The organism is Promicromonospora sp. NPDC059942 (assembly GCF_042731755.1).
Taxonomy (GTDB): Bacteria; Actinomycetota; Actinomycetes; order Actinomycetales; family Cellulomonadaceae; genus Promicromonospora.
This window is the reverse complement of record NZ_JBHWLR010000011.1, coordinates 57,338-106,362: the sequence shown is the minus strand read 5'-3', so window position 1 is coordinate 106,362 and position 49,025 is coordinate 57,338. Positions and strand designations below refer to the sequence as shown.

Below are 49,025 nucleotides of genomic sequence, written 5' to 3'. Positions count from 1 at the left end.
ACCCACCTTGCGTTATGGTTCTGACCCCCAAATGAAGGGGGGGGGGGAATGGGCGAACTGTCCCCCTTGGGCCCCGGCCCCGGCCCTCCGGCCCCGGCGCTCCCTCTCCCCTGATCGAGGACGGCGGCCGATCTATGCTGCTCCCGACCGAGAGGAGCAGCCGCGTGGCGACCGACGATCTGCCCGGGCAGGACCGGCTCCGTGCCGAGTGGTCCGAGCACCGGCCCGCGGTGTTCGGCGCGGCATACCGGATTCTCGGCACCGTGGCGGACGCCGAGGACGTCACCCAGGACGTCTGGCTGCGCGCCGTCGCCGCGAACCTCGACGAGGTGCGCAACCTCCGGGCCTGGCTGATCACCGTCGCCGCCCGGCGGGCGTACGACATCCTGAACAGCGCCCGCCACCGCAGGGAGTCGTACGTGGGGCCGTGGCTCCCCGAACCCCTGCTGACCGGGCCGGACGCGGCCGAGCCCGTGCTCGTCGACGAGTCCGTCACCGCGGCGATGCTCCTGGTCATGGAGAAGCTCAGTCCGCCGGAACGGGTCGCCTTCGTGCTGCACGACGTCTTCGACCTCGAGTTCGCGCGGATCGCCGAGATCCTCGACGTCAGTGTGCCGGGCGCCCGGCAGCTCGCCTCCCGGGCCCGCCGGCGCGTGGCCGCCGAGAAAGACGCGATGCCACGCACGTCCCGGGTGTCGCGGACCGAGCGGGAGCGGGTGCTCGAAGCGTTCCGCGGCGCCTACGAGACCGGGGACCTGGAAGGACTGGTCCGCCTGCTGGACCCCGACGTCGTCTACGTCACCGACGGCGGCGGCAAGGTCTTCGCGGCGCGCAAGCCCGTTCTCGGCGGTCAGCGGGTGGCCGAGCTCATGGTGCGGGTCGGCCGCCAGCTGCGCCCCGACCGCATCGACCTCGCGGAGGTCGGAGGCGAGCTCTCGCTGGTGTTCCACCGCGAGGGCCGGGTGTTCTCGGTGGACACGGTGCAGATCGCGGACGGGCGGATCACCGCCTACCGCCGGGTCGTCAACCCGGACAAGCTCACGCGCGTCTGACTGTCGCGTGGCTCACTGTCACGGCTCCGGCCGTCACGTCGCGGCGGACCACGTCGTCTCCCTGGCGCCGATCCCGGCCGCACGACGATCCCGAGGAGAACCATGACCACCACCCAGCGCGTCGACATGGGCAAGCAGCAGCCGAACGCGTACAAGGCGCTGCTGACCCTGTCGGCGGAGGCCGAGAACAACGCCGTGTCGGCAGGACTCGACCCGCTCCTGGTCGAGCTGCTGCGGATCCGCACGTCCCAGATCAACGGCTGCGCGTTCTGCCTGCGGCTGCACACACGTGACGCCCTGAGGAAGGGCGAGAACCCCGACCGGATCGCCGTCCTGCCCGCCTGGCGGGAGACGGGCTACTTCTCCGCCGCCGACCGGGCGGCCCTCGGCCTGGCCGAGGCGATCACCCTGGTCGCCGACGGGCACGTCCGCGACGCGGACTACGCCGACGCCGCGGCCGTCCTCACCGACGACCAGGTCGCGGCGGTCTCCTGGATCGTCACCGTGATGAACGCCTTCAACCGCGTGGCGATCACCAGCCGCTACACCGTCGCCTGAGCCTCGGGCACTTCTCGGCGCGCGGGCGGCCTGCGCTCACTCCGGCTGCGCGCCCGCGGCAGGCCGGCTCCGTCGTCCGACGGCGAAGCCGGCCGCGCCGCCGAGCAGGAGCGTGCCGGCGGCCGAGAGCAGGGCCACGGTGCCGGAAGACGGGGTGCCGCGCGGCGTGTAGGTCGTGCCCGACAACGGCGCATAGGCGAACCAGGTGGGCGCCGGGCGGCTCCCCACCCAGGCCGCGCCGCCCAGCAGCGCGAGGCCGACCACGACGAGGGCCACGAGGACGACGCGCGCGGTGCGCTCCGGACGAGGTGCGGGTGCTGTCATGCGGACCATCGTTCCAGACCCTGGAAAGCGCTCAGGCCCGGAGATCCGTGGACCTCCGGGCCTGGCATTTGTAGCGGGGGCAGGATTTGAACCTGCGACCTCTGGGTTATGAGCCCAGCGAGCTACCGAGCTGCTCCACCCCGCGTCGGTGATCCCTACTTTACGCACCCCGAGCGACGAAGCGCAAACCGGGTCGCCCGGTCGAGACGCAGGTCACAGCCGGTCGAACCGATCCGGCCGTGGAACCATCGTCCCCATGACGACGGAGCTGAGCGATACCACCCTGTCCGCCGACCGGATCGTCCACCTCACCGACCGGCTTGCCGCACTGCCCCACCTGCGCCCGGACCCCGGCACGAACGCCCTCTTCGGCGGCCTGGTGCAGGCGGTCCTCGCGACGCCCGACCGGCAGGCCCGGGACGTCCTGGCGCACCCCGAGGTCCACCGCCGCAAGGACGCCATCCGCGACCTCTCGGCACGCGGCGAGACCGAGCTCGAGCACGCGTGGGCCGAGCACATCGCCGGCGCGCCCGACGCGCGGGCCGCGCTAGCCGCGTTCCCCTACCTCGACAACTACCGCCGGCTCACGGCCCTGGAGGCCCGGCTGATCAACCACGCGGGCGGCGGCACGCCGGGATCGGTCGCCGTCGTCGGGAGCGGACCGCTCCCCCTGAGCACCCTGGGCTACGCCGCCGCGCTCGACGCCCCCGTCGTCGGCCTGGACCGCGACGCCACGGCGGTGGCGCTGGCGCGCCGGGTCGCGGCGTGCCTCGGCGCGGCGTCGGTCCGCTTCGAGCAGGCCGACGCCGCCACCGTGGGCCTTGCCGAGCACGACGTCGTGGTGCTCGCCGCGCTGGTGGGCGAGACGCCGTCGGCCAAGGCGGCGATCCTGCGCCGGATGGCCGACACCATGCGGACCGGCGCGCTGCTGCTCGCGCGCAGCGCGCGGGGTGCGCGCACCCTGCTCTACCCGCCCGTCGACCTGGGGGCCATGCCGGGGTTCGAGGTGCTGGAGGTGGTGCACCCCACCGACGACGTCATCAACTCGGTGGTGGTGGCCCGCCGCCTCGCATAAAAGAGTCAGACCTGCAGGTCACCGGAGTGACCTGCAGGTCTGACTGCTGTGCGCGGGAGGATCAGCCCTGCTGAGCCTCCTCGGCGGCGATCGCGTCCTCCAGTGCCTTCTGCAGCCGGTCCTGCGCCTCGCCGTAGGCGGCCCAGTCACCGTCGCGCTGGGCGGCGTTGGCGTCCTCCATGGCGGCGCGGGCGTCCTGCAGCGCGGCGTCCAGCTCGGACGACGGCGCCTGGGTGCTGTCCGGCGTGGACTCGCCGCTCGGCTCCTGGCTGGGCTCCTGCGACGGCTCCGTACCCGTGTCGCCCTCGCCCGTGGGCGGTGCGGTGGGCGCCTCGTCCTCGGCCGCCGCACCGGCGTCGCCGGCCTGGGCACCCGAGTCACCGCCGAACACCTGGTCGAGCGCCTCGTCGAGCGTGTCGGCGAACCCGATGTCGTCACCGAACGCGACGAGCACCTTGCGCAGCAGCGGGAACTGCGTGCCACCGGTCGACTGGATGTAGACCGGCTGCACGTACAGCAGACCGCCGCCGACCGGCAGGGTGAGCTGGTTGCCCCGGCGCACCGTGGACGCGCCGATCTGCAGGATGTTCAGCTGCTCGGAGATCGTCGGGTTCGAGTCGAAGTTGTTCTGCACCTGACCCGGTCCGGGGACAGTCGTGTCCCGTGGCAGCTCCAGGAGGCGTAGCTTCCCGTAGTCCTCGGACTTGGTGCCCGCCTCGCTGCCGGCGTCGGCATCCACCGCGAGGAACCCGGTGAGCACCTCTCGGTCGGTGTTACCGCCCGGGATGAACGTCGAGGTCAGCGAGAACGTGGACTGGTCCTGGCCCGGCATCTGCAGCGTCAGGTAGTACGGCGGCTGCAGCGGCGCGGTGGTCGCCTCCGACGTCGGGTCGGTCGGGTTGTTCCAGAAGTCCTGGCCCGAGAAGAACTCGGCGGAGTCCGTCACGTGGTACTGGCTGAGCAGGGTGCGCTGCACCTTGAACAGGTCCTCCGGGTACCGCAGGTGGCTCATGAGGTCGCCGGAGATCTCGTCCATCGGCTTCACGGCATCCGGGAAGACGTTGCTCCACGCCTTCAGGATCGGGTCGTTCGCGTCCCACGCGTACAGGTCGACCGAACCGTCGTAGGCGTCGACCGTGGCCTTCACCGAGTTCCGGATGTAGTTGACCTCCTCCGGCAGCTCGACGGGGGCGCCGGCCTGCTGGGTGAGCGTGTCCGCCACCGCCTCGTCGAGCGGGGTCGAGGTCGAGTACGGGACGGCGTCGCTCGTGGTGTAGGCGTCGACGATCCACTTCACGCGGCCGTCCACGACCGCCGGGTAGACCCGGTTGTCGAGCGTCAGCCACGGCGCGACCTTGCTGACGCGCTGCTGCGGGTCACGGTCGTAGAGGATCTGCGACTCGCTCGTGACGCGGTCGGAGAACAGCAGCTGCTCCTCGCCGAACTTCAGCGCGTACAGGAGCTTGCTGCCGAACGCGCCGACGCTGGGCCCGGCGTCACCGGTGAACGTGGTGTTGACCTGGCCGCCGTCGTCCGCGTCGTCGGCCTGGTAGTCGAGCTCCCACGCCTTGGTGCCCTCGGGCGCGCCCACGATGGAGTACGTGGTGGTGCTCGGGCTGAAGTAGATGCGCGGCTCGTACTCGCCCTCGAGGTCGCTGATCGCGCCCTGGGACGGGATGCCGCCCTCGAAGAAGGCCGGGCGCCCGTCCGGGCCCGGCTGGTTGCCGTACGCGGCGACGACGCCGTAGCCGTGCGTGTACACGGTGTGGTCGTTGACCCAGTTGCGCTGGTCCTGGCCCAGGCCGTCGAGGTTGAGCTCGCGCACCGCGATCACGGTGTCGCGGGACTCGCCGTCGATCTCGTACTTGTCGACCGACAGGGAGTCGTTGAAGTTGTAGTACTGCTTGTTCTGCTGGAGCTGGCGGAACGACGGCGAGACGATCTGCGGGTCCAGCAGCCGGATCGACGCGGCGGTGTCCGCGTCCGAGCGCAGGGCGCCCTCCTCGGCCTGGGTCGTGGCGTCGTACGGTTCCTTCTCGACGTCGTCGATGCCGAAAGCAGAGAGGGTCGCGTCGATGTTGCGCTGGATGTACTCGCTCTCCAGCTCCTGCGCGTTCGGGTTCACCTGGAAGCGCTGGACGACCGCGGGGTAGATGCCGCCGATCGCGATGGCGGAGACGACCATGAGGCCGACGCCGATCGCCGGCAGGCGCCAGTCGCCCCGGAACGCGGTGACGATGAACAGCGCGGCGACGAAGATCGCGACGACCGTGAGGATGCCCTTGGCGGGGATCACGGCGTGCACGTCGGAGTAGGAGGCGCCGTCGAACCGGTCGCCCGCGTTGGTCAGGATCGAGTACCGGTCCAGCCAGTAGTTGGCACCGATGAGCAGCAGCAGCACCGCGCCGATGACGGCCAGGTGGATGCGCGCCGCGGGGGTGGTGCGGGGGCCGCCGGCGGCGGCCGGGCCGATCCGGAGCCCGCCGTACAGGTAGTGCGTGATCACGCCGGCGATGCCGGCGATCACCACCACCGAGATGAGGAACCCGACGCCGAACCGCAGCGCGGGGAGCAGGAAGACGAAGAACCCGAGGTCCATGCCGAACTGCGGGTCGGTCTCACCGAAGGGCTCGCTGTTGAACGCCAGGAGGACGGTGCGCCACTGCGCCGACGCCGCGACGCCCGCGAAGAAGCCGATCAGCACCGGGGCCGCGATCATCACGACGCGGCGCAGCGGTTCGACCGCCTCGCGGTACTGGTCGAGCGTGGCCTGCTCGGGGGTGCTCGGCGCGTAGACGGGGCGCGAGCGGTAGGCCGCGGTGAACGACCAGAACACGGCTCCGGCCATGACCAGGAAGCCGACGGCGAACAGCGCGCCGCGCATGCCCCACTCGGTCCAGATCACCCGGGAGAACCCGAGCTGCCCGAACCACATCACCTCGGTCCAGAACTGCGCTAGGAGAAGCAGGGCCGCGACGACGACGGCGACCGCGACGACCGCCACCCCCAGGGGACTGCGTCGTCGGGCTCGGGGTGCGCCGCCGGATGGGCGACGAGGTGCTGCGGCGAAGGACACTTCTGCGTTACCTCACGTCATGAATGGTTGGGCCGTACGCAGTTGGAACGGCCAGGCTCTGGTCAAGGTTCCCACCACAAGGTTCCCACATCCTCCAGATGTGCAACACGTGGTCAACGCCCGGGATCCCGCCCGCGAGCGTCAGGAGCACGTCGGCAGGTCGGCTCCCTCGCCGCGCCCGATCTGCTCCACGGCGTCGCGCGCCTCCGCCAGCGTCGCCACCTTCACCACGCGCAGCCCGTCGGGCACGTTGCCCACCACCTGGTCGCAGTTGTCGGCGGGCGCGAGGAACCACTCGGCGTCGTCCCGGACGGCGCCGTACAGCTTCTGCTCGATGCCGCCGATGGGGCCCACGGTGCCCTCCGGGCTCATGGTCCCGGTGCCCGCGATGATCTTGCCGTTGGCCTCGTCCTCGGGGGTGAGCTTGTCGATGATGCCGAGCGCGAACATGGTGCCCGCGCTCGGTCCGCCGATGTCCTCGATCTCGATGGAGACGTCCACGGGAAAGTCGTAGTGCGGGTCGATGAAGACACCGAGCACGGCCCGCTGGCCGTTGTCCGCGGTCGTGACGGTCACGTCCATGGTCCGCTTGCCCCGCTTGACGCCGAGCGTCACGTCGTCCCCCGGGGTCGTGGCGGCGAGCCCCTCGATGAGATCGGCGTAGGTGCCCACGGGTTCGCCCTGGAACTCCGTGATGACGTCGCCCTCCTTGAGCTTGCCCTCGGCGCCGGAGCCGGGTTCCGTGCCGGCGACGTCCAGGACGGCGGGCACGTCGTAGCCGAGCTCGGTCAGCGCCGCGGCCGTGGCCGACTCCTGCGACGAGACCATCTCCGCCTGGCTGACCTCCTGCTGCTCCTCCTTGGTGGTCGCCTCCGGGAAGATCGCCTCCACCGGGAGCACCGAGCGGCGCGGGTCCAACCAGCCCTGGATCACCTGGCCGGCCATCATCGGGTAGCCCGGCCCGCCGAGCACGGACACCGTGGTCAGGCGCAGCTGCCCCGTGGACTCGTACGTGCGGGCGCCCTCGATCTGGATGAGGTTGCGCTCCAGGGTGTCCTCGGTGGGCCCGGGCGAACGCATCGCGTAGGGCGTGGGCACGACCAGGGCCAGCGCGGCCAGAACGGCCGTGAGCAGCAAGGACACCCCGAGCGTGACCGTGCGGCGCGTGATCGGCGCAGGGTTGTCCACGGCATGGTCGAACGGTGACGGCTCGGGTTGCGGAGCGTGCTGGAGGTCGCGCATGTCGGTCACCGGCCCATCATTCCTCACTTGCCTGGGGGTTCCGTGAATCGCACCCGAGGAGAGCCCCGTAGGCAAAGTTTTTCCACTTGAACGGTGTGTTATACCCCACCTTGACGCCGATAACCGGTACGGTCGTGCCGTGGCCCACGACGCCCTGACGTCCGTGGAGGTGCGCCGGAGCCGCCGTCGCACCGCCACGGTGAGCGCATACCGCGACGGTGGACGGACCATCGTCGCCATTCCTGCGCGCTTCTCTCGGGCTCAGGAACGAGAGTGGGTGGCGAAGATGGTGGCCCGGCTCGAGGACAAGGAGCGGCGCCGCCGCCCGTCCGACCAGGAGCTCATGGACCGCGCCGGCGAGCTCTCCGCCAAGTACCTCGGCGGCAGGGCCCGGCCCTCCAGCGTCCGGTGGTCGGCCAACCAGGGCAGGCGCTGGGGATCGTGCACGCTGCTGGACGGCTCCATCCGGATCTCCACCCGGCTCCAGGGCATGCCGTCCTGGGTGCTCGACTACGTGCTGCTGCACGAGCTGGCGCACCTGCTGCATGCCGGCCACGGCCCCGAGTTCTGGAAGATCCTCGACGTCTACCCCCGGACGGACCGCGCGCGCGGCTTCCTGGAGGGTGCGTCGTTCACGCAGGACGACAACGGCCAGGCCACCCCGGACGACGAGGAGGACTGAGCTACTTGTCGGCGTCTCCGGGGCCCTGCTCCTCCTCGGGGCCCTGCTCCTCCTCGCCGAAGATCTCCTTGAGCGCCGCGTCCACGTCGGCGTGCTCGTTCTCCGCCGCCTCGCGGCGCACCAGGTAGCCTGACGGGTCGTCCAGGTCCTCGGTGCCGGGCAGCAGGTCCGGGTGGTCCCACACGGCGTCCCGCCCGGTGGTCCCCTGGGCGCGGGCCACGATCGAGAACAGCGTCGCGGCGTCACGCGACCGGCGCGGCCGCAGCTCCAGGCCGACCAGGGTCGAGAACGTCTGCTCGGCCGGGCCGCCGGCGGCACGCCGGCGGCGGATCATCTCCCGCAGCGGGATGGCGTGCGGCAGGTGCGGCAGCGCGGCCATGGCGCTGACCTCGTCCACCCAGCCCTCGACCAGCGCGAGCGTCGTCTCCAGGTTCAGGAGCACGGCCTTCTGCTCGTCCGTGTTCTGCAGCCCGAAGACGCCGCCTGACAGCGCGCTGCGCAGCGCGTCGGAGTCGGCGAGGTCGATGTCGCGCACCTGGGCCTCGAGCGCGTCGAGGTCGATGGTGATGCCGCGCGCGTACCGCTCCACGATCGACAGCAGGTGCGAGCGCAGCCACGGGACGTGGGTGAACAGCCGTGCGTGGGCCGCCTCGCGCACGGCGAGGAACTGCCGCACCTCCTCGAGCGGGGCGTCCAGGCCGTCGGCGAACTCGGCCACGTTGGTGGGCAGCAGCACGGTGTCGGGGCTGTCGAGCAGCGGCAGGCCGACGTCGGTGGCGCCGAACACCTCGCGCGAGAGCGTGCCCGCGGCCTGGCCCACCTGCATGCCGAACACGGCCGAGCCAAGCCGCTTCATCATCTGGGCCGGGTCGATCGAGCCGCCCAGGCCGTGCAGCACGCCGGCCGGCATGCCGGGCACTGCCTCGCCGTCGTCCACGCCGTCGGGAAGCTGGTCGCGCAGCACCGTGGCGAGCGCCTCCGAGACGGAGGACGCCACGGGCGCGGCGAGCTCGTTCCACACCGGGAGCGTGGCCTCGACCCACTCGGACCGGTTCCACGCGCGTCGGGTACCGCCCGCGGGCGGGAGATCGGTCACGGCGTCGAGCCAGAGCTCGGCCACCCCGAGCGCGTCGGTGGCGTCCTTGGCCTGCCTGCCGGTCAGGGACGGGTCGCCCTCGCTGACCGCGACCTGTCGCGCGACGTCGTGCGCGACGTCCGCGTTGACCGGTCCGGCGCCCTCGGCCGAGAGCATCTTCTGCACCTGGGCCAGGGCGTACTGCATCATCACCGGGTCCGGTGCGCCGCCGAGCGCCGTCGGGTCGATGCCGCGCTCGCGCATCTCGGCCATCACTTCGTCTGCGCCGTCGCCGAGCATGGAGCGCAGCATCTCCTCCCACGACTGGGGAGTTTCGCCGGGCTGGTGCTGGTCGCTCATAGTGTTCACCGTAACCGGGTCGGCAAGGGTTGCGCCGTCCATTTGGCTCTGGGCGCAGCCGGGAACTTCCGGACCGCTCGATGCTTTGGATATACCTCCGGGCCTGTGGACAACGGCCCCGGAGCGCCGCCGTCGGGCATCGTGGTGGGCATGAAGCGCACCCCCGCCCTGCGGCTGCGGCCCGGCACGCCCGTGCTCACCCGCGGCGGTGGTCAGGTGCAGTGCGGCTCGGACCCGCGCTGGTCGTTCGTGCTGTCCGGGCTCACGCCGGCCGAGGAGTCCTGGCTGGAGGAGATCGCGGAGCGCCGGCACGTGACGGTCGAGCAGTCGGCCGCGCGGTGCGGCGTGGGGGTCGAGCGGCGCGACGAGATCATGGCCGCCCTTGCGCGGGCGGGGGTGCTCGTCCCGGTCCCCGGAGCGGTCGGCGTGGTGACGGCCCCGGCCGACGGGGCGGCGGACGCGACGGCGCTCGGCATGCTCCGGCCCGACGGCGCGGGGCTCGCCACGCTCGCGGAGCGCGCGAGACGGGTCGTCGGCATCGTCGGGCTCGGGCGGCTGGGCACGGCGGTCGCGCTGCACCTCGCGACGGCGGGGGTGGGCGGCCTCGTGCTCAGCGACCCGCTGCCGGTGCAGACCACCGACGTCGGGCTGGGCGGCCTACGGGCGGCCGACGTGGGCGAGGCGCGCGACCTGGCCGTCCAGGCCCTGCTCGCGGAGCGTTCCCCGCGCGTCGCGGTCCGGGTGGACGACGACGCCGGGGGCGGCGACGGGCTCGACCCGGCGGCGCTCGACGTCGTAGTGGTCACCGAGCCCCACGCCGCGCACCCGGCGCGGTACCAGCGGCTGCTGGGTCTCGGGGTGCCGCACCTGCCGGTCGTGGTGCGTGAGGCCGACGTCGTGGTGGGCCCGCTGGTGCGGCCGGGCCGGTCGGCCTGCGTGAGCTGCGTGGACCTCGCCCGCGCGGACGCCGACCGGGAGTGGCCGGCGCTGGCGGCCCAGCTCCGCAAGACGCCGGAGCCGACGCACGAGGCGACGCTCGCCGCCGTGGCAGCGGCGACGGCCGCGGGCCAGGTGCTCGCCCAGCTGGACGGGCACCGGCCGGCGGCCGTCGGTGCGTGCCTGGAGATCTCGCTCCCGGCGGGGATCCCCCGCGCCCGGCCGGCGGAGCCGCACCCGCGATGCGGGTGCGTGGTCCTGCCGGTCCGGGCGGCCTGACCCGCGGGTCATGCGGCGGCGACGTTCTCCGACTTGCGGGGTCGGCCACGGCCGCGCTTGCGGGCCACGACGGCGCCGTCCACGAAGACCTCGCCGCCCCAGACGCCCCACGGCTCGTTGCGGTCGAGGGCGCCCGCGAGGCAGCCCTCGATGAGGGGGCACGTACGGCAGAGGGCCTTGGCCTGCTCCACCTGGGTGCTGTGCTCGGCGAACCACAGCTCCGGGTCGTTGGTACGGCACGGCAGCAGTGTGTCCATGAGCCGGTTGAACTCCGCCGAGTCCGAACCGGTCCCGCTCGTGGCGGGGTGTTGAGGCGGGTCCCAGGGGCCCGAGCCGCCCTGGGGAAGAGTGTCGAGGAGCGCAGTGAGGCGCACGGTTGTCTCCTGTGTCCTGAAGGAACGTCGTCGATGAACGTTGGTGGTGCAGGACCCAGGGGCTAGATCCTTGCCGGGCCGGCCGAGGTGGGGCCGGATCTCCGGGCAAAGAATTAAGGCCGCGGGTCCTAGGTGGACTCCGCGGCCTGGAACTCTTCGGTCGTCAGACCGGTGAGTCTCCTGGAGATGCGGAGTCGGGTGCGAGAGCGGACGGCTTGACGCCTCCGCGGTGAGTGCGCGCGCGGAAAGGCAGAGCTGCGCCAGTGGCCGGGACAGGCTCGTAGCCGAGCACGTGCTTGCACACCTGCAGATCCGTCTGCGGAATCATGTTCATCTCCAATGCACCCACCTCCTCACTCGAATCCGGGCCAGATCTCTCGATCTCGCCCACTGCTGTCAGGGACATGTGAACACTATGCCGGGCCGCCGTGGCGAGCCAACTCTTTTTCCAAACTTTCTTGAGAAGTTTTTCGGAGCCCCTCCGAAGGACCCGGAAACCGCTCAAGAAGGCCGATCGCTCGCCACGATCGCGAGGATCGTGGCGCCGTACCTGTCGATCTTCGCGGGTCCGATGCCGTTCACGCGAGCAAGTTCGGCCGTGCCCGAAGGTCGGATCTCGGCGATGGCCACCAGGGTGGCGTCGGTGAGCACCGTGTAGGCGGGCTTGTCGGTCTCCTGGGCCACCTCCCGCCGCCACTCGCGCAGGGCGTCGAACAGCGCGGTGTCGCGCTCGTCGGTGAGCAGGGCACGGGCCTGGGCCTTCGGCGCCGTCCGGGCGCGGGGTGCCCGGGGCTCGTCCGGCCAGAGGCCGTCGAGGAACCGCGTGCGCTTGCGCGTGGCGCGCCCGCCCGGGTTGCGCGAGCGGGCGAACGACACGTCCAGGTGCTCGCGGGCCCGCGTGATCCCCACGTACAGCAGCCGGCGCTCCTCGTGCACCGCGTCGTCGGTCTCCGCCAGCGAGATGGGCATGAGGCCCTCGCTCATCCCGGCGAGGAACACCGCGTCCCACTCCAGGCCCTTGGCCGCGTGCAGCGAGGCGAGCGTGACGCCCTCGACCGTCGGCGCGTGCTGCGCGGCGGCCCGCTCGTCGAGCTCCGCCACGAGCGCGGAGACGGTCGCGGGGCTGTCCGGCGTCGCGGCCGCCGCCAGGTCGTCGGCGAGCGAGACCAGCGCCTGCATCGCGTCCCAGCGTTCCCGGGCCGCGCCGCGGGCCGTCGGCGGCTGGTCGGCCCACCCGGCGGCCGCGAGGATGTCGCGCACCTGGTCCGGCATGGGCGCCGCAGGGTCGGCCGAGCGGGCCGCGCCCCGGAGCAGCAACAGCGCGTCCCGGACCTCCTTGCGCTGGAAGAACCGCTGGCCGCCGCGCACGAGGTAGCCCACACCGGCGTCGGCGAACGCGGTCTCGAACGCCTCGGACTGCGCGTTGGTGCGGTACAGCACGGCGATCTCGCTGGGCTTCACGCCCGACCCGACCAGCCGCGCGGCCCGGGCGGCGATGCCCTTCGCCTCGGCCTCGTCGTCGTCGTACGCCGTGAAGGCGACCGCCGGACCCGGCTCGCGCTGCGCGATGAGCTCCAGCGCCTGGTGCGCGCCGCCCGCCCGGCCCGCCCGCTTGAGCACCTCGTTGGCGAGGTTCACCACCTGGGGCGTGGAGCGGTAGTCGCGCACGAGGCGCACCTCCTGCGCCTCCGGGAAGGTGCGCCGGAAGTCGAGGAGGTGCCTCGGGGTGGCGCCGGTGAACGAGTAGATGGTCTGCGACGGGTCGCCCACGACGCACAGCTCCCTGCGCCCGCCCAGCCACTGGTCCAGCAGGAACTGCTGCAGGGGCGAGACGTCCTGGTACTCGTCGACCACGAAGTGCTTGTACTGCGAGCGCACCTCGTCCGCCACGATCTTGTGGCTGTTGAGCATGTCCGCGAGCATCAGCAGGACGTCCTCGAAGTCGATGAGCTCGCGCTCCGTCTTGACGTCCTCGTACGCCGTGATGAGGCGGGCCACCGCCTGGGCGTCGTAGCCCGAGGGCGCCTCGCGGCCCGTGCGGTACGCCGCCTTCTCGTAGTCGTCCGCGGTGACCAGCGAGACCTTGGCCCACTCCACCTCGCTGCTCAGGTCGCGGACGGCGACGCGGTCCACGCTCAGTCCCACGCGCCGCGCGGCCTCGGCGATGATCGGTGCCTTGAACTCCTGCAGCCGTGGCGGGGCGCCGCCCACCACCCGCGGCCAGAAGTACCCGAGCTGCCGCAGCGCCGCGGAGTGGAACGTCCGGGCCTGCACCCCCTGGACCCCGAGGCCCCGCAGCCGGGTGCGCATCTCCCCCGCGGCGCGGGCCGTGAAGGTCACCGCCAGCACGCTCGTCGGCTTGTACGCGCCGATGCGGACGCCGTACGCGATGCGGTGCGTGATGGCGCGGGTCTTGCCGGTGCCCGCCCCCGCCAGCACGACCACGGGCCCGTTGAGCGCGAGGGCGACCTCGCGCTGCTCGGGATCGAGGGCCGTCAGGATCGCGTCGGGGCTCATCGGTCCAGGATGATTCGAACCGTCGGCGGAGTTGGTCTGGGTGAGCATCGTCTGCGATTCTCGCAGCAACCACCGACAAGGAGAACAGATGTCCGAGACGACCACGCCGCTTCCCGAGGACGGCACCGTCCTCATGTACTCGACCACCTGGTGCGGGTACTGCCGGCGACTGCGCACGCAGCTCGACTCCGAGGGCATCGGCTACACCGTCATCGACATCGAGGAGCAGCCGGAGGCCGCCGCGTACGTGGAGCAGGTCAACGGCGGCAACCAGACCGTTCCCACGGTGGTCTTCCCGGACGGCTCCGCGGCGACCAACCCGAGCCTCGCCCAGGTGAAGCAGGCTCTCGCGGCCTGACGCCGGTCAGGCCTCGTCGAGGGTCGCCTCGTCCAGGTCCTCCAGCATCGACGTCGCGTCCTCGACCACCTCGGGGAGGCGGTGCCGCACGCCGTGCAGGAGCCACCGCGCCAGCGCGAGCTCGCCCACGAGCATGGCCCGCTCGGCCAGCCGTGGGTCGGTGAGCTCCTTGCGGCGCAGCTGGTAGGCCTCCATGATCGAGTCCACGGCCTCCATGGGGGCCGCCGCGATGAGCCACGCGAGGTCGTCGGCGGGGTCGGCGACGCGGGCCTCCGCCCAGCCGGAGACCGCCACGACCCGCTGCCGGTCCACGAGGAGCTGGTCCGGCGCCAGGTCGCCGTGCGTGACGACGGGCTTGAACCGCCACAGCGACACGTCCTCCAGCGCGGTCTCCCAGCGGCGCAGCAGGGTGGGCGGGACGCGGCCGGTCCTGGCGGCCTCGTCCACCTCGGTGAGGCGACGCTCGCGGTACTCGGAGGCGGTGTAGCTGGGCAGCCCGCACGTCTCGACGACCGACGTCGGCAGCTCGTGGATGGCCGCGATGGCCCGGCCCAGGTCGGCCGCCAGCCCGGGACCTTGCTCCAGGACCTCGACGTCGAGGTTGTCGCCGATGATCCGGCGGTGCACGACGGCGCGGCCGCCCTCCGGCAGGAGGGCGTAGCCCGCGACCTGCGGCACGACGAACGGGAGCACGCCCGTGTCGATGTACAGCCGGAGCGCGTCGAGCAGCTCGATCTCGGCCTCCAGCGCGGCCCCGGCCACGGTGGTGCGGGGTGCGCGCACCACCCACTCCTGGTCGTCCGCGCCGGTCACGACGGCGACGTCGTAGTCGCCGGCGAGGTCTCCGACGCGCACCGATCGGGCATCGAGACCCGGCACGGCGGCGGTCGAGAGGGCGGCGAGAGCGAGGGGCGTGCGGGACACGTGCTCACCCTAGAGCAGCGTCCGGCGCACCACGGGACAGGTCCGTGGCGTGTCCGCCGTCTCCGCCCGAGACGTCCGGCGTCGCGGGGTCCCGCGGGCGACTAACGTCGTCCCGTGCGTTCTCTCGACCTCCCCTTCGCCCGCGCCGCCCACGACCGTGCCGCGCACCGGCGCGCCGAGCCCGGTCTCCTCGACGACCTGCTCAAGGAGCCGGCCACGCGGGTGCTGGTGGTGCGCGGCACCCGCGTGGCGACGTCCGGGCAGCGGCTCGCGCTGTTCGCGCCCGACGACGTCGCGCACCTGGCCGTGCGCACGCTCCTCTTTCTCGGCGAGGCCGGCGGCGTCGCCCACCTCGCCGTGGTCCTGGCCGACGCCGGGCGCGTGCCGGGTTCGGATCCCGTCCCGGAGCCCGACCTCGACGTGGAGTGGACCGGCATCCGCTCGCTCGACGCGGGCGACCTGGAGGTGGGGCTGGTCGTCGAGGCGGTCGCCCTCGCCCAGTGGCACGCGGTCTACACGCACTGCCCGCTGTGCGGCACGCGGACCGAGGTGCGGCAGGGCGGCTGGGTGCGGCACTGCCCGGCGGACGAGTCCAACCACTTCCCGCGCACCGACCCCGCGGTGATCATGGCGATCACCGACGCGGACGACCGCCTGCTCCTGGCCCGCGGCCCACAGTGGGACCTGGGCCGCCGCTCGGTGCTGGCCGGCTTCGTCGAGCCCGGGGAGGGCCTGGAGCAGGCCGTGGCGCGCGAGACCGCCGAGGAGGTCGGCGTCACCCTCGACCCTGCGTCGATCGAGTACCGCGGCAGCCAGTCGTGGCCCTTCCCCGCCTCGCTCATGCTGGGCTTCCGCGCCCGCGCGACCACCACGGGGCTGGTGCGGCAGGAGGACGAGATCGCCGAGGCCGACTGGTTCACCCGCGACGAGGTCGCCACGGCCGTGGCCGACGGTCACCTGGGCCTGCCCGGGCACACCTCGATCGCGCGCTCCCTGATCGAGGAGTGGTTCGGCGGGCCGATCGGCGCCTGACGGCGCCGTATCGCGGTCAGTCGCCCCGGATCAGCGCCTCGAGCTCGGCCTCGTCGAGCAGCCGGTCCGGGCGCACCGTCGTGTCCGACCCCACGTAGTAGAAGGCCGCGCTCACCTGGTCCAGCGGCAGCCCCGTCCAGCGGGACCACGCCAGCCGGTACACGGCGAGCTGCACCTCGCGCGCGGCCCGGGCCGAGGCGTCGAGCGGTTCGCGGCCCGTCTTCCAGTCGACCACCACGACGGCGTCCGGACCCGTCGCCGGGTCCTTGAAGACGGCGTCCATGCGGCAGCGCAGCATGACGCCGGCGACCGGCGTCTCGACGTCGACCTCGACCGCGACGGGCATCCGCGCGGACCACTCCGACCCCAGGAAGGTGTCGCGCAGCTTGTCGAGGTCGGTGTCCTCCGGGAGGTCGTCGTCCTCGGCGCTGGGCAGGTCGTCGACGTCGAGCAGCGTGGCCGACGTGAAGAACTGCTCGACCCACTCGTGGAACCGGGTGCCTCGCCGGGCGTGCACGGTGGGCTGCACGGGCACGGGCCGGCGGAGCTGGAGGGCGAACGCGTCGCGGTCCGCGGCGAGCCGCACCAGACCCGAGGCCGAGACGTGCGCCGGGAACGCGACCTCGCGGTCCGCGTGCCGGTTCCGCTCGGCCAGGAGCATCCGGGCGAGGTCGACCAGGTCGTGACCGGCCGCGTCGGCGAGCACGCCCTGCGGGGCGGTCAGCGCGTCCGCCGGGAGGCGCATCGCGGCGAGCGCGACCAGGCGCTCGTCGGCCGCCTCGTCCACGAGCGTCGCCGTGGCACGCAGGACGTCACGGGCGGTTCGCTGCTGGTCGGGTTCACCGGGCCGGCCGGTCCCGTCCGGGGCCGGCCAGTGGGCCGTGATCTCCTCCGCGTTGCGCGGGTTCTCGGCGTCGGGCTCCGGCATCGGCGCCCACAGGTCGGTGCGCACCAGCTCGGCGTCGGCCAGCTCGGCGAGGAACGGGGAGACGCCGCGCGGGCGGCTCGCCGTGCCCCACCAGGAGGCCGTGAGGAAGAGCTCGCGCCGGGCCCGCGTGAACGCGACGTAGGCCAGCCGGCGCTCCTCGGCGAGGCGGTGCTCGCCGCACTCGGCCTTGAACTCGTCCCGCAGCGCGACGAGGTCCTTGGTGTCGGAGGCGTGCTCCCAGTCGAAGCGCGGCAGGTCGTCCGCGTCTCCGCGCAGGTGATAGGGCAGCTCGCCGAGGTCGGACAGCCAGCCGGACGACGACTCGCCCGACCGGGAGCCACGGTCCCAGGTGGGGAACGCGCCGTCGGCCAGGCCCGCCACGGCCACGGAGTCCCACTCCAGGCCCTTCGCGGCGTGGGCCGTGATGACCTGGACGGCGTCCGGGTCGGGCTCGTGCACCGGCATGTCGAGCCCGCGCTCCCGTTCGCCCGCGACGCCGAGCCAGGCCAGGAAGGCGCCGAGCGTCGCCGTGTCCGACGACTGCGCGAACGAGGCCGCGACGTCCCGGAACGCGTCGAGGTGCTCGCGTCCGCGGTCGCTCACCGCGCCGCCCACCCCGGCCCCGGCCAGCGCGAGGGCGGTGGCCGCCTCGACGTCGAGGCCGAGCGCGCGCTCGGCCTGGACGACCAGCTCCGGGAGCGACAGGTAGGTGAGGCCGCGCAGGTCCCGCAGCAGCCGGGCGAGCGCCGCCAGCCGGCGGTGCGCGTCCTCGGACAGGACGCGGCCGTCGCGCGCCGGCTCACCCACCGGCGGGAGGTCGTCGAGCGCGTCCACGATCGAGCGGTGGTCGGAGATGTCGCCCTCGACCACGCGCAGGTCGTCGTCCGGCTCGGAGTCGGCCGAGGCGGCCGCGGCGGCCGCGGCCCCGCGCGGGTCGTCCAGCCGGGCGAGGTCGGCCGCCCAGGAGCCGAGCGCGTGCAGGTCGGACGCGCCGAGGTTGAGGCGCGGACCGGTGAGCAGGCGCAGCAGCGAGTCGCCGCGCGACGGGTCGTGCGCGGCCTGGAGCAGCGCCACGACGTCGACCACCTCGGGCGTGGACAGCAGTCCGCCCAGGCCGACCACCTCGACCGGGAGGCCGCGGCGGCGCAGCGCCACCTCGATCGCGGGGAACTGGGCCCGCGCCCGGCAGAGCACGGCGGCCGTGGACCGGCCGTCCGGATGGGCGCCGGAGCGCCACCGCTCGGCCACCCACTCGGCGACGGCCTCGGCCTCCTCCTCCAGGGTCGCGGCGACGTGCGCCGTCACCACGCCGTCGCCGGCGCCGGGCCGCAGGTCCAGCGGCGGCACCTCGACGCTCGTGGCCGCGCCGGTCCGCGAGCGCAGCGGCCCGGACACGATGTTCGCGGCGGTGAGGATCGCGGCGTCGTTGCGCCACGAGGTGGAGAGGTAGTGCACGGCGGCGGGGACGCCGTCGTCGCGCTGGAAGCGGCCGGGGAACCGGGCGAGGCCCGCGGCGGAGGCGCCGCGCCAGCCATAGATGGACTGGTGCGGGTCGCCGACGGCGGTGACCGGGTGCCCGCCGCCGAACAGGCCGGAGAGCAGCTCGACCTGGGCGTAGGAGGTGTCCTGGTACTCGTCGAGCAGCACCACCTCGAACCGGGCCCGCTCGGCGGCGCCGACCATCGGCACCTCGCGGGCGAGCTGCGCGGCGAACGACACCTGGTCGCCGAAGTCGAGCGCCTCGGCGATGCGCTTGCGCCGCCGGTACTCGACCACGAGGTCCACGAACCGGGCCCGCTCGGCGATCGAGCCGATGAGCTTGTCGACGTCCTTGGTGCGCTTGCGCTGCTTGGGACCGAGCGGCACGGACTCGAGGTGCTCGGCCATGTCGGTGAGGCGGGCACGCGCGTCCGCGGGGTCGACGAGGTGCTCGCCGAGGGCGTCGGACAGGGCCACGACGGCCGCGGTCACGGTGCTGACGGCCCGGTCGGTGGCGAGGTCCTCGTCCCAGGACTCCACGACCTGCGACGCGAGCTGCCACTGCTCGGCCTGCCCGAGGAGGCGTGCGCTGGGCTCCACGCCGAGGCGGAGGCCGTGGTCGGCCACGAGCGAGGCGGCGTAGGCGTTGTAGGTGGCGATCGTGGGCCGGTCGAGGTCGAGGCCGGCCAGCGCCTCGCCCGACTCCTCGCCGAGCGCCCGGTTGAGCTGGGCCAGGCGGGTCTGGACGCGCTGCGTGAGCTCGCCCGCCGCCTTGCGCGTGAAGGTGAGGCCGAGCACCTGCTCGGGGTGGACCAGCTTGTTGGCGATCAGCCACACCACGCGCGCGGCCATGGTCTCCGTCTTGCCGGAGCCCGCGCCCGCGACGACGAGGGCGGGCTCCAGCGGGGACTCGATGACGCGGACCTGCTCGTCGGTGGGCTCGTGCCGGCCGAGCAGCCGCGCGATGGCCCGTGCCGACAGGCGGATCTCCGGCTCGTGCCCGGTCACTCGACCACCTTCCGTCCCTCGGGCTGCAGCGGGCAGGACCGCCGCACCGCGCACATCTCGCACAGGTCGTTGTTCCGGGCCGCGAACCGGGCGGCGGCCATGGTGTCGGCGGCGCCCTCGACGGTGTCGCGCGCCCAGCTGTTGCCGTCGTCGTCCGGGGCGAGCGGCGGCTGGTTCCGGACGCTGGCCGACACCGTCTCGGTGCCGACGTAGACGAGGCTCGCGCCCTTGCTGACCGTGCCGTCGGGCAGGTCGAGCGCGCCCTCCTCGACGGCGAGCTGGTAGGCGCCGAGCTGCGGGTTCTCGGCCGCCTTGTCCTTGCTGGCGGCCGTCTTGCCGGTCTTGAGGTCGGCCACGGTCACGGCGCCGTCGCCGGCGTCCTCGACCCGGTCCACCTGGCCGCGCAGCCGGGCGCGGCCCACCCGCAGGTCGAAGTCGGCCTCGACGAGCAGCGGCTCCCCCGACTCGCCCAGGTACTCCGCCAGCCGCTCCACCATGCGCTCGGCGCGCTTGCGGAGCTGCAGCGACGGCCAGCCGTCGGGCAGCGCGAGCTCGGGCCAGCGGCGGTCCAGCTCGGTCTTCAGGTCCGTGAGCGAACCCTTCGGGTGGCTCTGCGCGATCGAGTGCAGCAGCGTGCCGAGGGTCTGGTGCGTGGCATCCGGCTTGGTGCCGCCCGCCGACTCGAACGCCCAGCGCAGGGCGCAGGTGGTCACCGTCTCGACCTTGGAGGGCGACACGGTCACCGTGTCCTGGGCGCCCCAGAGCGGCACCTCGCTCGAGACGCCGGCGACGCCGTACCAGGTGCTCGGGTCCGCCTCGGCGACGCCCGCGGCCGCGAGGTCCGCGAGCAGGGCGGCGGCGGGTGCGGCGGGTGGCGGGCCGGTCTCCGCCAGCGCTGCCCCTGCCGACGCCGACGTCCGCACGAGCTCCGAGCGCGCGGCGGCCACGACGCCGCGCAGGTCGAGCGGCGGGCCGACCGGGACCCGCCGCGGGTCCGGGCCGTCTCCCCCGTCGTCCCGGGGGGACACGAGGTCGCAGAACACGCTCGGGGACTCCTCGGTATCCTCCACCGCGGTCACGAGCAGCCGCCGCCGGGGGCGGGAGACCGCGACCGCGAAGGCGCGCAGCTCGTCGGTGAGCACCTGACGGCGGGCCTCGGCGCCGACCACGCGGCCGTCCTCGGACCGGCCGGCAATGAGCTCGACGAGCGCCTGGGAGCCGAGCAGGGAGTCGCGCAGCCGCAGGTCGGGCCACACGCCGTCCTGCACGCCGGCGACGACCACCACGTCCCACTCCCGCCCCGCCGCGCCGGGAGGCGTGAGCGCCTCGACGGCGCCCGTGCCCTGGGCGGAGGCCGCCAGGGAGTCGGCCGGCAGGTCCTGCGACGCCAGGTAGTCGACGAAGGCGCCGACGGGGGCGCCCGGCATCCGGTCCACGAAGGTCTCGGCCGCGCGGAACAGCGCGAGCACGGCGTCGAGGTCGCGGTCGGCGCGCAGGCCCGCGGGGCCGCCGGCCAGGGCGGCGGCGCTCCACCGTTCGGCCAGGCCGGTCGCGGCCCAGGCCGCCCAGAGCACCGTCTGCGCCGTGGCGCCCGGCTCCCCCGCCGCCTCGCGGCCCGCGGCGAGCACCCGGGCCACCGCGAGCGGGCCGCGCCGCACCTGCGTGGGCAGCAGGGCCGCGCGGGCCGGGTCCGCGAGCACCTCGACGAGCAGCGCGTCCGAGGTGCGGCCGCCGCCCGCCGACAGCTCCTCCGCCCGCAGGGCGCGCCGCAGCCGCCGCAGGGCCACGGCGTCGAGCCCGCCGATCGGCGAGACGAGCAGCAGCGCCGCCGTCTCCGGGTCCAGCACGGGCTCGTCGCCGTCGAGCTCCTCGGCGATCAGCGCCTCCAGGCTGCCCCGCGGCGCGCCCGCGCACGTCTTCACGGCCGCCAGCAGCGGCGCCACGGCGGGCTCGTCGCGCAGCGGCAGGTCCGACCCCAGCAGCGCCACGGGCACCGACGCGGAGACCAGCTCACGCCGGAGCGCCCCCAGCCGGGTGCCGCTGCGCGCGATCACCGCCATGCGCTCCCAGGGCGTGCCCCGCAGCAGGTGCTCCGCACGCAGCTCGCGCGCGATCCACGCCGCCTCCTGGGCCGCGCCCGCGAGCACCGCCACCTGGACGGCGGGCGGCGCGTCCGCACCCACGGGCTCCTCGTCCGCACGCGCCGTCGCGCGGCGGTGCAGCGCGCTCGCCGACACCGGGATCCGGTTGGTCACCGCGCGGGTCACGGCGCGCAGCTCGGGCCGCTGCCGCCAGACCGTGCCGAGCACCACCGTCTCGGCGTCGAACGCGCCGAAGGCACGCCCGGGACCGGCGGGCGCGGCGGCCCGACCGGTGAGCCCCGGCGCGGCGCCGCGGAATGTCTGGACGGCGGAGTCCGGGTCGGACAGCAGCACGAGCCGCGCCCCGTCGTCGTGCAGCACGCGCAGGAGGCGGACCGTCGCGGCCGTGGCCTCCTGGTAGTCGTCCACCACGACCAGGTCCCAGGTCGGCCGCGGCGCGCCCGGCACCTCGTCCTCCCAGGACCGCAGGGACTCCGCGGCCTCGTCGATCACGACGGCGGGGTCGTAGCGCGGCCCCGCGTCGGGCGTGGCGAGCCGCAGGGTCATGGTGTCGAGGTACTCCTCGTAGAGCTGCGCGGCCATGATCCACTCGGGGCGGTCGTTGGCGCGCCCCATCTCGTCGAGCTCGACCGGCCCGAGGCCACGCTCGGCGGCCCGCATCAGCAGGTCCCGCAGCTCCTGGCGCAGGCCCCGCAGGCCCAGCGACTCCTCCGGCAGCCCCACGGGCAGCCGCAGCGGCCGCCCCTCGCCGGCGACGTGCCCGGCGAGCAGCTCGGCCAGGACCAGGTCCTGCTCGGGGCCGGACACAAGGGTGGGTGCGGGCTGCCCCAGCGCCGCGGCGCGCGTGTGCAGCACCGCGAACGCGGCCGACGACGCCGTGCGCACCATCGGTGCGCCGACCGTGCGCCCGGCCTGGGCCGCCACCTCGTCCCGCAACCGCGCCGCCGCACGACGCGAAGAGGCCAGGACCAGGACCCGCTCCGGCGGCACCCCGGACATCAGCGCCCGGACCGCCACCTCGCACGCCACCGTCGTCCGGCCCGACCCCGGGGCCCCCAGGACCAGCGTCGCGGGCCGGCTCAGCGCGGACTCGACGGCGGCCGCCTGGCTGTCGTCGAGCCGCACGGAGGTGGCGCCGTCGGGACGGGTCCCGGGCGGCGCCAGCCGAGGTGCGAGGGTGGGGGTCGGTGTCACGCGGACGATCGAACCACGAGCCACTGACACTCCCCGACGCCCCGCGCGGAGGCGTCGCGAATGTCCGGTTCACCCGGGGAGGGTGAGCAGTGATCCTGGTCTCAGCCCGCGTCGGGGGCGGGCCACGGCTCCGGGATGCAGCCGCTCGTCGTCCTGGTCTGCTGCACCATCACGGTGGCGTGCTCGCCCTTGCCCCTGCACAGGTCGTGGTGGTACCCGATCACGTGCCCCACCTCGTGGTTCACCAGGTAGTGCCGGTAGTTCCGGACGTCCTTCCATGCCCCGGACCCCGTGGCCCAGCGCTTGAAGTTGAGCACGGCGGTCTCCTTGATGCCGCACGAGAGCTCGCCGATCGTGTCCAGCGGGAGGCAGAGCCGGTCGGTGGTGCCGGGGCTCGCGAGCACGACCCGCACGTCGTAGCGGTCCGAGTCGGTCCGGGCGAAGGTCGACCCGTCCGCGCCGTTCCAGCCGCGCGGGTCGTTCAGCGTCGTCAGCACGGCCTCGGCGAACGCCTCCGGGTCCACCGGCAGTCCCTTCTCGACCGCGACCTGGACCCGCCAGACCTTGCCGTCGGCCGGCGCCGCGTGCGACCCGCTCGCCACCACGAGCTTGCCGGACAGCTCCGGCCTCACGGTCACGTCGGTGCCGAGCAGACCGGAGCCGGGCTCCGGCGTCGGCTCGGGCTCGGCGGCCGGCGCCGGCGGGGCCGACTTGCCGGCGGACGCCGCGTCCCGCTCCGGCGCACCCTCGGACTCGACGGCCGCGCCGGCGTCCAGGGGGAAGACCGGGGCCGGCGGGGTCACGCGGTCGCCCGACCGGGCCGCCTCGTACGCGTCCCGGATCGCGTCACCCGCCTCGACGCCGAGGTTGTCCTCGACCACGCCGGCTACGGCGGCCGCGGACGCCTCGGGCTCGGCGCCCACCGTCACCGCGACGCCCGCGCCGAGGCCGAGCACCAGGCAGAGACCGAGCGCGACCATGGCGCGCCGAGGGTCCTGCCGCGGGCTGCTCACGCCGACCATCGTGCCACGCACCGGCCCGCAGGCCCACGAAGTCGTCCACAGGATGTGGACACGTATCGGCTCACGGCGAAACCGCAGGCCGACCGCCCCGGTGCGTGACTAGGATCGTCAGGCCGGGTCCCTGGACCACCGGGCACACGGCGCAATCCCCGACCGAACTGGAGTAAACGTGGACGTCACCATCGGTGTGCAGCACCTGCCGCGCGAGGTCGTGGTCGAGACCGACGAGAGCGCGGACGCCGTCGCGACGGCCGTCAAGAAGGCCCTGGCCGGTGGCCCCCTCGAGCTCACCGACTCCCGCGGCCGCCAGGTGATCATCCCTGGCAGCGCCATCGGCTACGTCGAGATCGGCTCCGAGGAGCAGCGCAAGGTCGGCTTCGGCGCCGTCTGATCCCTGCGTACCGACGCCGCGTGGCGGACGGCGCCCGCGAGGGCCCTCCGCCACGTGGCGTTCGTTACTAACGGGGAGCCGGGGGCGTTTCGCTAACCACACGGAAACATCCTGCGCGTACCATGAACGACGTACATCGGTTGCCCGGTCGTCACGTTCCGACCCCCGAGCCTGTGCTCCGACCTCCTCCGTGAGGCCGCCGACAGGACGCGCAGCCTGGGCCTCCCCGCCCGGCGCGCGATGATTTTCACGATCGGCTGCCGCACGAAGGCGCGATCGCCGGGCCATGAGGGCCCACCGCGCCGCGAGAAGATGAAGGCGCCAGTGACTACCACCGACACCCCGGCCGCGAGCGCGGCCACCGTGACCGACCCCGAGCCCACCGTGGCCTCGGGGCCCGACTACTCCTCCCCGTCCGCCATCCAGGCGCAGAACGTGACGTTCGCGGACTTCGGCGTCCGCCCCGAGATCGTCGCCGCGCTGCTGGACTCGGGCATCACCCACCCGTTCCCCATCCAGGCCATGACGCTGCCCGTCGCGATGAGCGGGCACGACATCATCGGCCAGGCCAAGACCGGTACCGGCAAGACGCTCGGTTTCGGCGTCCCGCTGCTGCACCGCGTCGTGGCCCCGGGCGAGCCCGGCTACGACGAGCTCGTCGCCCCCGGCAAGCCGCAGGCCGTCGTCGTGGTCCCGACCCGCGAGCTCGCGGTCCAGGTCGCGAACGACCTGGCCACCGCGTCCGCCAAGCGCAGCGTCCGCATCGTGCAGGTCTACGGCGGCCGCGCGTACGAGCCGCAGATCGACGCGCTGAAGTCCGGCGTCGACGTCGTGGTGGGCACGCCCGGCCGCATGATCGACCTCCTCAACCAGGGCCACCTCACGCTGCTCCGCGCGGCGACCGTGGTGCTCGACGAGGCCGACGAGATGCTCGACCTCGGGTTCCTGCCCGACGTCGAGAAGATCCTCGCCCGCACCCCCGCGCAGCGGCACACGATGCTGTTCAGCGCGACCATGCCGGGCGCCGTCGTCTCGATGGCCCGCCGCTACATGAAGCAGCCCACGCACATCCGCGCCGCCGAGCCGGACGACGAGGGCGCGACCGTCAAGAACATCAAGCAGGTCGTGTACCGGGCCCACGCCCTGGACAAGGTCGAGGTGCTGGCGCGGCTGCTCCAGTCCGAGGGCCGCGGCCGCAGCATCGTGTTCGCGCGCACCAAGCGCACGGCCGCGAAGGTCGCGGAGGAGCTGCAGTCGCGCGGCTTCGCCGCCGGCGCGATCCACGGCGACCTCGGCCAGGGCGCCCGCGAGCAGGCGCTGCGCGCGTTCCGCAACGGCAAGATCGACGTGCTCGTCGCGACCGACGTCGCGGCCCGCGGCATCGACGTCGAGGACGTGACCCACGTGGTCAACTACCAGTGCCCCGAGGACGAGCGCACGTACCTGCACCGCGTGGGCCGCACCGGCCGCGCCGGCAACACGGGTACCGCCGTCACGTTCGTCGACTGGGACGACGTGCCGCGCTGGTCGCTCATCGACAAGGCACTCGAGGTCGGCTTCCCCGAGCCGGTCGAGACCTACTCGACGTCGCCGCACCTGTTCGCGGACCTGAACATCCCCGAGGGCACCAAGGGCCGCCTGCCGCGGTCCGCGCAGCACCTCGCGGGCCTGGACGCCGAGGAGCTCGAGGACCTGGGCGAGACCGGCAAGCGCAACAGCGGCTCGCGCTCCGGCGGCGGTCGTTCGGGCGGCCCCCGCTCGGGCGGACGCCAGGGCGGCAGCTCGCACGGCGGTTCCCGCTCGGCGAGCCGGTCGGACGCCGGTCCGGCGGCCGGCCCCGAGGGCGCCCCCGCCGAGCGCCCGGCGTCGGGCGGCGAGGACGACGGCCAGCGCCGTCGCCGGAGCCGCAACCGCCGCCGCACGCGCGGCGGGCGCCCGGCCGAGGGAACCCAGACCGACTCCTGATCCGGAGCCGCTGAACGTGTCAGACCCACAGGTCACCCCGGTGACCTGTGGGTCTGACAGTATCGGGACCGTGCAGATCGAGTTCGCCGCTCCCCTGTGGCAGTGGCAGGTGCGTACCGACTCCTGGTGGTTCGTGACCGTGCCCCCGGAGCAGTCCGACGAGCTGGCCGACCTCCCGCTGCCACCGCGCGGGTTCGGTTCGATCCGGGTGCGGGTCACGGTCGGGAAGACCACCTGGACCACGTCCGTCTTCCCGAGCGACAGCAACGGCGGCTACGTGCTGCCGATGAAGAAGAAGGTGCGGCAGGCCGAGGGCCTCCTGCCGGAGAAGCCGGTGTCCGTGACCCTGGAGACGATCGACGTCTGAGCTAGACCGTGCGCACGAACTCGATGACGCCGTTGGCGATCATCTGCACGGCGATCGCCGCGAGCAGCACGCCCGCGATCCGGGTGACCAGCGTGACGCCGGAGTCCTTGAGCACGCGGTGCACCAGCCCGGCGAACCGCATCGCGGCCCAGGTGCAGATGCACACCGCGACGATGCCGACCCCGATCGAGGCGTAGTGCCCCACGGCCGACTCGCCGGCGCTCACGCCCTGCTGCACGAACACCATGGTCGCGACGATGGTGCCCGGCCCGGCGAGCAGCGGTGTCGCCAGCGGCACCAGCGCCACGTTCCTGCCCGAGCCGGCGTCGGACTCGCCGGCGTCCATCTTGCCCATGAGCAGCTCCAGCGCCACGAGCAGCAGGAGCAGGCCGCCCGACGCCTGGAGCGCCGCGAGCGAGATGCCCATGTGCTCCAGCAGGAGCTGGCCGAACAGCGCGAACACCACGATCACGCCGAACGCCACGAAGATCGCGGTGCGCGCGGCCCGCTTGCGGTCCTGCGCCGTCATCCGCGAGGTGAGCGCGAGGAACACCGGCACCGTTCCCGGCGGGTCCATGATCACGAACAGCGTCACGAACACCTCGGTGAACAGCGCGACGTCGAACCAGCTCACCCGAGCACCTCCAGGGCCCCCTGGTCCGCGATGGCCTCGAGCACGGCGGGCGCGGTGGTGTTCTCGCCGATCTTGTTCTGCTTGCCCGCCCCGTGGAAGTCGCTCGACCCCGTGACCAGCAGGCCCAGCGACTCGGCGAGGTCGCGCAGGCGCCGGCGCGTGTCGGGCGTGTGGTCGCGGTGGTCCACCTCGAGCCCCGCGAGCCCGACCGCGGCGAGCTCCTCGATCGTCGAGTCCGGGACGATCCGGCCGCGGGCGTCCGCCCCGGGGTGCGCGAGCACCGGCACCCCGCCCGCCGCGCGGACGGCGCGCACCGCGGCGACGGCGTCGGGCGCGTAGTGGCCGACGTAGTACTTGGTGCCCGGGCGGAGGATGGTGGCGAAGGCCTCGTCCCGGTCGCGGACGACGCCCGCCGCCACCAGCGCGTCCGCGAGGTGCGGGCGGCCCAGCGTGGTGCCGGGCTTCGTCTGGGCGAGCAGGTCGTCCCACGTGATCGGGAAGTCCTCGGCCAGCAGGTCCACCATGCGCCGGGCCCGCGACTCGCGGTCGGCGCGGGTGCGCTCGGTCTCCTCCAGCAGGTCGGGGTGCGTCGGGTCGTGCAGGTAGGCCAGCAGGTGGACGCCTGTGCCCCAGCCCGGCGTCCGGGCGATCGCGGAGATCTCGGCGCCACGCACCAGGCCCACGCCGTACCGGCCGGCGGCCTCGGCCGCCTCGGCCCAGCCCGACGTCGTGTCGTGGTCCGTGATGGCCAGCGTGCCGATGCCGGCGCGGGCGGCGACCTCCACCAGCCGCGCTGGCGAGTCGGTGCCGTCGGACGCGGTGGAGTGCGTGTGGAGGTCGATCACCCCACAAGGGTAGAGATCCCCGGGGCAGGGAGAGGCACGGGGCGGTGGTGAGGTGCAGCACGCCGGGGGCGGCCCGGCGTCGGGCTCCCGCAGCAACAAGGCCCTGCGACAGCAAGCCCACACAGCACGTTCACGCCGTGTTCCGCCGTCGTACGCCGCGTGCCCAAGCCGATCCCGCATCATCGAAGGTAATGAGCAGCAACCACGAGACTCCGCCCAACACCCCTACGAGCGTGGTCTTCGTGCACGGCATGCGCAGCTCCGGTGCGATCTGGGAGAACCAGGTCGAGCACCTGCGCGCGGCCGGCCACGAGGCCGTCGCGGTCGACCTGCCGGCGCACGGCGCGCGCCGCCACGACCGGTTCACCATGGACGGCGCCTTCGAGGCCGTGGACGACGCCGTCGCGTCCCTCCCGTCCGGCCCCGTCGCCCTGGTCGGCCTGTCGCTGGGCGGCTACACGTCGCTCGCCTGGGCCGCCCGGCCCGGGACCACCGAGCGCCTGGTAGGCGTGCTGGCCGCGGGCTGCACGTCCGACCCCAAGGGCAAGCCCGTCCGGCTCTACCGGGACGTCGCGCGGACCGTGGCGAACGCCGCCTACCTCTCGCGCCGCCTGACCGGCCGCGTCGTGCACCCGAGCGTGCACAGCCCCCGCCTCTCGGTGCCCTCGTTCCGCTCCCTGCGGAGCGCCCCCGGCGGCGCGGACCTGGCGCAGATCGAGATCGCGCCGCTCCAGACCGCCGAGATGTACCGGCCCACCTGGGACGTCGTCACGGACGCGCTGACGCACCTCGCCGGGCGCTCCTCGATCGCGAACGTGCGCGCCGCGCAGGTGCCGGTCTGGTTCGTCAACGGCGCGCGCGACGCGATGCGCATCGGGGAGCAGCGGCACCTCGCCGCCGCCCGCGACGGCGCGCTCGTCGTCGTCCCCGGCGCGGGGCACGACGTGAACACGGAGGCCCCCTCCGCGTTCAACCGGGTCCTCACCCGGGCGCTTGCCGACTTCGGGCGGCGTGCGTGAAACACTGGGCGCATGAGCGAGCCCACGACCACTTCTCAGCCTGACGAGCAGGGAACCGCGGACCGCGGCTCCAACCGCTCGCACCGTCCCGCCTCGACCGCGTTCAAGAACTTCGTGATGTCGCAGTGGGCCCCGCGCGCCGAGCTCGGCCTGACGCCGTCGGACGCCGCGCCGTTCACCGTCGCCCGCCGCTCCGCGCTCTCGGAGCGCCTGCCCGGCGCGCGCCTCGTGATCCCGGCGGGCTCGCTCAAGCCCCGGTCGAACGACACCGACTACCGGTTCCGGCCGCACTCGGCGTTCGCGCACCTCACGGGTCTGGGCACCGACCGCGAGCCCGACGCCGTGCTGGTGCTGCACCCGGTCGAGGACGGCACGGGCGACTCCGGTTCGAACCACCACGCCGTGCTGTACGTGCGGCCGCTCGCCCCGCGCGACAACGAGGAGTTCTACGCCGACGCGCGCTACGGCGAGTTCTGGGTGGGCGCCCGCCCGTCGCTGGCCGACATCGAGGCCCTGACCGGCATCGAGGCCCGCCACATCGACGAGCTGGGCGACGCCCTGGGCAAGGACGTGGGCGACGGCGGCGTGCGCCTCCTCGTCGTGACCGGCGCGGACGACGCGATCGAGGCGCTCGTCGAGGAGCTCCGGCTGGAGGCCGGCGAGACCGAGGACGAGCAGCTCGTGTCCGACGACGTGCTCGTCGAGGCCACGTCCGAGCTGCGCCTGATCAAGGACGAGTACGAGATCCAGCAGATGCGCGAGGCCGTGGCCCGCACCATCGAGGGCTTCGAGGCCGTCGTCCGCGCGCTGCCCGCCGCCAAGGAGCACCGCCGCGGCGAGCGCGTCGTCGAGACCACCTTCGACGGGCACGCGCGCCTCGAGGGCAACGCCGTGGGCTACGAGACCATCGCGGCCTCGGGCGAGCACGCCACGACCCTGCACTGGATCCGGAACGACGGCGAGGTCCGGTCGGGCGACGTGCTGCTGCTCGACGGCGGCGTCGAGGTCGACTCCCTGTACACCGCCGACGTCACGCGCTCCCTGCCCGTGGACGGCGAGTACACCGACGTGCAGCGCAAGATCTACCAGGCGGTGCTGGACGCGGCCGACGCCGCGTTCGCCGTCGCGCGGCCGGGCACCAAGTTCCGCGACATCCACGCGGCGGCCATGGAGGTCATCGCGGCCCGCCTCGAGGAGTGGGGCTTCCTGCCCGACGGTGTGACCGCCGCGGAGGCGCTGGGCGAGGACGGCCAGCAGCACCGCCGCTGGATGGTGCACGGCACGTCGCACCACCTCGGCCTCGACGTACACGACTGCGCGCAGGCGCGCCGCGAGCTCTACCTCGACGGCACCCTGGAGGCGGGCATGGTGTTCACCATCGAGCCGGGCCTCTACTTCAAGGCCGACGACCTCGCCGTCCCCGAGGAGTTCCGCGGCATCGGCGTGCGGATCGAGGACGACGTGCTGGTCACCGAGGACGGTTACGAGAACCTCTCGGCCGCGCTGCCCCGCCGCCCGGAGGACGTCGAGGCCTGGATGGCCGCGCTGCGCTGAGGTCTGGCGCGGCGCACCAGCTGACTTCGGTCGGTTGCCCTGAGAGCGGTCGGTCGATTGACCGGTCTCAGGGCAGCCGACCGAAGTCATTGCCTGGGCGCGCCTGGGGTGCGGGGCGGCCTACTTCTGGTCGTCCGTCGGCGGCGCGTACGGGTTGCCCTGGTGGGGCGTCGTGCGGGACGTCGGGGCGTCGTCCGGCTCGCCGGTCTCGGCCGGCTCGGCCGGCGGGTCGGACGGGTCGTCCGACGGCGGGACCGGCGCGTCGGCCGGCGTCGGCGCGCCCGCACCGCCCGCGCCGGCACCGGCTGCACCAGCCGCACCCGGCCGCATCGCGCCGTAGCGGGGCTCGCCCGAGGGCGTGACCCAGCGCGGGTCCGGGGTGCGGGGCGTCGCCGGCGCGGCGGGCGCCGTCGGCGCGACACCGGGGGCCTGACCCGCCGGAGCCGCGGGCGCGGGCGCCGCCGGGGCCGGGACCCCGACCGAGGCCGCCCCGCGCGCCTTGCCCAGGCCGCCCGGCGACTGCACGAGCAGCGCCCGTGCGTCGCTCGCGTGCTCGTGACCGCAGAGGATCGCGTAGGTCGCGGCCACGATCTGCGACGACGACGTGAAGTCGCGCCGTCCGCCCGTGAACGAGTACGACAGGATCGAGAACAGCAGGCCGAAGCCCGCACCGAGCGCGATGCCGGCGAACATCACCTGGAATCCCGAGGAGCCCGCGAAGAGCGTCAGCAGCAGGCCCACGAAGAAACCGAACCACGCGCCGGACAGGGCGCCCGCGAGCGCCACCCGGCCGTAGGTGAGTCGCCCCGTGACACGCTCGACCATGCGCAGGTCGGTGCCCACGATGGTGACGTTCTCGACGGGGAACTTGTTGTCGGAGAGGTAGTCGACTGCTTTCTGCGCCTCCAGGTAGGTGGAGTACGCGGCAACCTCGTCACCGGCCGGCAGGGTCGGGACCTTCGGGACGGCACCCGGGCGAGACATGCTCATACCCCATAGTCTCCCCTACCCGGACGATAGTGGCGAGGAGCGACGCCCCGACACGGGTCGTAGGCTGACCAGCGTGAGCGCCAGCACCAGGGTTTTCGTCGCACGTCTGGCCGGCACCGCCGTCTTCGATCCCATCGGCGACCAGGTGGGCCGGGTCCGTGACGTCGTCGTGCTGGTGCGGGCGAAGGGCGCGCCGCGGGCGGTGGGCCTGGTGGTCGAGGTCCCGGGCCGACGGCGGGTCTTCCTCCCGCTGACGCGCGTGACGAGCATCGACGCGGGCCAGGTGATCAGCACGGGCCTGGTGAACATGCGGCGGTTCGAGCAGCGGGCCATGGAGTCGGTGGTGCTGGGCGAGCTGCTGGACCGCCGGGTCCAGCTCAAGGACGGTTCGGGCGAGGTGACGATCGAGGACGTCTCGATCGCGCAGCAGCGCACGGGCGACTGGCTGGTGGACCAGCTCTTCGTCCGACGGCGGTCGACGCGCGGGTCGGCCCCGTTCCGGCGGGGCTCGACCCTGACCGTGCCGGTGGACGCCGTGCAGGACCTCACCAGCCGGTCGCCCGAGCAGGGCGCCGCCCGGCTGCTGGAGGCGTACCAGGACATGCGCGCGGCGGACCTCGCGGACGTGATCCGGGACCTGGGCACCGCGCGCCGGATGGAGATCGCCGCCGCGCTCGACGACGAGCGCCTCGCGGACGTGCTGGAGGAGCTGCCGGAGGACGCGCAGGTGTCGATCGTGTCGGGCCTGGACCGCGACCGCGCGGCCGACGTCCTGGAGGTCATGGAGCCGGACGACGCCGCCGACCTGCTCAACGAGCTGCCCGACGAGCAGGCCGCCCAGCTCCTGAACCTGATGGAGCCGGACGAGGCGGCCGACGTCCGCCGTCTGCTGGAGTACGCCGAGGACACGGCGGGCGGTCTGATGACCACGGAGCCCGTGATCCTGGGCGCGGACGACACGATTGCGACGGCGCTGGCCCAGATCCGGCGGAAGGAGCTGCCGCCCGCCCTGGCCTCCCTGGTGTTCGTGGTGCGGCCACCCCTGGAGACGCCGACGGGGCGGTTCCTCGGCGTCGCGCACTTCCAGCGGCTGCTGCGGGAGCCCCCGCACGCGGCCGTCGCCTCCATGCTGGACACGGAGACCGAGTGGCTCACCCCCGACGCGTCGGTGGGTCAGGTGACGCGGCTGCTCGCGGCGTACGACCTGCTCGCCCTGCCGGTGCTCGACGCGCAGCGCCGGCTGCTGGGCGTGGTCACGGTCGACGACGTGCTGGACCACATCCTCCCGGACGACTGGCGCGGCAGCGACGACGAGCGCATGGAGGCGATCGCCGCGCAGTCGGCGGCGCGCCCGACACGACGGGGGGCCGGCCGTGCCTGACCGTCTCGACACCCCGCTCGCGCAGCGGCGCGGCCTGGTCCCCCGGTTCCGGCTGGACGAGGACGCCGTCGGCAAGGCCACGGAGGCCATCGCCCGGTTCCTGGGCACGCCGCGGTTCCTCATCTACCTCACGGTGTTCTGCCTGCTCTGGCTCGCGTGGAACATCTGGGCCCCGGAGCACCTGCGGTTCGACAGCGCGGCCAACGGGTTCACGGCGCTCACCCTGATGCTGTCGCTCCAGGCCAGCTACGCCGCGCCGCTGATCCTGCTGGCGCAGAACCGGCAGGACGACCGCGACCGCGTCACCGCGGAGCAGGACCGGCAGCGCGGCGAGCGCAACCTCGCCGACACGGAGTACCTGGCGCGCGAGATGGCGGCGCTGCGTGTCGCCCTCTCGGAGGTCGCGACCCGCGACTTCGTGCGCTCGGAGATCCGCAACCTGCTGGAGGAGCTGGACGAGAAGGACCGCGGTCAGGGCTCCACGTCGTCGTGGAGCACCACGCGCGACAGCTCGTAGGCGCCGCCCGGCAGCTTCCAGTAGTGCAGCCTGCGGGCCGACGGCGTGTTGACCTGCAGCGACACCCGCCAGCACACGGCGCCGTCGTCCCGGTGCCGGAACGGGTCGTCACCGCCGGCGCCCGTGCGGAGGCGGTGCACCTGCAGGCCGTTCATGTCGAGCGCGAGCCCGGTCAGCACCATGACGAGCGTCCACACCACACGGTCGCGGCTCACGCCCTCGACCTCGGTCAGGGAGGCGAGGAACCGCGGGCCGAGCGTGTAGTCGGCCAGGGGGCGCCCGGCTTTCTCCGCCGCGGGGATCGCGCGGGCCCACTCGGTCAGCACCTCGAACCGGAGCTGCTCCTCGTCGTCGGCGAAGTACCGCTCCTCGGGCACCTCCACGCCGGCGTCGCCCAGCCGACGGCGGAGGCGCGCGGCCTCCTGCCGGGCCTTGCGCAAGGCCGTGGCCTGCTGCTCCGCCCGGCGTTCGCTGCGCTCGAGCCGTTCGGTGAGCTCGCCGACCCGACCCAGCAGGCGGTCGACCTCCAGCTCGACCTGGCGCCGCCGGACCTTGTCGTCCAGCAGCTCCTTCTCCAGCGCGCCCGCCCGGGACCGCGCGGCGTCGAGGGACAGGCTGAGGTCACGGGCGGCCTTGCCGGCCGGCTCCGGCGCCGCCTCCGCCGCCGTCGGCGAGGGCAGGGCGTCGTGCCCGCCCGCATGCCACGCGGCCACGTCGCCGGGGGTCGGCTTGCGCTGGCCGTCGGCCGGCGTCGGCACCGGTCCGACGTCGGCGGGGCGCAGGCCGAACAGGTCGGCAGGGGTGGGCGGGCCCGACGACGGCGCGGGGCGGGTCCCGCCGAGGTCGACGGGCTCGTGGGGCTCGGCCAGCGAGCCCACCACCAGCGGGCCGTCGAGCCGGGGCAGCTCGGGCTCCGACTCCGGGGGCTCGAGCCACGGCGGCCCGCCGTCGAGCAGGGCGATCGCGGGGACGGGCCGGTCCTCGGACTCGTCGACGTCGTCCAGCCGCAGCGCCAGGCCGTCCAGCGGCGCCGGGACCCGGCGGGCCAGGATCACCTCGCCCACCGTGAAGAGGTCGCTCAGCAGGTCCAGGTCGTTGCCCGTGATGGCGGCGCGGCGCACGCGCACGCGGACGCCGGGCGCCAGCGCGACGCGCACCGCCTCGTCCTCGACGCTCTCCACCCGGCCCAGCACCACCTGGCCCACGCGGTAGGCGAGGTGCACCGCCCGGCGCAACGCATCGGCGTCGGGCAGCATGCCGCGCACGTCGAGGAGGCGGCGGACCGGGTCGAGCACTCCCGTGACGCGCATCCCGGGCGCGAGCACGCGGGCGAGCGGCACGTCGGCCAGGACGAGCTCCTCCGCGACGGTGACCTGGCCGCCGTCGTCCGTGCTGACCAGGGCGCGCGTGCCGAGCACGCCCAGCACCCGGCCCTCGATGACGGTCGCGTCCGGGGCGGCCCGCGCCGCGCCGACGAGCCCGGCGCGCACCGCGAACCGCATGACGTCGCCGACCAGGCGTTCCCGCACGTGCGCGTCCTCGTCGGTCGAGTACGCGAAGTGCAGCGGCGAGCGGCGGGGCTGGTGCACCCAGTCCAGCTCGGTGCCGTAGACGCGGGACGCGCCGCCGTAGACCTGGGTGTCGGGCGGCATGCCCGACGAGAACTCCCACGACACGTCGCCCGTGGGTATGACGACGACCTCGGCGAGCCCGGCAACGTCGTCGAGCACCCGCTGCGGGTCCACGAAGGGCACGGAGTGGCCGGCCGGGGTCGAGATGACCACCACCGGCCAGCGGCGGCCCTGGCGCTGCAGCTCGGCGGCGAGCTCGCGTGCCTGGTCCTCGGAGGCGACACGCCGAACTCGCGCTGGCACGCGTGGCTCGGTCATCGGGCCTCCTCACCCTCGGTGGTGAGGCAGCGTACCGCCACCAACTGACGGGCACTGCAAGGACCCCGCCCGGGACCACTGATCAAGGAGCGTCCGGGCCCCGCCTAAGATCGATTCATGACCGCAGTCGACTCCCCCGCGCTCGAGGCTCGTGTCCGCGACGCACTGACCGGCGTGCTCGACCCCGAGATCCGGCGCCCCATCACCGACCTGGGCATGGTCCGGTCGGTCGACGTCTCCGCGGGCGGGCACGTCGCCGTCGGGGTGGACCTCACCGTCGCGGGCTGTCCGATGAAGTCGACGCTGGTCAAGGACGTGACGGCGGCCGCGACGGCGGTCGAGGGCGTGTCCGGCGTCGACGTCGAGCTGGGCGTGATGACGCCCGAGCAGCGGTCCTCGCTGCGCTCGATGCTGCGCGGCGGCGCGGGCGACCCCGTCATCCCGTTCTCGCAGCCGGGCTCGATGACCAAGGTGTTCGCGGTCGCGTCGGGCAAGGGCGGCGTGGGCAAGTCGTCCGTCACGGCGAACCTCGCTGTGGCCCTGGCCGCCGACGGGCTGTCGGTGGGCGTGATCGACGCCGACATCTACGGCTTCTCGATCCCCCGGATGCTCGGTGTGGACCGGCAGCCGACGCGAGTCGACAACATGCTGTTGCCGCCCATCGCCCACGGCGTCAAGGTGGTCTCGATCGGCATGTTCGTGCCGAAGGGCCAGCCCGTCGTCTGGCGCGGGCCGATGCTGCACCGCGCGCTGGAGCAGTTCCTCGCGGACGTGTTCTGGGGCGACCTCGACGTGCTGCTGCTCGACCTGCCGCCCGGCACCGGCGACATCGCGATCTCGGTGGCGCAGCTCCTGCCGTCGTCCGAGATCCTCGTGGTCACCACGCCGCAGGCCGCGGCCGCGGAGGTGGCCGAGCGGGCCGGGTCGGTGGCGACCCAGACGTCGCAGGGCGTCGTGGGCGTGGTCGAGAACATGTCGTGGCTGGAGCAGCCCGACGGCACCCGGCTGTCGATCTTCGGCGAGGGCGGCGGCGAGCAGGTCTCGGCGCGGCTCACCCAGGTGATCGGCAAGGACGTGCCGCTGCTCGGCCAGGTGCCGCTCGACGTCGCCGTCCGGGAGGGCGGGGACGCCGGCACGCCGGTCGTGCTCGCCGACCCCGACTCACCTGGCGCGAAGGTGCTGCGCGAGGTCGCCTCCGCGCTGGCCACGCGCAAGCGGGGGCTCGCCGGGATGCAGCTGGGGATCAACCCCGCCTGACTCAGCGGCGTCGCCCGTAGGCAAGCCTCCGGACCAGCACCTCGGCCGGGCCGGTGGCCAACCTCCCTTTTGAGGCCCTGGTTTCTTCGCTTTGAGCCGCCCCAAAGCGAAGAAACCAGGGCCTCAAAGGGGATGCGTCAGCACGGCCTGCCGGGACGCGCCGTCAGAGCCCGCCCGCGAACTGCGAGATCAGGGACGGTACGGCGGCGTCGAACCCGGCGACGTCGAGCATCCCCGGATCGGACGGGTTCGCGATCGAGAACTCCGTGGCGGTCATGCCGACCACCACGAGCCGCGCCGGGATGCCCGTGCGCTCCCGGTACTGCCGCAGCGCCTGGTGCGGGTGGACCTCGCCGTGCCAGGTCTCGTTGTCGGTGTAGACCACGAACGTGTCGACCTCCAGGCCGTTGGCCAGCGCGTACAGCATCGGCTGCGCGCAGTCCGTGCCGCCCATCGGCATCTCGTCGACGACGCGCAGGGCGTCGTCGAGCCGACGGCGCGGCGAGATGGGCAGCGGCGTGATCGCCGGCGGGTCCCAGGAGCCGTCCGCCGCGGCGGCAAACCCCACCGCCGACGAGCCCGGTTCGGTCGCGAGCTGCACCAGCGCCAGCGCCGCGGACGCCTCCCGCGCCGTGAGCGGCATGCCCGCGATCGGCGCGCTCATCGAGCCCGACACGTCCACGGCGAGCAGCAGCCGCTTGCCGGAGGGCTCGATCGCGCCGAACGCAGCGTAGAAGCCGGCGTCGAGCGCATCGACGACGCGCTGCGTCGGCTCCCACGTGCCCGTGCCCCGTGCCGAGAGGCCCGACGCGTAGGTCCGCTGCGCCACCAGCACGTTCACCGGGTGCACGCGCGCGCGACGGAGCCGCTCGGGGTCGGCAAGCAGGGCCGCGACCTCGTCGGTCCGGCCGCCGACGGCGGGCAGCAGTCCCAGCCGCGTCAGCCGCGGGAGCTGACGCATCAGCGCCGTGGCGGGCAGGCCGACGTCGAGCAGCGCATCCCACACCGCCGGCTCGGCGAGTGCAGCGTCGGGCAGCATCTCCCAGGTCAGGCCCGCATCGCGGACGAGCGCCGACCAGGTCGCCGCGTCCGACGCCGCCTGCGCCCGGAGGAACGCCTCGACCAGGGCGGGCGTGTGCTCGCCGGTCGCGCCGCGCACGATCCAGTCGAACGTCGCCCGCAGGCCGGGGTCGGCGGTGACGGGGTGCGCCAGGCGCAGCAGGTCGCGGTGCGACCACCCCTCGCGCTGCCGGTACTTGACCGCCTGGTAGGCGACGGCGTCGGCGTCCTTGGCCGTGTACCAGCCGCCGACGGCGCGACGCAGCCCGCGACCCCAGCCCCGGAACTGCTCGACGTAGCCGGCGAACAGGAACAGGTGCGTGCCGGTGCGCGCGACCTGCGGCACCGCCGCGAGCGCCAGGGCCGCCGACTCCGGGACCGAGGCCGCGTAGGCGAGCGCGAACAGGGCCGGGTTCTGCCGGGGCGCGGCGCCGCTGGTGGAGACCTCGACGATCGTGTCGACGAGGGTCACCGGGTCCGCGGCCGCCATCCGGCCCACGACCTCGGCGTTCTCGCGGGCCAGCGCGCCGGCGGTGGCGTAGTACGTGCCGCCGTCGACGCCGAGCGTCAGGAACCGCCGCAGGCGGGCGGCGTCGTCGAGGACGAAGGTGTAGCCGCCGGCGGAGTTCGCCTGCTGGCGCGCGTCGGCGGGCTGGTTCTGGGGAGTCCGACGACGGTTGACGGCGCGCAGGATGTCCATGGCGAAGCTCCTCTCGGGGGCGGGTCGTTCTGACGGGCAGAAAGGAGCGGCGGCGGGCAGGACCCGTCGCCGCTCCCGGCACATGGACGAGCGGGCGTGTGTCTGCCCTCCGAGTCCGCCGACCGAAGTCGACGGGCAGCGACCCCGGTTGCCCGGGGCGGGACTCGAACCCGCGACCGCTGCTGTGTGCCAGATGATCGAAGGACTCCGGCCCGCTCTGACGAGGCACGGGCGGGCGTGTTGTCGACCGCCGGCGTTACGCTCTACCGCTTGAGCTACGCCGCCCTGGCGGGCGACGGCGGGACTCGAACCCGCAACCTTTCCATGGGAAGTGGTAACCGACGCTCTCCGGCCCACCCGTGCTCGTTCCGTGTTCTGTTGTCGAGTCAGGACCCTAGGGCGATCGAACCCCGGTGACCAGGCTTTATCCCGGCTTCGCCCGCCGAAGATTCGCCAGCAGCAGATACGGGTGCCCCGTCGCCCCCGATGCGGTTCGGTGGGCACCATGCGAATCCTGGTGCTCGGTGGAACCGTCTTCCTGTCCCGTGCGGTAGCGGCGGCCGCGGTGGCCCGCGGCCACGACGTCGTGTGCGCGGCGCGCGGCGTGAGCGGCACGGTGCCCGACGGCGCCACGCTGGTGCGCTGGGACCGCGCCGACGCGGTGCCCGCGGAGCTGACGGAGCGGCCGTTCGACGCCGTCGTCGACGTCTCCCGCATCCCGTCGCACGTGCGCGCCGCCGTCGCGGCCTTCCCGGACGCCCACTGGACGTTCGTCTCGACCGTCAACGTCTACGCCGACACGGCCACCGTCGGCGGCACCCCCGCGACCCTGCCCCTGCTCGACCCGATCGAGACCGACGAGGACCCGGCCTCCGGCCCCGAGATCTACGGCGCCATGAAGGTCGCCTGCGAGACCGTCGTCCGCACCGGCGCGGCGGCCGCCCTCGTGATCCGCCCCGGCTTGATCGTCGGGCCGGGCGACCCGAGCGGCCGGTTCACCTACTGGCCGGCCCGGTTCGCGCAGGCCGCCGAGGACGGTCTGCCGGTGCTGGTGCCCGAGCCCGTGGACGACCCGGTCCAGCTCGTGGACGTCCGCGACCTCGCGGAGTGGATCGTGACGGCGGCGGAACAGGGCACGAAGGGCGACTTCGACGCGGTCTGCCCGCCCGTGCCCCGGTCGGAGCTGCTGGCCGGGGTGGCCGACGGCGTCGGCGCGCACCCGGCGCTGGTCGCGGTCGCCCCGGACGTCCTCACCGAGCACGAGGTGGCGCAGTGGTCCGGGCCCCGGTCCATCCCGTTCTGGGTCGCGGACCTGGCCGAGGGCGGGTTCATGACGCACGACGTCGCGTCGTCGCTGGAGGCGGGCCTGCGGATCCGGCCCTTCGCCGAGACCGCCCGCGACACCGTCGCCTGGCTCCGCGCCACACCGGACGCCAAGGTCACTGGCCTCACGCGGGACGAGGAGCAGGAGGTGCTGGCCGCCGTCCGGGGGTGAGCGCGCCGCGGGCGTGCGCAGGGCGCGGCGGACGACGTCGGGAAGCGTATTCCCACACGCTCGCCGAGGACCTACCGTTGTGCTGGGTACTCCGGACGAACGGCCCGCCGGGCCGTTCCCGACCTGGACAAGGAAGTCCTCATGACGCACAGCACACACCGGGCACGGGTCCTCGCGGGCAGCGCCGCCCTGGCCGTCACCCTGACCACGGCCGGCCTCGCCGTGGGGCCGGCCGCCGCCGGCTACGGCGAGGCAGTGGTCGAGCCCGTCGAGACCGACCTCGCCGGCAAGGACTGGGTCACAACCCACGCCACCAGCAACGATGCTGACTCCGGCCGGGCGACCGACGGCGACGAGAGCACCGCCTGGACGCCGTCGGCCGGCGCCGCCACGGGCCCGAAAAAGAAGGACCAGGCCCTCACCCTCGACCTGGGCGGCGCCTACGACGGGCTGCACAAGATCGAGGTCGTGCTCGCGGACGCGAAGCCCGCGCGCTACGTCGTCGAGGTCTCCAAGGACAAGAAGCGCTGGACCACCGTCGCCGACCATCACGACGGCCGCAGCGGAGCGGCCGGCACCACCGCCCTGGTCGACCGCGACGGCACCCGCTACGTGCGCGTCCGGTTCACCGACCCCGCCGCGGCCAGGGACACCAGGAACGGCATCGCCGAGGTCCACGCCTACAACTACCTGCGCGACGACCTGCGGCTCGGCGCCGACCTCTCCTACGCCGACCAGGAGCGCGACCAGCCGTACTACCTCGACGCGGAGGCGGCCCTGGCCGGCGAGCCGGACCCCGGCCCGCACCTGCTCGACGTGGTCAAGGACCGCGGCATGGAGCACCTGCGCCTGCGCATCTGGAACGACCCGCGCGACGAGACCACCGGCGTCGAGACGGACCCGGCCTACCAGGGGCCCGAGCGCTCGCTCACGGTCGCCCGCGAGATCGTCGACCGCGACCTGAGCCTCGGCATCGACTTCCACTACGCCGACAGCTGGGCCGACCCGAGCAAGCAGCCCAAGCCGCGCGCCTGGGCCGAGCTGCCGTTCGACGAGCTGACCGAGCAGGTCCACGACTTCACCGCGGACTACTTGACCCGCCTCAAGGAGCAGGGCACCACCCCGGCCAAGGTCGCGGTGGGCAACGAGGTGATCAACGGGTTCCTGTACGGCAGCGAGGCGCAGATCATCGGCACCACCGCGCCGCAGTACTTCACGGACGAGGCCGACGTCTACCAGTCCCAGCCCGGCGGCGGCCTCCTGTGGGACTACTGGCGCAGCGACGACCCGGAGGAGCAGCGGCTCTACACGGAGCAGTGGGACCGGTTCGCCACGCTCATGGCGTCCGGCATCGAGGCGGTGCGCGAGGCGTCCCCGGAGTCCGAGGTCGAGATCCACGCGATCGTGGACACCGGCCGCCTCGACAAGACCATGGAGTTCTGGACCCAGCTGCTGACCCGGCTCGAGGCCGCCGACGCCGCCCCCGACGTGCTGGCCCTGTCCTACTACCCCGAGTGGCACGGCAGCCCCGAGGAGCTGGAGCACAACCTGCACACCATCGCCGGCGCGTTCCCGGACTACGCGCTCGACGTCGCCGAGACGGCCTACCCGGCGGAGAGCTGGCCGCCCGGCGACCCGACGCCGCTGCCCAACTCGCCGTTCCCCGTGACCGTCCAGGGCCAGGCCGACGCGATCCAGCGGGTCTTCCAGGTCGCCAACGACGTGCCCGGCAACCGCGTCCAGGGCGTGCTGGTCTGGGAGCCCGCGAACTGGCAGCCCATGTTCACCTGGGTCGAGACCGGCTCCGGCTGGTTCCCCGAGGCCAACGCGTCGCTCGACGTCTTCCGCGAGAGCGACGTCACGCACGTGCTGCAGGACGACGTCCGCCTGGTCACCCGGGTGCACGACGACGTGCGGCTGCCCCGCACCGTCGACGTGCTGTCACCGGGCGACCGCCGGACGGCTCGCACCGCCGTCGTCTGGCAGGCCGTTCCCGACGACGCGACCGCCGTCCCGGGCACCTTCACCGTCTCCGGGACGACGGAGTACGGTCCCGTCACGGCGACGGTCCGCGTACTGCCCGGCCGTTGACCACGTTCCACCAGATACACCCCTGAAAGGACCCTCATGCCTGAGACCTCCAGCTTCACCCCCGGACCGCGGTTCGACGGCTGGCTGACCGGCGTCGAGCAGATCGGCTACGGCGGCGACTACAACCCCGAGCAGTGGCCCGAGGAGGTCTGGGCCGAGGACGTCCGGCTCATGAACGAGGCGGGCGTGAACCTCGTCAGCCTCGGCATCTTCAGCTGGGCGCTGCTGGAGCCGCGGCCGGGCGAGTTCGACTTCGGCTGGCTGGACCGCATCATCGGGCTGCTGCACGACGGCGGCGTCCGCATCCTGCTGGCCACGCCGACGGCGGCCCCGCCCGCCTGGCTGTACGCGGCCCACCCGGACGCGCGGGTCGTCGACCGGGACGGCACGCCGATGGGCCCGGGCGGCCGCGGGCTGATGGCGCCCACCGCCCCCGCCTACCGCGAGGCCGCGCTCCGCATCACCACGGCCCTCGCCGAGCGGTACGGCACGCACCCGGCGCTGGCGGGCTGGCACGTGCACAACGAGTACGGCGCACCTGTGGCGCTGGACTACTCGGCCCACGCCCAGCGTGCGTTCCGCGAGTGGCTGCGCGAGCGGTACGGCTCGCTCGACGCGCTCAACGCAGCCTGGGGCACCGCCTTCTGGGGCCAGCACTACGCCGACTGGGAGCACGTCCAGGTCCCGGCGGCCGCTCCCGAGGCGGTCAACCCCGCACAGCAGCTCGACTTCGCGCGGTTCTCGGACGCCGCCCTGCGGGCGTGCTTCATCGCGGAGCGCGACGCCGTCCGCGAGCACTCGTCCGCCCCGGTGACCACCAACTTCATGGCCGCGAGCTGCCCGGCCACCGACCTGTTCGCGTGGGGCAAGGAGGTCGACCTCGTCTCGAACGACCACTACCTGCGTGCGGCCGACCCGCGCGGCTACGTGGGGCTCTCCCTCGCCGCCGACCTCACCCGGTCGGTCGCGGGCGGCAAGCCGTGGCTCCTGCTGGAGCACTCGACGTCGGCCGTGAACTGGCAGCCGCGCAACGTCGCCAAGCGACCCGGCGAGCTGGCCCGCAACTCGTTCGCGCACCTGGGCCGCGGCGCGGACGCGATCATGTTCTTCCAGTGGCGCGCCTCCCGCTCCGGCGCGGAGAAGTTCCACTCCGCGATGCTCCCGCACGCCGGCACGGGCTCGCGGGTGTGGCGCGAGGTGGCCGAGCTCGGCGCGAACCTCGGCAGGCTGACGGAGCTGCGCGGTTCCACGGTGCGGGCCGACGTCGCCCTGGTGTGGGACTACGAGTCGTTCTGGGCGCAGGACCTGGAGTTCCGGCCCAGCGAGGGCGCACGCCACGGCGAGCGCGTCGACGCCTACTACGACCGGCTCTGGCGGGACGGCCACACGGTCGACCTGGTGCGGCCGAGCCAGGACCTGTCGGGGTACAAGCTGGTCGTCGCCCCGGCGTCGTACCTGCTGCGGGCCGAGGACGCCGCGAACCTCACCGCCTACGTCGAGGGCGGCGGATCGCTGCTGGTGAGCTACTTCAGCGGCATCGTCGACGAGCACGACGCTGTGCACCCCGGCGGCTTCATGGCCCCGCTGCGCGACGCGCTCGGCGTGTGGGTGGAGGAGTTCCTGCCGCTGCGCGCCGAGGAGGCTCTCACGGTCGCCTACCGGGCCGGGGCCGCAGGGGCAGGCTCCGCGACCAACGACACCACCGACCTCACCGGCACGGTCTGGGCCGACGACCTGGTGCTGGACGGCGCCGAGCCGGTCGGCACCTACGTCGACGGCCCCAAGCCCGGCGGGGCGGCGATCACCCGGCACCGGTACGGCGCGGGCACGGGCTGGTACGTGTCCACCGCCCTCGACGCCGACACGCTGGCCACGGTCATGGCCGACGTCTACGCGGGCGCGGGCCTGGCGCAGTCCGGCACCGTGGACGGGCTGGAGGTGGTGCGCCGGTACGGCGACGCCGCCACCTGGACCGTTGCGGTCAACCACACCGACGGCGACGTGAAGCTGCCCCTGGACTCGCCCGCCACCGACGTCCTCACCGGGCAGGAGGTCGCGGGCGACGCGGACGTGCCCGCCGGGGCGGTCCGCGTGCTGCGCCAGGGCGCCTGACGCCCGTCCCCATGGCGAGCGCGCCGGTCTCGCTGCCTGACCGGCGGTCGGCCCGGCGCGCTCGACGGGCAATAATCAGTTCCGTGACCACCATCAACTGGCTCGAGGCCTGGACCGCCGAGGACGGCGCGCACCGGGTCGACGAGCTCTTCACCCGTTCGTTCGACGGCGCCCCCGAGGGCGTCTGGTCCGCCCCCGGGCGGGTCAACCTCATCGGCGAGCACACCGACTACAACGCCGGTCTGTGCCTGCCGACGGCGCTGCCGCACCGCACCTACATCGCGCTGCGGCCGCGTGAGGACGACCTGGTCCGGCTGGTGTCGGCGCAGGCCGAGGGCGTCTGGGAGGCCCGCCTGTCCGACGTCGCGCCCGGCGCGGTCCAGGGCTGGGGCGCCTACGTCGCCGGTGTCGCCTGGGCGCTGGCCGAGGCCGGGCACAAGGTCGGCGGCTTCGACGCCGCCGTCGACTCGTGCGTGCCGTTCGGCGCCGGCCTGAGCTCCTCGGCGGCCCTGGAGGCCGCCGTCGCCGTCGCCCTCGACGGCGTGGCGGGCCTCGGCCTCACGGCGTCCGACGCCGGCCGGGCCGAGCTGGTCGACGCCACGCGCCGCGCGGAGAACGAGATCGCCGGTGCTCCCACGGGCGGGCTCGACCAGTCGGCGTCGCTGCGCTGCCGCGAGGGCTACGCCCTGCTGCTCGACTTCCGCCCGGGCCTGAAGCCGCTGGAGTCGGGCGTGCCGGTCCCGTTCGACCTGGACACCGCCGGGCTCACGCTCCTGGTCGTCGACACCAAGGCCGAGCACTCGCACGTCTCCGGCGAGTACGGCGCCCGCCGCGCCTCGTGCGAACAGGCGGCGGAGCTGCTGGGCCTGGACTCGCTGCGCGAGATCGCGCCGACGCTCGGCGGCATGGGCATCGACCGCGCGCTGGCCGAGCTCGAGCCCCACGACCCCGACGGCGTGCTGCGCCGCCGCGTGCGCCACGTCGTGTCCGAGATCGACCGCACCGCGCGGTTCGCCGACCTGGTGCGGGAGGGCCGTGCGGCCGACGTCGGCCCGTTCATGGTCGCCTCGCACGTCTCCCTGCGGGACGACTACGAGGTCTCCTGCCGCGAGCTCGACCTCGTCGTCGACTCGGCGATGGCCGCGGGCGCGCTCGGCGCGCGCATGACGGGCGGCGGGTTCGGCGGCAGCGCCATCGCGCTGGTCCGCCTGTCCGACGTCGACACGGTCGCCCAGGCGGTCGCGGACGCGTTCGCCGACGCCGGCCTGACCGAGCCGGTGTTCCTGCTGGCGCCGCCGTCGGCCCCGGCCGCCTGAGCGCGACCCCACCACGAGGGCCCCGCACCGTCAGGTGCGGGGCCCTTGCGCGCAAAGGCTTGGCTTCACCCCGTACTTTCATCCCCTTTCGGCTGGTACCTGGACTAATGTCCACCGGACTGCCCTGTCCCCGCCGCGAGGAGCCCCCGTGGGTGCTGTCCGCCAGTACGTCTTCCCCACCGCCCGGATCATCATCTGGGCGGTGATCGCCGCCGCGCTCGTGGTCCTGGCGCTCAAGGGCGCCGAGCTCGACCCGCCGGACGCGCTGCAGCCCACGGGCGAGATCACCGAGGCCGTGATCCCCGTCGAGAAGGGCTCCGTCACCAACGCGGTCACGGTGCCGGCGTCCGTGGTGACCGACCCGCCGGTGGAGCTCAAGGCCACCGCCAACGGCGTCATCGCCGAGATCCAGGTCGACGACGCCAAGGTCGACAAGGGCACCCGCGTGCTGTGGATCAAGAGCGAGGAGCCCGTCGAGCCCGTGGTCGAGGTCGACGAGAAGACCGGCGAGGAGACCGTCACCGAGAAGGAGCCCAAGGTCACCTGGACCTCGGCCCTCGCGCCGGTCTCCGGCACCGTGGACATCACGGCGCTGAAGGACCAGGCGGTCGCCGTGGGCGAGGTCATCGGCACCATCTCGCCCGGCACCCTCTCGGTCTCCGGCACGCTGACCGCCGACCAGCAGTACCGGCTGGTCGGCGCCAAGGGTTCCGCACAGGTGACGCTCAAGGGCGGGCCGGCGCCGTTCACGTGCACCGGGCTGACGATCGGCGAGGCGCCCGGCGACACGGGCGCGACGACGGGCGGCGAGGAGATGGGGGGCGCACCCGAGGCGGCCACGGGCGCCGTCCACTGCTCCATCCCGCCCAAGGTCAAGGCGTTCTCCGGCCTGGGCGCCGAGATCGAGATCACGAACGGCGACGCGAAGGACGTCGTCGTCGTGCCGATCAGCGCCGTGCTCGGCACCTCCCAGACCGGCCGGGTGTGGACCGTCAAGGAGGAGGGCGCCGAGCCCGAGCCCCGCGACGTGACCCTGGGCCTGACCGACGGGCTGCAGGTCGAGGTCACCAAGGGCCTGAAGGCCGGCGAGCAGATCCTGGAGTTCACGCCCGTCGACGACGGCACGGAGGGCGGCGTCGACTGCGAGGACATGAGCGCCTACGACGACGCGGCGATGAACGGCGACACCGCCACGGTGCAGATGTTCGAGGAGGAGTGCTTCGGATGACCGTCATCCCGCTCGTCGACCTCCAGGGCGTCACCCGGCACGTGGAGCTCCCCGACGGGAGCACGCTGGAGATCCTCCGCGGGGTGGACCTGACGGTCGGCCCCGGTGAGCACGTCGCGATCGTCGGCCGCTCCGGCACCGGCAAGTCCACCCTGCTGAACATCCTGGGCCTGCTCGACTCGCCCACCTCCGGCGAGTACCTCCTGGAGGGCGAGCCCGTCGGCCGCCTGCGCAGCCGGGCCCTGGCCCGCCGCCGGGGCGACGACTTCGGCTTCGTGTTCCAGCAGTTCAACCTGCTCCAGGGCCGGACGGCGCTCGAGAACGTCGCCGCGCCCCTGCTGTACGCGCGCGGCAAGCAGTTCTGGAACCGCACCCGGCTCGCCGCGCAGTCCCTCGAACGGGTCGGCCTGGGCGAACGCCTCGACACCCGGCCGGAGAAGCTCTCGGGCGGCGAGCAGCAGCGGGTCGCCATCGCCCGCGCGCTCGTGCGCGGGCCGCGCGTCATCCTCGCCGACGAGCCCACGGGGGCGCTCGACGTCGAGACCGGCCAGGCGATCATGACCCTCCTGGACGACGCCGCGAGCGACACCGGGTCCGCGCTGGTGACCATCACGCACGACCTGGCGATCGCCGCCCGCGCCGACCGCCAGTTCCGGCTGGCCGACGGCGTGCTGGTGCCCATCCACCTCGACGCTCCCGCCGCCGTGGCCGAGTCAGGGCCCAGGTCCGGGTCCGAGCCTGCCGGGGTCCCCGCATGACCGGCGTCGTGGGCGCGATCGTCGAGGCCTGGGACGAGCTGCGGATCCACCGGGTCCGCGTGCTGCTCGCGCTGATCGGCGTCGCCTGCGCCGTCACCGCGATCACCGGCATCACCGCCGCCGTGACGATGTTCGGCCAGGCCATGCAGGAGCAGAACGAGCGCATGTCGGGCCGCGACACGACGCTGGAGGCCTGGTCGATGGGGCCGTCCGAGGCCGGGATGACCGCGGCCGAGGTGGACGCGGTCGTCGACGCCGTGGCCGAGCGGCACAAGATCTCGTACCACTCCGTGCGCGCGACCGCCGACCTCGCGGTGCGCGGCGGGGATGCCGGAACCTATGTCGACTGGTCGGCCGTCGACGTCGACAGCGGGACCATCACCCGCCAGGACCTCGAGGCGGGCCGCTGGTTCACCGAGTCCGACGCCGAGCGGCTGGCCCCCGTGCTCGTGGTGAACCAGGCCTTCCTCGACGCCTACGCCGACGGCGCCCCCGTGACCGCGCACCCGAAGGTCGTGCTCGACGGCGAGTCTCCGGTTGCCGCGACCGTGATCGGCGTGGTGCCCGTGCAGTGGAACGACGAGGGGCCGCGCGCCATGATGCTGTTCGACCAGGCGGTGCGCTGGTTCCCCGACCGGGTGCTGGCCGACAGCTACCGGTTCTGGGTGCCGCCGGAGCTGGCCGACCAGTTCGCCGAGGTGCTGCCCCGCGACCTGGCGGCGGCGGGCGTCCCGTTCGACGTGCAGAAGCCGATGGCCGACGCCGTGGTGATCGACAGCGTGCTGCAGTACCTGGTGCTCGGGGTCGGCGGGTTCGCGCTGCTCCTGGGCGGGCTCGGGCTGCTCAACATCGCGCTGGTCACCGTGCGCTACCGGATCCGGGAGATCGGCATCCGGCGGTCCTTCGGCGCCACCAGCGGGCGCGTGTTCTTCGGCGTCCTCATGGAGTCGGTGGTCGCCACCACCGTGGCGGGCGTGGTCGGCGTGGTGATCGCGGTGGCCGTGATCAAGAACATCCCGATCGACCGCATCTTCGGCCGGCCGCTCGACGACCTGCCGGGCTTCCCGTTCGACGCCGCCCTGGTGGGCATGGCGTGCGCCGTCGGGATCGGGGCGCTGGCCGGACTGATCCCGGCAATCTACGCGGTGCGCGTCAAGGTGATCGACGCGATCCGGTACTAGAGCTCGTAGGTCGCCACGACCGGGGCGTGGTCGCTCCAGCGCTCGGCGTAGGTGGGCGCGCGGTCGACCTCGACCTTGCGGCAGGCGCCCGCGAGGGCCGGGTTGGCGAGCTGGTAGTCGATGCGCCAGCCGGAGTCGTTGTCGAACGCCGCGCCGCGCCACGACCACCACGTGTACGGGCCCGGGCCGTCTCCCGCGTGGGAGCGGCCCAGGTCCGTCCACCGGTGCTCGTCGAGCCAGCGGGTCACGTACGCGCGCTCCTCGGGGAGGAAGCCGGCGCTCTTCTGGTTGCCCTTCCAGTTCTTGATGTCCACGTTCTGGTGGGCGATGTTGAGGTCGCCCGCCACGACCGCCGGCGCCTCCGCCGCGGAGAGCTCGGCGAGCCGCGCCGTCACCTTCTCCAGGTAGGCGTACTTGGCCACCATCGTGTGCTCCTGGCCCGGGTTGGTGGACCCGGAGTGCAGGTAGGCGGAGACCGCCGTGAGCGTCCCGCCGTCGGGCAGGCGCACGTCGGCCTCGACCCAGCGGCCGGTGTCGGCGCCGGTCTCCGCGGCGCCGTCGGACCCGTGGGTCGCTAGCCCCGTGCGGACGTCGCCGAGCGGCAGCCGGGACGCGACGAGCACGCCGGCGCGGCCCTTGACCTCGCTCTCCGCGTGCGCGACGTGCCAGCCGTCGAGCA

38 protein-coding genes and 2 tRNA genes (1 of these 40 cut by a window edge) are annotated in these 49,025 nt (G+C 73.8%); 22 read left to right on the top strand and 18 right to left on the bottom strand.

The window, feature by feature from the left end:
- The first annotated feature begins 164 nt into the window (after nt 1-164).
- On the top strand, nt 165-1,052 hold the full coding sequence (gene sigJ, locus ACFV9Q_RS18550; RefSeq protein WP_377235584.1) for an RNA polymerase sigma factor SigJ: 888 nt from the start codon (nt 165-167) through the stop codon (nt 1,050-1,052).
- 102 nt (nt 1,053-1,154) lie between these two features.
- On the top strand, nt 1,155-1,610 hold the full coding sequence (locus tag ACFV9Q_RS18545) for a carboxymuconolactone decarboxylase family protein (RefSeq protein WP_377235583.1): 456 nt from the start codon (nt 1,155-1,157) through the stop codon (nt 1,608-1,610).
- Between the two features lie 36 nt (nt 1,611-1,646).
- On the opposite strand, the gene ACFV9Q_RS18540 is transcribed toward ACFV9Q_RS18545, so the two are convergent.
- Nucleotides 1,647-1,934 (bottom strand): hypothetical protein, encoded by a 288-nt coding sequence (locus ACFV9Q_RS18540; protein ID WP_377235582.1) that lies wholly within the window; start codon nt 1,932-1,934, stop codon nt 1,647-1,649.
- Between the two features lie 71 nt (nt 1,935-2,005).
- Nucleotides 2,006-2,079, bottom strand: a tRNA-Met gene (locus tag ACFV9Q_RS18535).
- A 111-nt stretch (nt 2,080-2,190) separates the two neighbouring features.
- Here ACFV9Q_RS18535 and ACFV9Q_RS18530 point away from each other — a divergent pair.
- Nucleotides 2,191-3,009, top strand: coding sequence for a nicotianamine synthase family protein (locus tag ACFV9Q_RS18530; protein WP_377235581.1), 819 nt, complete (start codon nt 2,191-2,193; stop codon nt 3,007-3,009).
- Nucleotides 3,010-3,070: 61 nt separating this feature from the next.
- On the opposite strand, the gene ACFV9Q_RS18525 is transcribed toward ACFV9Q_RS18530, so the two are convergent.
- Both ACFV9Q_RS18525 and ACFV9Q_RS18520 read right to left on the bottom strand, forming a co-directional pair.
- On the bottom strand, nt 3,071-6,085 hold the full coding sequence (locus ACFV9Q_RS18525) for a UPF0182 family protein (RefSeq protein WP_377235580.1): 3,015 nt from the start codon (nt 6,083-6,085) through the stop codon (nt 3,071-3,073).
- A gap of 141 nt (nt 6,086-6,226) precedes the next feature.
- The gene (locus tag ACFV9Q_RS18520) at nt 6,227-7,327 is read right to left on the bottom strand and encodes a PDZ domain-containing protein (RefSeq protein ID WP_377235669.1); all 1,101 of its coding nucleotides are present in this window, start codon (nt 7,325-7,327) and stop codon (nt 6,227-6,229) included.
- Nucleotides 7,328-7,466: 139 nt separating this feature from the next.
- Here ACFV9Q_RS18520 and ACFV9Q_RS18515 point away from each other — a divergent pair, with 139 nt between their 5' ends.
- Nucleotides 7,467-8,009: a SprT-like domain-containing protein gene (locus tag ACFV9Q_RS18515; protein ID WP_377235579.1), complete on the top strand. Its 543-nt coding sequence runs from the start codon at nt 7,467-7,469 to the stop codon at nt 8,007-8,009.
- A gap of 1 nt (nt 8,010) precedes the next feature.
- Here ACFV9Q_RS18515 and ACFV9Q_RS18510 read toward each other — a convergent pair whose 3' ends face one another.
- Nucleotides 8,011-9,444, bottom strand: a complete 1,434-nt coding sequence (locus tag ACFV9Q_RS18510; protein ID WP_377235578.1) for a zinc-dependent metalloprotease — start codon at nt 9,442-9,444, stop codon at nt 8,011-8,013.
- A 150-nt stretch (nt 9,445-9,594) separates the two neighbouring features.
- Here ACFV9Q_RS18510 and ACFV9Q_RS18505 point away from each other — a divergent pair, with 150 nt between their 5' ends.
- Nucleotides 9,595-10,659 carry a ThiF family adenylyltransferase gene (locus ACFV9Q_RS18505; protein WP_377235577.1) on the top strand — a complete coding sequence of 355 codons (1,065 nt, stop codon included), beginning with the start codon at nt 9,595-9,597 and terminating at the stop codon, nt 10,657-10,659.
- Between the two features lie 8 nt (nt 10,660-10,667).
- On the opposite strand, the gene ACFV9Q_RS18500 is transcribed toward ACFV9Q_RS18505, so the two are convergent.
- Both ACFV9Q_RS18500 and ACFV9Q_RS18495 read right to left on the bottom strand, forming a co-directional pair.
- Nucleotides 10,668-11,033 (bottom strand): WhiB family transcriptional regulator, encoded by a 366-nt coding sequence (locus tag ACFV9Q_RS18500; RefSeq protein WP_285103255.1) that lies wholly within the window; start codon nt 11,031-11,033, stop codon nt 10,668-10,670.
- Between the two features lie 501 nt (nt 11,034-11,534).
- Complete coding sequence (locus ACFV9Q_RS18495; protein ID WP_377235576.1) at nt 11,535-13,550, bottom strand: ATP-dependent helicase; 2,016 nt, start codon at nt 13,548-13,550, stop codon at nt 11,535-11,537.
- A gap of 88 nt (nt 13,551-13,638) precedes the next feature.
- Between ACFV9Q_RS18495 and ACFV9Q_RS18490 the strand changes: the two genes are divergently transcribed.
- Nucleotides 13,639-13,908 carry a mycoredoxin gene (locus tag ACFV9Q_RS18490; protein ID WP_020016326.1) on the top strand — a complete coding sequence of 90 codons (270 nt, stop codon included), beginning with the start codon at nt 13,639-13,641 and terminating at the stop codon, nt 13,906-13,908.
- Between the two features lie 6 nt (nt 13,909-13,914).
- Here ACFV9Q_RS18490 and ACFV9Q_RS18485 read toward each other — a convergent pair whose 3' ends face one another.
- Complete coding sequence (locus ACFV9Q_RS18485; RefSeq protein ID WP_377228225.1) at nt 13,915-14,832, bottom strand: phosphotransferase; 918 nt, start codon at nt 14,830-14,832, stop codon at nt 13,915-13,917.
- Nucleotides 14,833-14,946: 114 nt separating this feature from the next.
- On the opposite strand from ACFV9Q_RS18485, the gene nudC reads away from it, so the two are divergent.
- Nucleotides 14,947-15,864 carry an NAD(+) diphosphatase gene (nudC, locus tag ACFV9Q_RS18480; protein ID WP_377235575.1) on the top strand — a complete coding sequence of 306 codons (918 nt, stop codon included), beginning with the start codon at nt 14,947-14,949 and terminating at the stop codon, nt 15,862-15,864.
- A gap of 16 nt (nt 15,865-15,880) precedes the next feature.
- Here nudC and ACFV9Q_RS18475 read toward each other — a convergent pair whose 3' ends face one another.
- The 3 genes from ACFV9Q_RS18475 to ACFV9Q_RS18465 all read right to left on the bottom strand — a co-directional run bounded on the left by ACFV9Q_RS18475 (nt 15,881) and on the right by ACFV9Q_RS18465 (nt 23,588).
- A complete protein-coding gene (locus ACFV9Q_RS18475) occupies nt 15,881-19,279 on the bottom strand; it encodes a UvrD-helicase domain-containing protein (protein ID WP_377235574.1) in 3,399 nt (1,132 codons plus the stop codon).
- Entirely contained in the window at nt 19,276-22,575 is a 3,300-nt protein-coding gene (locus ACFV9Q_RS18470; protein WP_377235573.1) for an ATP-dependent helicase, read from the bottom strand. The genes ACFV9Q_RS18475 and ACFV9Q_RS18470 overlap by 4 nt, the downstream gene beginning before the upstream one ends.
- Nucleotides 22,576-22,676: 101 nt before the next feature.
- On the bottom strand, nt 22,677-23,588 hold the full coding sequence (locus ACFV9Q_RS18465; protein ID WP_377235572.1) for a DUF3152 domain-containing protein: 912 nt from the start codon (nt 23,586-23,588) through the stop codon (nt 22,677-22,679).
- A gap of 178 nt (nt 23,589-23,766) precedes the next feature.
- Between ACFV9Q_RS18465 and ACFV9Q_RS18460 the strand changes: the two genes are divergently transcribed.
- The 3 genes from ACFV9Q_RS18460 to ACFV9Q_RS18450 all read left to right on the top strand — a co-directional run bounded on the left by ACFV9Q_RS18460 (nt 23,767) and on the right by ACFV9Q_RS18450 (nt 26,320).
- Nucleotides 23,767-23,988: a DUF3107 domain-containing protein gene (locus tag ACFV9Q_RS18460; RefSeq protein ID WP_285103239.1), complete on the top strand. Its 222-nt coding sequence runs from the start codon at nt 23,767-23,769 to the stop codon at nt 23,986-23,988.
- A 312-nt stretch (nt 23,989-24,300) separates the two neighbouring features.
- Nucleotides 24,301-25,953 carry a DEAD/DEAH box helicase gene (locus ACFV9Q_RS18455; protein ID WP_377235571.1) on the top strand — a complete coding sequence of 551 codons (1,653 nt, stop codon included), beginning with the start codon at nt 24,301-24,303 and terminating at the stop codon, nt 25,951-25,953.
- 70 nt (nt 25,954-26,023) lie between these two features.
- A complete protein-coding gene (locus tag ACFV9Q_RS18450) occupies nt 26,024-26,320 on the top strand; it encodes a DUF1905 domain-containing protein (protein WP_377228219.1) in 297 nt (98 codons plus the stop codon).
- Nucleotide 26,321: 1 nt separating this feature from the next.
- Here ACFV9Q_RS18450 and ACFV9Q_RS18445 read toward each other — a convergent pair whose 3' ends face one another.
- A complete protein-coding gene (locus ACFV9Q_RS18445; protein WP_377228218.1) occupies nt 26,322-26,954 on the bottom strand; it encodes a MarC family protein in 633 nt (210 codons plus the stop codon).
- Entirely contained in the window at nt 26,951-27,799 is an 849-nt protein-coding gene (locus ACFV9Q_RS18440) for a PHP domain-containing protein (RefSeq protein WP_377228217.1), read from the bottom strand. Before ACFV9Q_RS18440 ends, ACFV9Q_RS18445 begins: the two co-directional genes overlap by 4 nt.
- 191 nt (nt 27,800-27,990) lie before the next feature.
- On the opposite strand from ACFV9Q_RS18440, the gene ACFV9Q_RS18435 reads away from it, so the two are divergent.
- The gene (locus ACFV9Q_RS18435) at nt 27,991-28,818 is read left to right on the top strand and encodes an alpha/beta fold hydrolase (RefSeq protein ID WP_377235570.1); all 828 of its coding nucleotides are present in this window, start codon (nt 27,991-27,993) and stop codon (nt 28,816-28,818) included.
- Between the two features lie 12 nt (nt 28,819-28,830).
- The gene (locus ACFV9Q_RS18430) at nt 28,831-30,372 is read left to right on the top strand and encodes an aminopeptidase P family protein (protein ID WP_377235569.1); all 1,542 of its coding nucleotides are present in this window, start codon (nt 28,831-28,833) and stop codon (nt 30,370-30,372) included.
- A gap of 120 nt (nt 30,373-30,492) precedes the next feature.
- Here ACFV9Q_RS18430 and ACFV9Q_RS18425 read toward each other — a convergent pair whose 3' ends face one another.
- A complete protein-coding gene (locus ACFV9Q_RS18425) occupies nt 30,493-31,362 on the bottom strand; it encodes a general stress protein (protein ID WP_377235568.1) in 870 nt (289 codons plus the stop codon).
- 73 nt (nt 31,363-31,435) lie between these two features.
- Here ACFV9Q_RS18425 and ACFV9Q_RS18420 point away from each other — a divergent pair, with 73 nt between their 5' ends.
- Both ACFV9Q_RS18420 and ACFV9Q_RS18415 read left to right on the top strand, forming a co-directional pair.
- The gene (locus tag ACFV9Q_RS18420; protein ID WP_377228213.1) at nt 31,436-32,743 is read left to right on the top strand and encodes a magnesium transporter MgtE N-terminal domain-containing protein; all 1,308 of its coding nucleotides are present in this window, start codon (nt 31,436-31,438) and stop codon (nt 32,741-32,743) included.
- Nucleotides 32,736-33,260, top strand: a complete 525-nt coding sequence (locus ACFV9Q_RS18415; protein WP_377228212.1) for a DUF1003 domain-containing protein — start codon at nt 32,736-32,738, stop codon at nt 33,258-33,260. The genes ACFV9Q_RS18420 and ACFV9Q_RS18415 overlap by 8 nt, the downstream gene beginning before the upstream one ends.
- Here ACFV9Q_RS18415 and ACFV9Q_RS18410 read toward each other — a convergent pair.
- A complete protein-coding gene (locus ACFV9Q_RS18410; protein ID WP_377228211.1) occupies nt 33,215-35,149 on the bottom strand; it encodes a hypothetical protein in 1,935 nt (644 codons plus the stop codon). The genes ACFV9Q_RS18415 and ACFV9Q_RS18410 overlap by 46 nt on opposite strands.
- 117 nt (nt 35,150-35,266) lie before the next feature.
- On the opposite strand from ACFV9Q_RS18410, the gene ACFV9Q_RS18405 reads away from it, so the two are divergent.
- Nucleotides 35,267-36,406, top strand: a complete 1,140-nt coding sequence (locus ACFV9Q_RS18405) for an Mrp/NBP35 family ATP-binding protein (RefSeq protein ID WP_377235567.1) — start codon at nt 35,267-35,269, stop codon at nt 36,404-36,406.
- A 163-nt stretch (nt 36,407-36,569) separates the two neighbouring features.
- On the opposite strand, the gene ACFV9Q_RS18400 is transcribed toward ACFV9Q_RS18405, so the two are convergent.
- Both ACFV9Q_RS18400 and ACFV9Q_RS18395 read right to left on the bottom strand, forming a co-directional pair.
- Entirely contained in the window at nt 36,570-38,165 is a 1,596-nt protein-coding gene (locus ACFV9Q_RS18400; RefSeq protein ID WP_377235566.1) for a TROVE domain-containing protein, read from the bottom strand.
- Between the two features lie 286 nt (nt 38,166-38,451).
- Nucleotides 38,452-38,524, bottom strand: a tRNA-Gly gene (locus ACFV9Q_RS18395).
- Nucleotides 38,525-38,670: 146 nt separating this feature from the next.
- On the opposite strand from ACFV9Q_RS18395, the gene ACFV9Q_RS18390 reads away from it, so the two are divergent.
- From ACFV9Q_RS18390 to ACFV9Q_RS18360, 7 genes are all read left to right on the top strand, one after another.
- Nucleotides 38,671-39,660 (top strand): NAD-dependent epimerase/dehydratase family protein, encoded by a 990-nt coding sequence (locus ACFV9Q_RS18390; protein WP_377235565.1) that lies wholly within the window; start codon nt 38,671-38,673, stop codon nt 39,658-39,660.
- Between the two features lie 141 nt (nt 39,661-39,801).
- Nucleotides 39,802-41,751, top strand: coding sequence for a glycosyl hydrolase 53 family protein (locus tag ACFV9Q_RS18385; RefSeq protein ID WP_377235564.1), 1,950 nt, complete (start codon nt 39,802-39,804; stop codon nt 41,749-41,751).
- A 36-nt stretch (nt 41,752-41,787) separates the two neighbouring features.
- Complete coding sequence (locus tag ACFV9Q_RS18380) at nt 41,788-43,863, top strand: beta-galactosidase (protein ID WP_377235563.1); 2,076 nt, start codon at nt 41,788-41,790, stop codon at nt 43,861-43,863.
- Between the two features lie 83 nt (nt 43,864-43,946).
- Nucleotides 43,947-45,179, top strand: a complete 1,233-nt coding sequence (gene galK, locus ACFV9Q_RS18375; RefSeq protein ID WP_377235562.1) for a galactokinase — start codon at nt 43,947-43,949, stop codon at nt 45,177-45,179.
- 148 nt (nt 45,180-45,327) lie between these two features.
- The gene (locus ACFV9Q_RS18370; protein WP_377230861.1) at nt 45,328-46,407 is read left to right on the top strand and encodes a secretion protein HlyD; all 1,080 of its coding nucleotides are present in this window, start codon (nt 45,328-45,330) and stop codon (nt 46,405-46,407) included.
- On the top strand, nt 46,404-47,165 hold the full coding sequence (locus ACFV9Q_RS18365) for an ABC transporter ATP-binding protein (protein WP_377230860.1): 762 nt from the start codon (nt 46,404-46,406) through the stop codon (nt 47,163-47,165). The genes ACFV9Q_RS18370 and ACFV9Q_RS18365 overlap by 4 nt, the downstream gene beginning before the upstream one ends.
- On the top strand, nt 47,162-48,346 hold the full coding sequence (locus tag ACFV9Q_RS18360) for an ABC transporter permease (RefSeq protein WP_377235561.1): 1,185 nt from the start codon (nt 47,162-47,164) through the stop codon (nt 48,344-48,346). Before ACFV9Q_RS18365 ends, ACFV9Q_RS18360 begins: the two co-directional genes overlap by 4 nt.
- On the opposite strand, the gene ACFV9Q_RS18355 is transcribed toward ACFV9Q_RS18360, so the two are convergent.
- Nucleotides 48,343-49,025: the 3' portion of an exodeoxyribonuclease III gene (locus ACFV9Q_RS18355; RefSeq protein ID WP_377235560.1), read on the bottom strand. 142 nt of this gene lie beyond the right edge of the window; the window shows 683 of its 825 coding nt (coding positions 143-825); its start codon lies off the right edge, out of view — the gene reads right to left on this strand; the stop codon is at nt 48,343-48,345. The genes ACFV9Q_RS18360 and ACFV9Q_RS18355 overlap by 4 nt on opposite strands.

Bases quoted from the DNA above. Each gene is read 5' to 3' on its own strand.
- ACFV9Q_RS18405 (WP_377235567.1), top strand. From the start codon at position 35,267: ATGACCGCAGTCGACTCCCCCGCGCTCGAGGCTCGTGTCCGCGACGCA.
- ACFV9Q_RS18455 (WP_377235571.1), top strand. From the start codon at position 24,301: ATGAAGGCGCCAGTGACTACCACCGACACCCCGGCCGCGAGCGCGGCC.
- ACFV9Q_RS18510 (WP_377235578.1), bottom strand. From the start codon at position 9,444: ATGAGCGACCAGCACCAGCCCGGCGAAACTCCCCAGTCGTGGGAGGAG.
- ACFV9Q_RS18385 (WP_377235564.1), top strand. From the start codon at position 39,802: ATGACGCACAGCACACACCGGGCACGGGTCCTCGCGGGCAGCGCCGCC.
- ACFV9Q_RS18435 (WP_377235570.1), top strand. From the start codon at position 27,991: ATGAGCAGCAACCACGAGACTCCGCCCAACACCCCTACGAGCGTGGTC.
- ACFV9Q_RS18530 (WP_377235581.1), top strand. From the start codon at position 2,191: ATGACGACGGAGCTGAGCGATACCACCCTGTCCGCCGACCGGATCGTC.
- ACFV9Q_RS18545 (WP_377235583.1), top strand. From the start codon at position 1,155: ATGACCACCACCCAGCGCGTCGACATGGGCAAGCAGCAGCCGAACGCG.
- ACFV9Q_RS18495 (WP_377235576.1), bottom strand. From the start codon at position 13,550: ATGAGCCCCGACGCGATCCTGACGGCCCTCGATCCCGAGCAGCGCGAG.
- ACFV9Q_RS18505 (WP_377235577.1), top strand. From the start codon at position 9,595: ATGAAGCGCACCCCCGCCCTGCGGCTGCGGCCCGGCACGCCCGTGCTC.
- ACFV9Q_RS18430 (WP_377235569.1), top strand. From the start codon at position 28,831: ATGAGCGAGCCCACGACCACTTCTCAGCCTGACGAGCAGGGAACCGCG.
- ACFV9Q_RS18520 (WP_377235669.1), bottom strand. From the start codon at position 7,327: ATGCGCGACCTCCAGCACGCTCCGCAACCCGAGCCGTCACCGTTCGAC.
- ACFV9Q_RS18540 (WP_377235582.1), bottom strand. From the start codon at position 1,934: ATGACAGCACCCGCACCTCGTCCGGAGCGCACCGCGCGCGTCGTCCTC.
- ACFV9Q_RS18410 (WP_377228211.1), bottom strand. From the start codon at position 35,149: ATGACCGAGCCACGCGTGCCAGCGCGAGTTCGGCGTGTCGCCTCCGAG.
- ACFV9Q_RS18365 (WP_377230860.1), top strand. From the start codon at position 46,404: ATGACCGTCATCCCGCTCGTCGACCTCCAGGGCGTCACCCGGCACGTG.
- ACFV9Q_RS18390 (WP_377235565.1), top strand. From the start codon at position 38,671: ATGCGAATCCTGGTGCTCGGTGGAACCGTCTTCCTGTCCCGTGCGGTA.
- ACFV9Q_RS18490 (WP_020016326.1), top strand. From the start codon at position 13,639: ATGTCCGAGACGACCACGCCGCTTCCCGAGGACGGCACCGTCCTCATG.
- ACFV9Q_RS18425 (WP_377235568.1), bottom strand. From the start codon at position 31,362: ATGAGCATGTCTCGCCCGGGTGCCGTCCCGAAGGTCCCGACCCTGCCG.
- ACFV9Q_RS18360 (WP_377235561.1), top strand. From the start codon at position 47,162: ATGACCGGCGTCGTGGGCGCGATCGTCGAGGCCTGGGACGAGCTGCGG.
- ACFV9Q_RS18400 (WP_377235566.1), bottom strand. From the start codon at position 38,165: ATGGACATCCTGCGCGCCGTCAACCGTCGTCGGACTCCCCAGAACCAG.
- ACFV9Q_RS18380 (WP_377235563.1), top strand. From the start codon at position 41,788: ATGCCTGAGACCTCCAGCTTCACCCCCGGACCGCGGTTCGACGGCTGG.